Source organism: Hymenobacter sp. AT01-02 (assembly GCF_000961955.2).
GTDB lineage: Bacteria > Bacteroidota > Bacteroidia > Cytophagales > Hymenobacteraceae > Hymenobacter > Hymenobacter mucosus.
In genome coordinates, this window is sequence record NZ_JZIR02000076.1 from 1 (window position 1) to 57671 (window position 57671).

46 protein-coding genes and 3 pseudogenes (1 of these 49 running past the window's edge) are annotated in these 57671 nt (G+C 57.0%); 12 read left to right on the forward strand and 37 right to left on the reverse strand.

Annotated features, from left to right (window positions below; translation table 11 throughout):
- The coding region (locus VI25_RS18730) for a DUF2867 domain-containing protein (protein WP_045689134.1) at positions 1 to 372 on the forward strand (372 nt) is incomplete at its 5' end.
- Between the two features lie 158 nt (positions 373 to 530).
- Here the strand turns inward: VI25_RS18730 and VI25_RS27920 are convergent.
- The 18 genes and pseudogenes from VI25_RS27920 to VI25_RS18805 form a co-directional block, all read right to left on the reverse strand.
- Positions 531 to 767 (reverse strand): hypothetical protein, encoded by a 237-nt coding sequence (locus VI25_RS27920; protein ID WP_262489981.1) that lies wholly within the window; start codon positions 765 to 767, stop codon positions 531 to 533.
- A gap of 8 nt (positions 768 to 775) precedes the next feature.
- On the reverse strand, positions 776 to 2071 hold the full coding sequence (locus tag VI25_RS18735) for an aldehyde dehydrogenase family protein (protein ID WP_262489982.1): 1296 nt from the start codon (positions 2069 to 2071) through the stop codon (positions 776 to 778).
- Between the two features lie 89 nt (positions 2072 to 2160).
- Positions 2161 to 3213 (reverse strand): class 1 fructose-bisphosphatase, encoded by a 1053-nt coding sequence (fbp, locus tag VI25_RS18740; protein WP_045689135.1) that lies wholly within the window; start codon positions 3211 to 3213, stop codon positions 2161 to 2163.
- A 240-nt stretch (positions 3214 to 3453) separates the two neighbouring features.
- A complete protein-coding gene (locus tag VI25_RS18745; RefSeq protein WP_045689136.1) occupies positions 3454 to 3927 on the reverse strand; it encodes a nuclear transport factor 2 family protein in 474 nt (157 codons plus the stop codon).
- 25 nt (positions 3928 to 3952) lie between these two features.
- Positions 3953 to 5314 carry an MFS transporter gene (locus VI25_RS18750; protein WP_045689137.1) on the reverse strand — a complete coding sequence of 454 codons (1362 nt, stop codon included), beginning with the start codon at positions 5312 to 5314 and terminating at the stop codon, positions 3953 to 3955.
- 73 nt (positions 5315 to 5387) lie between these two features.
- Positions 5388 to 6044 carry a ketohydroxyglutarate aldolase gene (locus tag VI25_RS18755; protein WP_045689138.1) on the reverse strand — a complete coding sequence of 219 codons (657 nt, stop codon included), beginning with the start codon at positions 6042 to 6044 and terminating at the stop codon, positions 5388 to 5390.
- Positions 6045 to 6099: 55 nt separating this feature from the next.
- A complete protein-coding gene (locus VI25_RS27925; protein ID WP_201783331.1) occupies positions 6100 to 6306 on the reverse strand; it encodes a PfkB family carbohydrate kinase in 207 nt (68 codons plus the stop codon).
- On the reverse strand, positions 6300 to 7109 hold the full coding sequence (locus tag VI25_RS18760) for a sugar kinase (protein ID WP_201783332.1): 810 nt from the start codon (positions 7107 to 7109) through the stop codon (positions 6300 to 6302). The genes VI25_RS27925 and VI25_RS18760 overlap by 7 nt, the downstream gene beginning before the upstream one ends.
- A gap of 75 nt (positions 7110 to 7184) precedes the next feature.
- Positions 7185 to 8621 (reverse strand): glucuronate isomerase, encoded by a 1437-nt coding sequence (gene uxaC, locus VI25_RS18765; protein ID WP_045689140.1) that lies wholly within the window; start codon positions 8619 to 8621, stop codon positions 7185 to 7187.
- A 224-nt stretch (positions 8622 to 8845) separates the two neighbouring features.
- Positions 8846 to 10496: pseudogene (locus tag VI25_RS18770) on the reverse strand (UxaA family hydrolase).
- Between the two features lie 57 nt (positions 10497 to 10553).
- On the reverse strand, positions 10554 to 12086 hold the full coding sequence (locus tag VI25_RS18775) for a tagaturonate reductase (RefSeq protein WP_045689141.1): 1533 nt from the start codon (positions 12084 to 12086) through the stop codon (positions 10554 to 10556).
- An 11-nt stretch (positions 12087 to 12097) separates the two neighbouring features.
- The gene (gene pelA, locus VI25_RS27185; protein ID WP_236705130.1) at positions 12098 to 14269 is read right to left on the reverse strand and encodes a pectate lyase; all 2172 of its coding nucleotides are present in this window, start codon (positions 14267 to 14269) and stop codon (positions 12098 to 12100) included.
- A 21-nt stretch (positions 14270 to 14290) separates the two neighbouring features.
- Complete coding sequence (locus VI25_RS18785; protein ID WP_316934369.1) at positions 14291 to 14563, reverse strand: cupin domain-containing protein; 273 nt, start codon at positions 14561 to 14563, stop codon at positions 14291 to 14293.
- A 154-nt stretch (positions 14564 to 14717) separates the two neighbouring features.
- Entirely contained in the window at positions 14718 to 16568 is a 1851-nt protein-coding gene (locus VI25_RS18790) for a RagB/SusD family nutrient uptake outer membrane protein (protein ID WP_045689143.1), read from the reverse strand.
- A 30-nt stretch (positions 16569 to 16598) separates the two neighbouring features.
- Positions 16599 to 18497, reverse strand: coding sequence for a SusC/RagA family TonB-linked outer membrane protein (locus VI25_RS27930; RefSeq protein WP_262489983.1), 1899 nt, complete (start codon positions 18495 to 18497; stop codon positions 16599 to 16601).
- Positions 18482 to 19852 carry a SusC/RagA family TonB-linked outer membrane protein gene (locus VI25_RS27935; RefSeq protein WP_262489984.1) on the reverse strand — a complete coding sequence of 457 codons (1371 nt, stop codon included), beginning with the start codon at positions 19850 to 19852 and terminating at the stop codon, positions 18482 to 18484. Before VI25_RS27935 ends, VI25_RS27930 begins: the two co-directional genes overlap by 16 nt.
- Before the next feature lie 40 nt (positions 19853 to 19892).
- Positions 19893 to 20723 (reverse strand): 5-dehydro-4-deoxy-D-glucuronate isomerase, encoded by an 831-nt coding sequence (gene kduI, locus VI25_RS18800; protein WP_045689144.1) that lies wholly within the window; start codon positions 20721 to 20723, stop codon positions 19893 to 19895.
- Positions 20724 to 20810: 87 nt separating this feature from the next.
- On the reverse strand, positions 20811 to 21581 hold the full coding sequence (locus VI25_RS18805; protein WP_045689145.1) for an SDR family NAD(P)-dependent oxidoreductase: 771 nt from the start codon (positions 21579 to 21581) through the stop codon (positions 20811 to 20813).
- Between the two features lie 315 nt (positions 21582 to 21896).
- Here VI25_RS18805 and VI25_RS18810 point away from each other — a divergent pair, with 315 nt between their 5' ends.
- Positions 21897 to 22925 (forward strand): LacI family DNA-binding transcriptional regulator, encoded by a 1029-nt coding sequence (locus VI25_RS18810; protein WP_045689146.1) that lies wholly within the window; start codon positions 21897 to 21899, stop codon positions 22923 to 22925.
- Positions 22926 to 22969: 44 nt separating this feature from the next.
- Here VI25_RS18810 and VI25_RS27190 read toward each other — a convergent pair whose 3' ends face one another.
- The 12 genes and pseudogenes from VI25_RS27190 to VI25_RS18860 all read right to left on the reverse strand — a co-directional run bounded on the left by VI25_RS27190 (position 22970) and on the right by VI25_RS18860 (position 38636).
- Positions 22970 to 23707: a hypothetical protein gene (locus tag VI25_RS27190; protein WP_236705131.1), complete on the reverse strand. Its 738-nt coding sequence runs from the start codon at positions 23705 to 23707 to the stop codon at positions 22970 to 22972.
- On the reverse strand, positions 23676 to 24512 hold the full coding sequence (locus VI25_RS27195) for a glycoside hydrolase 43 family protein (RefSeq protein WP_236705132.1): 837 nt from the start codon (positions 24510 to 24512) through the stop codon (positions 23676 to 23678). Before VI25_RS27195 ends, VI25_RS27190 begins: the two co-directional genes overlap by 32 nt.
- Positions 24513 to 24751: 239 nt before the next feature.
- Positions 24752 to 26689 (reverse strand): DUF4350 domain-containing protein, encoded by a 1938-nt coding sequence (locus tag VI25_RS18820; protein ID WP_045689147.1) that lies wholly within the window; start codon positions 26687 to 26689, stop codon positions 24752 to 24754.
- A gap of 244 nt (positions 26690 to 26933) precedes the next feature.
- Positions 26934 to 29270, reverse strand: a complete 2337-nt coding sequence (locus VI25_RS18825) for a glycosyl hydrolase family 28 protein (RefSeq protein ID WP_055562735.1) — start codon at positions 29268 to 29270, stop codon at positions 26934 to 26936.
- A gap of 59 nt (positions 29271 to 29329) precedes the next feature.
- A complete protein-coding gene (locus VI25_RS18830; protein ID WP_045689148.1) occupies positions 29330 to 30964 on the reverse strand; it encodes a RagB/SusD family nutrient uptake outer membrane protein in 1635 nt (544 codons plus the stop codon).
- Positions 30965 to 31018: 54 nt separating this feature from the next.
- Positions 31019 to 32323, reverse strand: a pseudogene (locus VI25_RS24260) (SusC/RagA family TonB-linked outer membrane protein); the annotation flags it as partial.
- Positions 32324 to 32328: 5 nt separating this feature from the next.
- Positions 32329 to 33984 (reverse strand): SusC/RagA family TonB-linked outer membrane protein, encoded by a 1656-nt coding sequence (locus VI25_RS24265; protein ID WP_052695319.1) that lies wholly within the window; start codon positions 33982 to 33984, stop codon positions 32329 to 32331.
- A gap of 305 nt (positions 33985 to 34289) precedes the next feature.
- Positions 34290 to 34553 carry a DUF2905 domain-containing protein gene (locus VI25_RS18845; protein WP_045689149.1) on the reverse strand — a complete coding sequence of 88 codons (264 nt, stop codon included), beginning with the start codon at positions 34551 to 34553 and terminating at the stop codon, positions 34290 to 34292.
- Positions 34540 to 34980, reverse strand: a complete 441-nt coding sequence (locus VI25_RS18850; protein WP_055562736.1) for a hypothetical protein — start codon at positions 34978 to 34980, stop codon at positions 34540 to 34542. The genes VI25_RS18845 and VI25_RS18850 overlap by 14 nt, the downstream gene beginning before the upstream one ends.
- A 5-nt stretch (positions 34981 to 34985) precedes the next feature.
- Positions 34986 to 36842 (reverse strand): type IA DNA topoisomerase, encoded by a 1857-nt coding sequence (locus tag VI25_RS18855; RefSeq protein WP_072144862.1) that lies wholly within the window; start codon positions 36840 to 36842, stop codon positions 34986 to 34988.
- The gene (locus VI25_RS29025; RefSeq protein WP_072144863.1) at positions 36827 to 37522 is read right to left on the reverse strand and encodes a DNA topoisomerase; all 696 of its coding nucleotides are present in this window, start codon (positions 37520 to 37522) and stop codon (positions 36827 to 36829) included. The genes VI25_RS18855 and VI25_RS29025 overlap by 16 nt, the downstream gene beginning before the upstream one ends.
- A gap of 118 nt (positions 37523 to 37640) precedes the next feature.
- On the reverse strand, positions 37641 to 38636 hold the full coding sequence (locus VI25_RS18860; protein WP_045689152.1) for a hypothetical protein: 996 nt from the start codon (positions 38634 to 38636) through the stop codon (positions 37641 to 37643).
- A gap of 632 nt (positions 38637 to 39268) precedes the next feature.
- Here VI25_RS18860 and VI25_RS18865 point away from each other — a divergent pair.
- Complete coding sequence (locus VI25_RS18865; RefSeq protein WP_045689153.1) at positions 39269 to 39697, forward strand: EamA family transporter; 429 nt, start codon at positions 39269 to 39271, stop codon at positions 39695 to 39697.
- Positions 39698 to 39760: 63 nt separating this feature from the next.
- Here the strand turns inward: VI25_RS18865 and VI25_RS18870 are convergent, their stop codons facing one another.
- From VI25_RS18870 to VI25_RS18895, 6 genes and pseudogenes are all read right to left on the reverse strand, one after another.
- Complete coding sequence (locus VI25_RS18870; protein WP_236705134.1) at positions 39761 to 40738, reverse strand: NAD(P)-dependent alcohol dehydrogenase; 978 nt, start codon at positions 40736 to 40738, stop codon at positions 39761 to 39763.
- Positions 40739 to 40931: 193 nt separating this feature from the next.
- Positions 40932 to 41708 (reverse strand): carbonic anhydrase, encoded by a 777-nt coding sequence (locus tag VI25_RS18875; RefSeq protein WP_316934370.1) that lies wholly within the window; start codon positions 41706 to 41708, stop codon positions 40932 to 40934.
- A gap of 105 nt (positions 41709 to 41813) precedes the next feature.
- On the reverse strand, positions 41814 to 42431 hold the full coding sequence (locus tag VI25_RS24855) for a hypothetical protein (RefSeq protein WP_143437246.1): 618 nt from the start codon (positions 42429 to 42431) through the stop codon (positions 41814 to 41816).
- Positions 42432 to 42578: 147 nt separating this feature from the next.
- Entirely contained in the window at positions 42579 to 43055 is a 477-nt protein-coding gene (locus VI25_RS18885) for a sensor histidine kinase (RefSeq protein WP_045689156.1), read from the reverse strand.
- The gene (locus tag VI25_RS18890; RefSeq protein WP_045689157.1) at positions 43031 to 43978 is read right to left on the reverse strand and encodes a histidine kinase dimerization/phospho-acceptor domain-containing protein; all 948 of its coding nucleotides are present in this window, start codon (positions 43976 to 43978) and stop codon (positions 43031 to 43033) included. Before VI25_RS18890 ends, VI25_RS18885 begins: the two co-directional genes overlap by 25 nt.
- A gap of 55 nt (positions 43979 to 44033) precedes the next feature.
- Positions 44034 to 44710 (reverse strand): annotated as a pseudogene (locus tag VI25_RS18895) (response regulator).
- 651 nt (positions 44711 to 45361) lie between these two features.
- Here VI25_RS18895 and VI25_RS18900 point away from each other — a divergent pair.
- Positions 45362 to 46015, forward strand: a complete 654-nt coding sequence (locus VI25_RS18900) for a response regulator (RefSeq protein WP_045689158.1) — start codon at positions 45362 to 45364, stop codon at positions 46013 to 46015.
- Between the two features lie 69 nt (positions 46016 to 46084).
- Here VI25_RS18900 and VI25_RS18905 read toward each other — a convergent pair whose 3' ends face one another.
- Complete coding sequence (locus VI25_RS18905) at positions 46085 to 47122, reverse strand: chemotaxis protein CheB (RefSeq protein WP_045689159.1); 1038 nt, start codon at positions 47120 to 47122, stop codon at positions 46085 to 46087.
- Positions 47123 to 47364: 242 nt separating this feature from the next.
- Here VI25_RS18905 and VI25_RS18910 point away from each other — a divergent pair, with 242 nt between their 5' ends.
- The 8 genes from VI25_RS18910 to VI25_RS26015 all read left to right on the forward strand — a co-directional run.
- Positions 47365 to 50415, forward strand: coding sequence for a CheR family methyltransferase (locus VI25_RS18910; RefSeq protein WP_052695320.1), 3051 nt, complete (start codon positions 47365 to 47367; stop codon positions 50413 to 50415).
- A gap of 85 nt (positions 50416 to 50500) precedes the next feature.
- Entirely contained in the window at positions 50501 to 53284 is a 2784-nt protein-coding gene (locus VI25_RS18915; protein WP_055562737.1) for a PAS domain S-box protein, read from the forward strand.
- Between the two features lie 99 nt (positions 53285 to 53383).
- On the forward strand, positions 53384 to 53641 hold the full coding sequence (locus VI25_RS18920; protein ID WP_152981701.1) for a hypothetical protein: 258 nt from the start codon (positions 53384 to 53386) through the stop codon (positions 53639 to 53641).
- Positions 53642 to 54049: 408 nt separating this feature from the next.
- The gene (locus tag VI25_RS18925) at positions 54050 to 54850 is read left to right on the forward strand and encodes a phosphatase PAP2 family protein (protein ID WP_055562738.1); all 801 of its coding nucleotides are present in this window, start codon (positions 54050 to 54052) and stop codon (positions 54848 to 54850) included.
- Positions 54851 to 54975: 125 nt separating this feature from the next.
- A complete protein-coding gene (locus VI25_RS18930) occupies positions 54976 to 55392 on the forward strand; it encodes an EamA family transporter (RefSeq protein WP_045689162.1) in 417 nt (138 codons plus the stop codon).
- A 1071-nt stretch (positions 55393 to 56463) separates the two neighbouring features.
- Positions 56464 to 56802: a phenylacetate--CoA ligase family protein gene (locus VI25_RS26005; protein ID WP_201783333.1), complete on the forward strand. Its 339-nt coding sequence runs from the start codon at positions 56464 to 56466 to the stop codon at positions 56800 to 56802.
- Positions 56802 to 57266, forward strand: a complete 465-nt coding sequence (locus tag VI25_RS26010) for an AMP-binding protein (RefSeq protein ID WP_201783334.1) — start codon at positions 56802 to 56804, stop codon at positions 57264 to 57266. The genes VI25_RS26005 and VI25_RS26010 overlap by 1 nt, the downstream gene beginning before the upstream one ends.
- Positions 57191 to 57671: the 5' portion of a phenylacetate--CoA ligase family protein gene (locus VI25_RS26015; protein ID WP_201783335.1), read on the forward strand. The gene runs 131 nt beyond the window's last position; the window shows 481 of its 612 coding nt (coding positions 1-481); it begins with the start codon at positions 57191 to 57193; its stop codon lies beyond the right edge, outside the window. Before VI25_RS26010 ends, VI25_RS26015 begins: the two co-directional genes overlap by 76 nt.

Here is a 57671-nt window from a genome sequence, read left to right on the forward strand (position 1 = left end):
CTACTTGATAAGCTGGTGGGCGGCCCGGGGTTGCGGCGGGGGCGCCGCTCTCCTACCCGCCTCCGGGCCGGCGACCCGCTCGACTTCTGGCGCGTACTCGTTGCCGACCGCACGAGTCGCCGCCTACTGCTCTACGCCGAGATGAAACTCCCCGGTGAAGCGTGGCTACAGTTCCGCATTCTCGACAATCCCGACGGCTCTCACACCCTGGAGCAGTTGGCGGCCTTTCGTCCGCAGGGGGTGGCGGGGCGGCTGTACTGGTACTCGCTGGTACCGTTTCACTTCATCATCTTCCGGGGCATGATTGAGAACATCGTGCAATACGCCGCTCCCTCGCCAAAGCAACTTGCTTTGCAAGCTGCCAGGGCGTAGGCAAAGTGGAATGCTACTACAGCAAAAAGCCACCCTCCCAAACGAAACGCAAAACGCGCAGTTTGAGAGGGTGGCTTTAGCATATCATCCTCCTGCTAGCTAGAGCAAGAACCTCAGCCCTTGGCTTTACTTAGAGTTAGAGTGAGCTGACCTCGGCTTTAGATTTTCTCAGGCAGCAGCAGAGCATCTTCGAAGTTACCCAGAATAGCTTTCTCGCCCTCAGTTACGGCCTCCACCAGCAGAGCCCCGCCCACAAAGGCACCCTTCCAGGATTCGCCCATGCCGCCGAACACCTCTTCCCGGTCGCCGCGGGAACGAAGCTTGTTGATTCCCATTTTAAAGGCGCGCACTTCCTTGGCCGTGCGCTGCGCCCACTTCTCATCGTCGGAAGCCAAGGCGCCCACTAGGCTCCGTTTGAAATGTTCATCTCGCCTACCAGCTCCTCCACGCGGTCAACCAGCACAATGCTGTCGATGGGACCAAAGGGCTCCTTAAAGTACAGCTCGCTCTGGCGGGGCAGGTTGACTAGGGCCCGCGGCGCACGGTAGGCCGAACGGTCCTGGCCGGGCAGGAACAGGCTGTCGTCAAGCTTGCCTTCGTAGATGGGCGTAGCGCCAGTTTTCAGCGCGTCGGCGTAGAGACGGTCTAAGTCTTCAGCCTGGGCTTTGTTGATAACGGGACCAAACGCCAGCTCTGGCAGCTTGTCGTCGGGGCTGTCTACCAGCGTGGGGTTGCCCACTTTCAGGCCTTTAATAGTATTCCAGTAGGTTTCTACGAACTGCGGGAACAGGCTCCGCTCTACTACAAAGCGCACATAGGCCGTGCAACGCTGCTTACCGTAGTCGTAACCCTTCTTGAGCTGATCAGAAAGACCATCCCAATCAGAGAAATTCCAGATGCCGTAGGTGTTCACGCCTTCCATTTCCAGCATGTAGCGCTTATGCTCCTGGCTTAGTGCATCGGCAATGTTGCGTCCGTTGTAGCGCCCGCCCACGAAGGAGAGGCAGTCTACCGCATCATGTTTCACCAGTACGTCGCTCAGTTCGCCCCCCGAGCCGCTAACCAGCGTTACGGGCAGGCCACAGCGGCGAGCAATAGCAAAAGCTAGGCTTAGAGAAATAAAGCCTCCATCGGTAGGCGTCTTGGCAATAACGGCGTTGCCGCACAAGGCCTGCACTAGCACCGCATGCAGCAGCACCGACATGGGATAGTTCCAGGAAGCAATGTTGCTCACCAGGCCCAGGGGCTTGCGGTTGCCCAGCATGCTCTCAATGTTGTCTACGTACCATTGCACGCCATCAATAGCGCGGTCGATGTCGGTGAAACCCAGCTTGTAGGTTTTGCCGATTTCCCAGATTAGCAGCTTGCCAATCAGCTCTACATGGGGGCGCAGCTGGTCGAGGCAGTCTTGCACGCGGCGTTTGCGCTCATCCAAATCCGTAGCGGCCCAGGCCGCAGCCTCTTTCTTCGCCGACTCCACAGCACGCAGGGCTACTTCCCGGCTGAGCATGGGCAGCGAACCAATTTCCGAGCCATCGACGGGCGAAATGAACGGGCGCGGCTTGCCGGGCTCTTGCCAGCGGCCTTCCAGCAGGTTCAGAAAACCTGTGCCGTCGGCAGTGAATATTTCGGGAGTAACATTCTTGGTTTGTTGCAGCAAAAAGCTGAACTCCACCTGTGGTGAAACGATTTTAGGCATGGCGAGGAGAGAAGCAGTCAGTTCTTAGTTTAGGAAATCCTGCTTCCTAAAGAGGATTATTTTGGATTTGTTTTGAACGCTGCCGCTAGTTACACTGCCGCCGTGGCTCCTGCAACTACCGGCTGCTCTTGCTCTACGGCGCCTACACTCTTGGTAAGCAGCAAGTTTACCATGCTGGAAGACCCTACAAACAACGGGGTGCGCTGGTGAAATTCTGTAGCCACAATATCCAAGATGGGCCCATGCTCCGATTCGGCAGTGCCACCGGCCTGCTCAATTAGGAAGGCTAGCGGGAAGGCTTCGTACAGCACGCGCAGCTTGCCACTAGGGTTTTTTGACGTGGGCGGGTACAAATAGATTCCCCCTGTGAGCAGGTTGCGGTGATAGTCTGCCACCAACGAGCCCACGTAGCGGCCGCTTTGCCCCTGGCGCTTGCACTGCATCAGGTAGTCGCGCACGTACTGGGGGTAGTCGAACCAGTAGCCCTCGTTGCAGCTGAATACCGTACCAGAAGTAGGGATGCTAATGCTGGGGTGAGAAAGGAAGAATTCGCCTAGGGAGTTTTCGTAGGTGAACCCGGCTACCCCGTGGCCAGTGGTGTACACTAGCATGGTGCTGGAGCCGTACAGGATGTAGCCGGCCGCCACTTGGCGCCGCCCACCCTGCAAGAAATCCTCGCGCGTGGCGTCCTCTCCCACCGGCGACACCCGACGGTAGATGCTGAAAATGGTCCCGATGCTGATGTTGACATCAATATTAGAGGAGCCATCCAGCGGGTCAATAGCCACCACGTACTTGCCGTTGCAGTTACCGGTATGAATGATGTCGTCCTCTTCTTCGGATAGCACTGCGCACGCCTCACCGCCGTTGGTAAGAGCCCGAATGAAGCGGATGTTCGCTTCCACATCCAGCTTCTGCTGCGCCTCACCTTGCACATTCTGCTGGCCCATGGCCCCAATAATGCTGGTCAGGCCTGCCCGGTTTACTTCCCGGTTTACAATCTTGCCGGCCAACGCAATGTCGCGCAGCAACTGACTCAACTCACCAGTGGCAAACGGAAACTCGGCCTGTTTGCGCATAATGTAGCGCTCCAAGGTGGTTCCAACTGGCTGGGCTATAGCATTTTCCTTTGTAATACTCATGGCATGAACAGGATACGGTGAGGCCACCAGAATTGCGGCAGCATTCCGAGCGGGTAGTGGCCCCTAACTTCCACTTCCGCCCGAAAGCCGCCGCGTATTCTGTTGGATGAGCTGAATGATTTAGAAAGTAAGTCGTCGTTGAGGGCAGGAATGCACTGCCTGCGTTGGGCGTGCAGCACCCTTGAGTTTGCATAGGACCTCACTTCCTGAATTGGAAGCTACCAGTGTCCCGGCCTATAATTAGCTTTTGACTTCGGGCTGTTTCTGGGACTGCCAGAGCACTACCTGCCATCCCTTCTTGGGGTCCTTTATTTGCACTACCACGTATTTCAAATGGGCCAGATTGGGCGTGCCATCGGGCTTATTGGGCAACGTGATGGTAATTGTACCGTTCACCACGGCGGCCTTACCGTCGTTGTACGCACGCACGTTCAGGGTTTCCACGTCGATTTTATCGTACTGGCTTTTTCCGTCGCGGATGCTTTGGATATACTCCTGCTTGTTGTTTTGCTTGCCGTTGGAATGGGTGTACACCAAGTCGTCGGCAAAAACCTTTTCAAGAATGGTGTAATCCTTTTTCACCTGAGCCTCAAACCGTTGACGCTCCAATGTTTCTACCTGTTTGGCAGCCGCAACGTCATTTTTGGATTGGGCAAAGGCAAGGATAGGCAGGGCCAGCCACAGCAGGGCCAGCAACACATGGTTCTTTTTCATAGCTCAGAAAGACGAAAGCAGGAGGTTATTCCGCGGCCGAGGTGGTACTATCTAGGTCAATTTGCTTCATGCGGGGCGCCAGGAAGTGCATCAGCACCCAGGCCAGCAGGTAGGCCCCGCCGCAAATCCAGAACATGATGAAGTAAGCTTTGTCGAGTTGCCCGATGCTTTCGTAATACACAAACATGCGCTTCTGCACCAAGGCCGAAAGCAGAATGCCACCTAGTCCGCCGGCCATGCCGCCAATACCCGTAACCGAAGCCACGGCCCGCTTCGGGAACATGTCCGATACGGTGGTGAAGATATTGGCGCTCCAAGCCTGGTGTGCCGCCGCCGCAATACCAATCACCAGCACGGCCAGCCACATATTGATCTGCCCGAGCTGCTGGGCAAACACGATGGGGAACACGCAGAGAGCAATGAGGAGCATGCTGATTTTGCGAGCCTTGAATGCGGGCCAGCCATTCTTGATGAAGTTCATGGGAATCCAGCCACCCCCAATGCTACCTATACTAGACAGCACGTACACCATGGCTACGGGTACGGCCACTTCGGTACCTTTCAAGCCGTACTGCTTATTGAGGAAGTCGGGCAACCAAAACAGGTAGAACCACCAGATGGGGTCGGTCAGGAACTTGCCAAGCACGAAGCCCCAGGTTTGGCGGAAAGTCAGCAGCTTGAACCACGACACCTTGGGTTTGGTCTCTATGGAGGCGGCCGCCAGATCATCTACGTCGCTGTGAATGTAGTCGAACTCAGCTTTGGTCAATTTGGCGTGGCGTGCAGGCACCTCGTAGAGCATAAACCACAGCACCAGCCACACAAAGCCAAGCGCGCCCGTGATGACGAAGGCCCACTGCCAGCCGATTGTCTCGGCAATGAGGGGCACCGTCAGCGGGGCAATAATAGCGCCCACGTTGGACCCTGAGTTGAAAATACCCGTAGCCAAGGCGCGCTCCTTCTGCGGAAACCACTCGGCGGTGGTTTTGATGGCCGCCGGGAAGTTGCCGGCTTCCGTTACGCCCAAAAAGGCACGGGCAACGCTAAAGCCCAGGGTACTACTCACAAAGGCATGCCCAATGGCCGACAGGCTCCACAGGAAGGTAGATACGGCATACCCCATCTTGGTTCCAAGCTTGTCGATTACGCGGCCTACCCCAAGCATACCCAAGGAATAGGCTAGCTTAAAGGCAATTTCAATGTTGGCGTAGTCGCCGGCATTCCAGCGAAACTCGGTTTCCAGGTAAGGCTTAAGCAGAGATATAACAGCCCGGTCGAGGTAGTTTACCGTGGTGGCAAAGAACACCAAGGAGCAGATGGTCCAGCGGTATTTGCCAATGCTGGTGGCCGTGGGAGTGGCCGCAACAGCGGGTGGGGATTGTATCATCGAATTCAGGAAAATTCGGTGGGAGATACTATGAAAAGGCAACGGTCATCGCCCAAGCAGCAGGGTGGGGTTCCTACTTTTTAAGCGTGCCTACAAAGGCGAGCAGGCTGGCAATTTGCTGGCGCAGCGCCTCAGTATCGTCGGCATTCTTGAATAGCTGGGAGCCCATCCCAACCACGTTGACGCCGGCCTGAAACCACTCGCGCAAGCTTTCTTCCGTGGGCTCTACCCCACCCGTTACCATAAGTGGCACGGTAGGCATAGGGCCGCGCAGGCTTTTGATGAAGCCCGGCCCAACTACATTGCCCGGAAATATCTTCACAATGGCCGCCCCTAGTTGGGTAGCCCGGTATACTTCTGCCACCGTCATGGTGCCGGGCAGCCAAGGCGTGCCATGCTGTCGGCATACCTCCGCTACTTCTTCCGTTAAGCACGGCTGTACCACAAAGGCCGCACCGGCCTGAATAAACCGCTCCGCATCGGCGGCGGTGTAAATAGTGCCAATGCCGAGGAGCATGTCCGGGCAGTTTTCGTGCGCAAAGGCTACTAGCTCGGTAAACACGTCAAAGGCATTGGCGCCACGGTTCGTAAACTCGAAGACGCGTAGTCCGCCCGCGTAGCAGGTTTCCAAGATACGCTTGGCGTAAGCGGCATCGGCATGATAGAACACCGGTACTACGGGGTAGCGCAGCACGGTTTCCAGGGCGTCGGCAGATAAAATTCGGGACATGGAAGGAAGATAGAACCCAAGGGCGCAGCCCCCAGGCAATGGAGTTCAGAGTGAGTTAGCGCAGCAAACGGCCGGTCGTGTTGCCCGCCATGATGTGCTCGACTTCGGCCGCTGTCACCAAGTTGATGTCGCCGGAAATGGTGTGCTTGAGGGCGGAAGCGGCCGTAGCGAAGGTAAGAGCCTCCGTAACAGTAGAATAGGTCAGTTGTCCGTAGATAAAGCCCGAAATGAAGGAGTCGCCTCCACCAATGCGGTCTACCACAGGTTGATGTCAAAGTCCTCCGTTTCGTAATAGTCGCCTTCCACGTATGCCAGGCCGCGAATTCGCTCATGCGAAGCGCTTTGGGTGTTGCGGCGGGTAGCAATTACCTGCTTGATCTGGGGAAAACGCTGCACTAGTTGCTGGCTCATCGACACGAAGCTGTTTTCGGCGCCGGCTTCGGCTTTGATGCCAAACAAGTCCTCGGCATCGCCTTCGGTGCACACTACCATGTCGCAGCCGGCTACTAGCTCAGGCATCACGTCTTGGGCACGCTGCCCATACTGCCACAGGTTGCGGCGGTAGTTCACGTCGGCCGACACGGTGAGCCCCAGGCGGCGAGCGGCGGCAATGGCCTCTTTAGTAGCCTGCGCGGCCGTAGCCGAAATGGCGGGCGTGATGCCCGTCCAGTGCAGCCACTGGGCATTTCCTAGAATCTTGTCCCAATCAAACCACTCGGGTTGCAGGTTGGCAAAGGCAGAATCATACCGGTCGTAAACGATGCGGCTCGCGCGCAACGACGCGCCTACTTCTAGGAAGTAGAGCCCCAGGCGCTGGCCTTGAAATACGCAGTGCTGCATATCCACGCCGTGGTGCTGAAAATGCTGCGCCGCTGCGTGCCCTACGGCATTATCAGGAAAGCAGCCGGCGTGGGCAGCCGGCATGCCTAAGTACGCTAGTGCCGCAGCCACGTTAGCATCCCCGCCACCGTAGGTAATATCCAACGAGTGTGCCTGCGACAACCGCAAATTTTGCGGCGGGGAAAGCCGCATCATGATTTCACCAAAGGTGACAACTTGCTTCATGGAGGAAGGAGAGAATCGTGTTGACCATTCTGCAGCGGCTGGCGCCCCCGAACGGTCTACTAGGAACGAGCGGGGCTATACTACCGCAGTTTCAATGGGCGCCGCCACGGTAGCGAAACCGAAGTACTCTTTGGCGTTGCCGTAGCAGATGTTCTGCACAATACCACCGAGCAGTTCCAGGTCTTCGGGCAGCTCGCCGTTTTCCACGTCGTTGCCGAAGAGGTTGCACAGCACGCGACGGAAGTACTCATGGCGCGGGTACGAGAGGAAGGAGCGCGAGTCGGTGAGCATGCCTACAAAGCGGCTTAGCAGGCCCATATTCGAGAGGGCGTTGATCTGCTTTTCCATGCCATCCTTCTGGTCCAGGAACCACCAGCCCGAGCCGAACTGTACCTTGCCTGCTACTGAGCCGTCGTTGAAGTTGCCAATCATGGTGGCAATCAGCTCATTATCGGCCGGATTTAGGTTATAGATAATGGTTTTGGCTAGCTTATCCTGCTCATCGAGGCGGTTGAGGAAGGAAGAAAGAGCACGCCCCTGGGCGAAGTCGCCAATAGAATCCCAGCCCGTATCGGGGCCGAGCTGGCGCAGCATGCGAGTGTTATTGTTGCGCAGTGCCCCCAGGTGAAACTGCTGGGTCCAGCCTTTCTCCCAGTCCATCTCCGCCAGCAAGACCAGCATGGCCGATTTGAACTGCAGTATTTCCTGCTCGCTCAGCGCCTGCCCACCCCGCACGCGGGAGAAGATCGTGCTGATTTCGGCCTCAGTGTACGCAGCCGCGTAGATTTGCTCTAACCCGTGGTCGGAAAGACGGCACCTAAGGGTAGCGAAAAAGTCGTGGCGCTGGCGCAGGGCGGCTTCCAAGTCGGCGAAGGTGCGAATGTCTACCCCCGCTGCTTGCCCCAACTTGTCGAGGTAAGCGTTGTAGCTGGCAGCATCCTCAGGGGCCATTGCCTTATCGGGGCGGAAGGTAGGCAGCACTTGCACCTCAAAGTCGGTTTCCTGGAGGGCACGGTGGTAATCCAAAGAATCGGCGGGGTCGTCGGTGGTGCATAGGGTTTCCACGTTCATCTTGCGCAGCAGGTTCTGCACGGAGTACTCGGGCGTACGCAGCAGCGCGTTACACTGGTCGTAGATGCGGCGGGCGCTGTCTTTGTTCAGTAGCTCCGTGATGCCGAAGTAGCGCTGCAATTCCAGGTGGGTCCAGTGGTACAAAGGATTGCGCACCGTCTGTGGCACCGTTTCGGCCCACTTCTCAAACTTTTCCCAATCGGAGGCATCCCCGGTGATGTAACGCTCTGGTACGCCATTGGTGCGCATAGCCCGCCACTTATAATGGTCGCCGTAGAGCCACACCTGCGTGATAGTATCAAACTGCTTGTCTTGCGCAATTTGGTCGGGCAGCAGGTGGTTGTGGTAGTCGATGATGGGCATCTGCTTGGCATACTCGTGGTAGAGTGTGCTGGCCGTGGCCGTTTGCAGCAGGAAGTCGTGGTTGAGGAATGGCTTCATGGTCAACTAAGATGGTTGGGTAGCCCTCAGAAGCGGGTATGGGTAGTGAGTAAAGGTATCCAGATGCGGGCAGCTTCTGACCAGTTTAGAACCGTATTCCCTTGGTTTTTTAACGGAAACGATTACGGTAGGTGCGCCGCCGGAAGGCAGTGGTTTAAGGCGCTTACTAAAGCGAGCGACAGGCTAGTTTTGGCAAGCGCCCCAAACAAGGTGAAAGCTGGGTATTACAGAGAAACTCCGCGTTTCCACGGAATAAAGTCGGTTTGGCCGTGGCGCACGGCGGCAACTTCCTCACCACTGGCTACACGAACCACGTAGTCCAGAATTCGCTCCCCGGCCTGCTCAATGGTTTCTTCCCCGTCGATGACGGTACCGGTGTTCAAGTCAATGATATCGGGCATGCGCTTGGCCAAGGCCGTGTTGCTCGAAATCTTAACCACGGGTGCAATGGGGTTGCCGGTGGGCGTGCCCAGGCCAGTAGTGAACAGTACTACCGTGGCCCCCGAGCCTACCTCCGCCGTGGTAGACTCCACGTCGTTGCCGGGAGTACACAGCAGGTTGAGCCCCGGCTGGGTTACCGGCTCGGGGTAGTCGAGCACGGCTACCACGGGCGAGGAGCCGCCCTTGCGCGCCGCTCCCGCCGACTTCATGGCGTCGGTAATAAGGCCGTCGCGAATGTTGCCCGGCGAAGGATTCATATCGAAGCCAGATCCCACGGCCACGGCCGAGTCTCCGTAGGCTTTCATGAGGGAGCTGAACCGCTCGGCGGTGGCCGTATTTACGCTACGGTCTACCAGCTCCTGCTCTACCCCGCACAGCTCCGGAAACTCAGCCAGGATAACGGAGCCCCCTAAAGCCACAAGCAAGTCCGACACGTGACCCACGGCTGGGTTAGCCGAGATACCCGAAAAACCATCGGAGCCGCCGCACTCCAGCCCAATGCAAAGCTTGCTCAGTGGCGCTGGCTGGCGCGTCTGCTGATTAGCCAACATCAGGCCCGCAAAGGTTTGGCGCAGGGCAGTGCTCACCAGGGCTTCTTCGGTGCCTATTTTCTGCTGCTCCAGAATGTAAAGCGGCTTCTGGAAATTGGAGCTGCGCTTGTTAATTTCGTCCTGCAACATGCTCACCTGCGCGTTTTGGCAGCCCAAGCTCAGTACCGTAGCACCAGCCACGTTGGGGTGCGTAATATAGCCGGCCAGTAGTCCGCACAGGGTTTGAGCATCTTGGCGGATACCGCCGCAGCCCCCCTCGTGGCTTAAAAACCGGATGCCGTCTACGTTCGGAAATAGCTTGGGCTTGTGCTGGCCGTTCTCCGCCGAGTGCAGGTCCGTGGCCAGAATTTCCTCTACCGACTTGCCAGCTTGCATCAGCGAAATCAGCTCCTGGGTTTGGGGCTGGTAGCTCTTGCGGCGGGCGTAGCAAGGTCATTTACTAAGGCTTCTTCCAGCACCTGAATATTGCGGTTTTCGCAGAATACCAGTGGAATCACCAGCCAGTAGTTGGCCGTGCCTACGCTGCCATCGGCGCGGTGAAAGCCCATAAACGTGCGTTCCTGCCACTTGCTTACGTCGGGCACGGGCCACTCGGCGCGGCGCTGGTGGTGCTCGTCGTAGCTGTCGGTAGCGTGGCGCATGTTGCTAGTCGTGAGCAACCCACCTACCCCAATGGCTTCGCGGGCTTTACCTACCAGCACCCCATACATATGCACAGGTCGCCGGGAGCGAGAAATTGCAACGCCAGTTTGTGCTTGGCCGGTATCTTTTCGGTAGTCGTGACGGTGATGCCATCCCACGTGACGGGCGTGCCAATGGGCAGGTCCGTGAGGGCTACCAGCACGTTATCGTCGGGGTGAATTTTGGCTACCAAATGTTTCATTGGAGTATTTTCTAAAGTGATGTTCTGACCGTACAACTTTTCCGGGAGAGGATGAGTTTACACGGCCACATTTTGCGCCACAGTGCGGTTAAGCGTGTGGGCGACGGTAGTACGGGCGCCGTGCTCAAGGATTTTTTCCAGGTAGCGCGTTACGCCAGCCGTAAACCCAGGTAGCGCCGACAAGTCGTGGCCCCACAAGGCTTGGTTTTGCAGCACAGTGTGGGTGAGTTCTGCGGGTTCCAGGCGGGCCCACAGGTCGGCGAAGTAGCCCGCCTTGTCGTCCTGAATTTCATAGGACTGGCCGTTTGCCTCCCCATACCACGTGCCTCCCTCCTGCCGGGTAGCGCGCATAAAGCCCAGGTAAGCGGCAAAGCCCAAGGCCATGTAGTGTGGTACCGCCTTCAGCTTCTGGTAATAATGCAGCAGCGTGGGCACGTTACGCATCTGCATTTTGGCCGTGTAGTTCATGGAAATGGACAACCACCGGTGCTCAATGGATGGGTTGCGAAACCGGTCGAGCACTTGCATGCCGAAGCGCTGCCCCATTTTTTCGTCTACCTGATAGGGAATGCCGGGTAGCAAATCTGCCAGCATCAGGTTGTGCACAAAGCCTGCTAGGTTGGCATCTTCCATGGCCTCGCGCACCGTAGTAAAGCCCGCCAAATGAGCCAAGCCGCAGCTCAGGGTGTGGGTACCGTTCAGCAGGCGAAGCTTCAGCTCCCGAAACAGGTTGATGTCAGGCTGAACAATCACGCCAGCATCTACCTGCTCAAACGACAGAATCTCCTTAACCCGGGCGTCGCCCTCAATGGCCCAGAGCGTGTATACCTCCGACATAGTCAGCAACTCATCTTCGTAGCCCAGCTCAGCGGCTAAGACGGCCTGGGTAGCCTTATCAGGGCGGCCGGGCACAATGCGGTCTACCAGGGAGTTGCACACCTGGTTGGCCGTTTCCAGCCAGTCGATGAACTCTGCATCCAAGCCGTTGCGGTGCGCTTGCTCCAGCAAAATGGCTTCCAGCTTGGTTCCATTATCCGGAATTAGCTCGGTAGGGACAATGACGAGACCTTTGTCCTTGGCGCCCGCAAAGGCACGGTAGCGGGCCAGCAGAAACGCAAGCAGCTTGCCGGGAAACGACTGGGGCGGGCTCTGGCTAATGTCGTCCGACACGAGCTGAATGCCGACTTCCGTGGTATTAGAAAGTACCACTTGCAGGTCTGGATTGGCCGCGCAGGCCAAGATGTCGGCCCACTGGCTTTTCGCCGACAACACCCGGCTGATGGCCGAGCAAACGACGTTTTCGGATATCTCACGGCCGTCCTCAATGCCACGGATGCCGAGCGTGTACAGACCATCTTGGCGGGTAAACGCATCAATGTCACCACCGTCGGTGCTTTTCACAACGACAATGCGGCCGTTGAAAACACCTTGGCGGTTCGCCTTGTCAATGAGGTAGTCAGGTAGGCCGCGCAGCAGCACGCCCGTACCAAATTGAAGAACTTTCTCGGGGAGTTCCAGCAGAGCGGATGAGGGCAGCGCAACGGTGGTTGCGGGCGCTTGGGAAACCAGGTGTCGGGATAAGTGCGGCATGGTTAAAACCGTTATTGTTTGCGGCCCAGGGTGGGCGTGGCGTTGCTATTCCATTTCTGCTGCCAGCGCGGGTAGTCGCGGTTGAGCAGCTTTTCGGGCCAGGTACCGGCATAAGCGTAGCCGGTGCGTCGCTCGTACTCTATTTCGGCCAGCGTAGCATGGGGCTGGGAATCGCGGCCCACGTAGATGGGTCGGTTGGTGTTGAGGTCATAAAAACGAGCCCAGATAGTAGCATTGGCCTCCGGCACGATTACCCGGTCGAAGCCCTTGGGCTGCTTGGCGTCGGGTTGGTCCTTCACGGTGTACCCCGTAATCTTCACCATTTGCAGCCACGCCACGGCCGCCTCTATTGCTTTCTTAATAGCTGGCGTTGGGCTTTCCGTGTCCATCAGAAACTGCACGATAGACACGGTTTCCATACCACTCAGGGAAGGCAGCTCAAACGCACGGGCCTTCACTGGCAGTAGGGTTTTCTCGTCGTGTTGGGCGCACCAGGCCGTGAGCTTCCCTTTTTGCACGTACTGGGTTTTCAGCATGCAGTCGATGCCCCGGTTTACGGCGGTGGTGGCAGGGGCCACCAGGGCGGCGTCTACTACCTCCAAACCGTTGGCGCGGCGGCTCACATCACGCAGCACCTGCAAGGCCCGCACCATGGCGTTGTCGTTGTAGGTAATCTGGTGGCGGTAGCTGCTCAGGTCGGGGTAGTACTGGGGAAAGCCGCCGTTGGCATACTGCATTTTCAGCAGGTAGCGGATACCTCTCTCAGCCGCCGCTTTATAGGCAGCGTTAGAAGTCGTTTGAAACGCCTTCACCAGGTAGCGTATTTCCCGCGTGGTGGCATCGTTGTCGATGGTGGCATCGTTGCGGCCGGCGTCGTCGCGGGTAGCGGCTTCTTCGGCCACAGTCATGGCGTGGTCGTACTTTACTTTGATGTTGTTCACCATCTTAGGCCAGCCACCCACAGTCCGCTGGTACAGCAGCATCCGCTCGGCCACCGAGTCAACGCTAGCCGCAGGGGCTGGTGCAGCACTAGCCACGGCCCCGCCCGATAGCGAAGCCGTAGCCGTAGCGGGCCGGGCCGAGTACCGGTCGGGAGCGTTTAGGTTAGATGGCTTGAGCGGCACCGTAGCTGCCTTGCCCGATTTTGGATACCACCGACCGCCAAAGGTCCAGTCGGCCCCAATTTTACGGGCTTTCGGAGCGCCCTGCGCCGCGCTCAAGTTGTTTTTAAACCACGCAAAGTCGCCGCCCTGCCGGTGGCAGTTCTGGTAGTACACCCGGCGCCCCCACTGCTTAGCCCCGGGCCCCGACTGAGCCCAGTAAATATCCGCGTCGGCCATGTTCTGCCCGAAGGTGCAGTCCACGAGGTAGAACTGAGCTTCCCGGTGAAAGCGCCCTAGCTTGAAGCCTGGGTCCCCCTCGAAGGAGCAGTTCTTCAAGACCGTCTTGGAGTCCTGATCCGCGGAGCCATCGTGCCAGATGGCGGCCGAGGTGTTGTGGCAGATAAAGCGGCAGTTTTCCGCATAAGCCCAGCCCCGGGGGCAGTAGAAGTCTACCCCGCCCTCCATGGTGCAGTCCTGAAAGTAATACAGGCCCGCATCCACGTCCCAGGGGCTCACCGTGTCGCCGCCCAGGGCCCGGAAGGTGCAGTGCTTCACCACAAGGCGGGTAGTACCGGGCATGGTACGCAGCGCCATTTGGTGGCCGGTTTTGCTCAGGGTTTTCTTTTTGGTGGGCTCCGTGGGGCAATCAATTGTAACGGGGCCGGTGGCATCAAAGCCGAAGCTGTTGATTACCGTGAGGTTTTCTAATGTGATATCGGGGGAGTTGCGCATGTTCAGCGTAGCTACGCCCCAGTCGTCTTGGCCCGCAACCGGGTCGCAGCGCCACGCGTCGCGTGCCTGCGCAAACGTCAGCACCACGCCTTTTTCGCTCTGGCCTTTCAGAATGATGTTCTGCTTGCCATCGAGAAGCACTTTCTCACGGTAGGTGCCATTTTTGATGTACACCGTCCGCGGCTTGGTTGCCTCATTGGGCAAGCTGTTGATGGCGGCTTGGATGGTCCGGAAGTTTCCCGAACCATCCGCCGACACCGTTACCTGCTGGGCCCGGCCGATAAGATTCCCATTTCCCCAACCCCCACCAGCAGGAACAGGTAGCTCACTAATTTTTTCATGGTGCAACGCGCAAACAGCATCGGGCGATTACACAAAGTCTTCCCGCATGGGACTGAAAGAATCCAGCAGCACGCCCGCTTCCAGGCACTCTACCCCGTGCCACACGTCGGGGGCGGCGTAGAACGTGTCGCCCGCGCGGAGCACCCGTTCTTCTTCGCCTACCGTGCACCGGAACACGCCACTTTCCACGTAGGTAATTTGGCTGTGCACGTGGTGGTGCCGGGCTCCTACCCCCCCAGCTTCAAAGGCCACTTTCACCAGCATCAGGTCGGGACCATACGCCAGAATTTGGCGTTGCACGCCCACCCCTACCGTTAGCCAGGCAGATGAGAAGTTGTAGAGAAAGCCGGTTGTGCAGAAGTCATAATCTCAAAAAGGAAGGATGTGGGGAGTGCAGCCAGGCCTAATGCGAAATACTAGGATTTCACACCGCTAGCTTTCATGTAGTCACCTGCTAATAGCCCTGATTTTGCTTTAATGCCGGATCAGAAGCCAGGGTGCTTTGCGGAATTGGAAGCAATTCTTTGCCTAAGCCCGGCACGTACTCGGCAGCCAGGCCGCTGCCTACGCTAGCAGCCGTGGTAGTGCCCAGGGTGTAGGAAGTGCCAGCGGGGCGCAGATTTGCGAGGTAGGCTGCATCAATAGCCTGGCGCCAGTTTACGCGCACGGTACCCGTAGGGGCAGCCGTATTGCTGGGTGAAGGCCGGTAGAACGAGCGAGTCCACTGCACGGGGCCAGCAGCCGGCGTTTTGTAGTACATGTACTGGGGCACGTTCTGATAAGGAGCCTGGTTTTTGGCCAGCTTCTCAATCTCCGCCTTCACCTCCGCAATTTTAGTAGCAAACAGGTTCCAGCGGAGCAGGTCGTACTTACGAATGCCTTCGCCACCAAACTCAAGGTAGCGCTCATTCACAATGGCATTGAACATGGCTTCTTTGGAAGCCATATTCAGGCCTACTGCCGCTTTGGCGGCACTACCAAAGGCGCGGGTGCGCACTTGCAACAGGGCGTCTTTAGCCGCCTGCGTGGGGCCGTTTAGCTCGTTTTCGGTTTCGGCAAACATCAAGACCACATCCGCAAATCGAATAAGTGGCCAGTTGTAGCCCAAGTAGTTGCTAGAGCCCGTCACCAGGGGCACGTGCCAGTCGCGGCGGAACTTGCCGTCCGTTACCACATTCAGGGCCACGCCCGAGAAGAACGTGCTGGTGCTGGCCATGCCGTAGGGCGTTAGGGTTACGTCGCGGCGGGTGTCCGTCGAGTCGAAGGCATAGAAATAGGTAGGTGCAATGACCATGGCGCCCTGGGTAGAACCATAGGCGCTGGAGGCGTTCTGCAAGCGTGGGCCATTGTAGTAGCCCTGCTTGCTGTCGGAAGCGGCCGTGGAGCCACCTGCACCTACCTGGAACATGATTTCGTTGGCTACATCGGCGCGCTGCTGGTTGATGCTCTGGAATACTTCCAGGAACGTGGTGTTCAACTTGTGCTCGTTCGGACGTGCCATCAGCTCGGCGCACTCCTGGCGGGCAATGCGGTAGTAATCCAGGTAGTCGGCGGGGCGCACCATCTGCACTCCTTGCAGCGAGTAGCCGCCCCGGTAGAGGGCCAGGCGGGCCCGCAGGGCTTTCACGGCACCTTTCGTGATTCGCTCGTTGGCAGTACCCGCGGCAGAGCGCCACGGCACCAGCTTTTGAGCTTGGCCCAGGTCGGCAATGAGGCGGGCCAGGGTTTCGTTGCGGTCGGTATTGGGCAGGTTGAAGTTCTGGCCCGATACCGAGGGCGTAAACTGCGCCGGCACATCCCCCCAGTTGCGGATCAGCTCAAAGTAGTACTGCGCCCGCAGGGTTAGAGCCTCGCCGTGCAAGCGGTGCAGCGCAGCCGTGTCGGCCGCCGAACCGCTAGTGTAGAGTGCCATCTGTGGAATCTGCTGAATACAAATGTTGGCGCGCTCCACACCCTGGTACAGCTGGTTCCAGGGGTTGGTAATTTCGGTGTTGGTAGCCAGGGCCTTGTAGCGCGCAATGCTGCGACGCTGCCCATCGGGGGCACCCGGCGAGCCAATCATTTCATCAGTATCTACGGAATAGTACAGGCTGATGCGCTGCCCGTACCCGTTGTCGCCCGAAAGGGGGTCGTAGGCGCCAATAACGGCGGTAGTGGCGCCAGCTACTGTGCTGAATATATAGGAAGTGGTATTGAGCGCCACCGGCTCTACATCCAGGTAATCTTTGCAGGATGACACCAGCCCGGCGGTTCCCGTTAGCGCCACGGCGGCAGCTACGGCCCGAAAGGGGAATAAGGATTTCATATGCTGAAGTGGGAAAGCAGTGGGTGGGAATTACAGGGCCAGGTTCACACCCAGCAGGAAGGCCCGGCTACGAGGGTAGGCGGCATAGTCAACCCCAGGCGTGAGCGGCGACGAACGGCGGGTGTTCACCTCGGGGTCGTAGCCCGTGTATTTGGTGAAGGTGTACAAGTTGTTCAGGGTCACGTAGAAGCGCACCTGGGTCATCTTCACGCGCTGAATTAATGGTTTGGGGAGGGAGTAGCCGAGCGTCACGTTATTGATGCGCAGGAAAGAGCCATTCTCCACGGCCCAGGAGTGCAGGAAGTAGCGCTGGGTAGGCGTCCAGATCTTGGCATTCTGGTTTACCTCGCGCAGCGTGTTGAGGTCGGTAATGCGGGTGCCATCGGCGTTGATGGTGCGGTACCGGTCTTCCATCACATCGAGCACGTTGCTGAACACGGTGTTGGGCGTGTTCGTGGTGAACTCAATCTTGTTGGCGTTGTACACATCATTGCCCAACACAAAGTTGAGGAAGACGCTGGCGTCGAAGTTCTTGTAGGTAAACTGCTGGTTCAGGCCGCCCGTCACCTTGGGGTTGGCATTGCCGATTACCTTCTGGTCGAGGTCGTTCACGGTACCATCCTCGTTCAGGTCCTTGAGTTTGATGACACCCGGCTGGGCCACCTGACCTACTGCCGTACCCGAGGGTAGCAGCCCCGACTTAGGAATCCAGAGGTTGGTAGCGGCATCAAAGCCCTCGAAGTCATCGGCGGTGTAGAAGCCGTCGGTCACGTAGCCGTACATTTCGCCCACTGGCCGACCCACTACCGCTTTGTAGTCGGCCGCCGAAGCGAAGTTCGAGCCCGCCCAGCCCGAGTTGATGCCAGCAATTTCGTTGAGGTTTTCGCCCAGGCTTTCAATGCGGCCGCGGTTCATGGAGGCGTTGGCAGTAGCCGTCCAGGTGAAGTCGGGTGTGTTGAAGATGGTGCCCGTCAGTTGCAGCTCTATACCTTTGTTTGAGGTTTTGCCTACGTTCTGCAACTGGCTGGTATACCCCAAGAAGGGTGGAATGGGCCGGTTGATGAGCAGGTCGGTCGTCGTGTTATAGTAGATGTCGCCGGTAAACTGCACCCGGTTTTCCCACAGCGCTAGGTCCACCCCAAAGTCGCGCGAGGTCGTTACCTCCCACTTCAAATTCGGGTTGGGCAAGGTAGTAGCCGAAGCTCCCAGCACTTGGTTATGGTTGAGGTAGTAGGGCGCATTGCCGGCCGCAAACAATTGGTTGTACAGGAAGTCGCCGATGCGGTTGTTACCTGCCTGCCCATAGCTCAAGCGGAACTTCAGGTCCGAAATACCGGAAACGCCCGTGAAGAAATCTTCCTTGGAAATACGCCACGCGGCGGAAGCACCTGGGAAGAAAGCCCATTGGCTTCCCGATCTGAACTTGGACGAGCCATCTGCCCGGAACGTACCCGTAAACAGGTACTTATCGTCGTATGAATACGTTAGGCGGCCAAAGCCCGAGAGCTGGGTGTAGTCCTGGGGAATGCTCGTGCTGGGCAGCACTGGCTGGGCCGTTACGCCCGTGGGCAGCACGCCCTGGTTGATGTTGGCCCAGGCCCGCTCGGCCGTAATGTCCAGCGGCAGGTAGTTGGTTTGGATGTACTGCTGGCGGTTGCGCTGCTGGTAGGTTTCCTCGCCCAGCAACAACCCAATCGCGTGCTTGCCCTTGGTGAGGCTATAATCCAGCACGTTGGAGTTGTTGAGCGTTACCTGGGTGCCCGTGGTAATGGTAGCAAACGGCAGCTCGTTGTAGCCACCCGCAGGCTGGCGGATGGTAGGTGAGTTGCGGCCGTTGAAGGTGTTTAGCTCGGTGTTGTTGATGTCGAAGCCAGCCGTGGAGCGAAACACGAGGCCCTTGGCCAAATCCAGGGCTATGTTGGCCCCCACATTGAAGGTGCGGCGCTTATCATCCGAAACTCGCTTTCAATGGCGACGATAGGGTTTACCAGAGACGAAGTCGTGAAGAACTCCGGGTCAAACACGTTCGGGTCGAGCAGGACGCCGCTGCTGCGGGGCACCGACAAGGGTAGGTACTGTACCGCGTTGCGTAGGCGGGAGGTGGTGTTGGAACCCGAGCTGGACGTTCCAGCGCCGGTGGATTTTTGGTCGTTGAAGCGCACGTTCAAGCCGATGCGCAGCTTCTCCAGCGGCTTGGTATCGAAGCGGAAGTTCACCAAGTTGCGGGTGTAGCCCGATGCCCGCTGAATGCCGTCTTCGTCGTTGTGGGTTAGGCTCAGGGAGTACGTCGTGCCCTTCACCCCACCCGATACCGACACGTTGTGGGTTTGCTGGAAGGCGTCGCGGCCGAAAGCCTCATCCTGCCAGTCGAGGAAGGGTGAGTTGCGGGCGCGAGCAAGCGTATCGCTTAGGTAGTTGGAGCTACCAAACAGCTTCTCGTACGAGTCTAAGCCGGCGCTGCCAGTAAGACCTACCTGCTGGGCCCGTTCAAACTGATAATCGAGGTAGTCGGCGGGCTTGAGCACGCCCAGCTTCTTGCTGATGCGGCGGAAACCGGCAAAGCCATTGTAGCTAATAACGGTTTTGCCTTCGATGCCTTTCTTGGTGGTGATGATTACAACGCCGTTGGCACCGCGGGCACCGTAAATGGCGGTAGCCGACGCGTCCTTCAGCACATCCACCGAGGCAATATCCTGGGGCGCAATTACGGCCAGGGCATTTTCAATCTGAATGCCATCTACCACGTAGAGCGGCGAGTTGTCCTGGGTGATGGAGCCACCGCCGCGCACCCGCACGCGCACGTCGAGGTTGCCGGGCGTACCTTCTGAAGAAGTAAGCTGCACACCAGCCAAACGACCCGTTAGAGCTTCGGCGGCGGAGTTTACGGGAATATCCTTGATCTGCTGAGCACTGACGGACGACACCGAGCCGGTTACGTCGCGGCGCTGCACGGCCTGGTAGCCAATTACTACCACGTCGTCCAGCGTCTTGCTGTCTTCCCGCAGGGTCACGTTCAGGCTAGTGTTGCTGCCTACTGCTACTTCGTAGGGCAGGAAGCCGATGTAGCTAAAGCGCAGGGTAGCATTTTCGGGCACGGGCAGGTCGAAGCGGCCTTCCACGTCGGTGGAGGCGCCCGCGGTAGTACCCTTTACCACTACCGTGACGCCGGGGAGTGGCTCCCCTTTATCCGACTTAACGACGCCTTGCACGCGCCGCTGCTGCGCCCAGGCTGGTGCCGCCACGCACGCCAACAGCGGCGCCAGCAACAGTAGTTTTCTTTTCATGACAAGTGTGGGAATTTGGTATTGGGAAGGTGGGTGCTTTTCAGCGCAGTTCTGTGATGGACACGGGGTCCATATCGGTGTATTCTTGGTTTTCGCCACCCATACCCCAGATGAAGGTGTAACCGGCCGTACCGCAGCCGGAGTGAATAGACCACGGCGGCGAGAGGATGGCTTGCCCCTCTCCCACCCAGAGGTGGCGGGTTTCCTGGGGCTGGCCCATAAGGTGCAGCACGCGTTGCCCCTCAGCCAAGTCAAAGTAGAGGTAGGCCTCCATGCGCCGGTCGTGCACGTGGCTAGGCATGGTGTTCCACACGCTACCCGCGTGTAGCTGCGTCAGGCCCATCACAAGCTGGCAACTTTGGATGCCCTCCAGGTAGATGTACTTATAGATGGTGCGCTGATTGGCCGTTTCCAGGGCACCCATGGTCACGGGGGTAGCCTCGGCCTGGGTCATGCGGGTAGTAGGATAAGCCGCATGCGCAGGCGTAGACAGCAGGTAATACTTGGCAGGTTGCGCGGCATCGACGCTGGCAAAAGTTACCTCACGAGCATCCTTGCCCACGTACAGGCAATCTTGGCGGCCCAGCTCGTACAACATACCGTCTACCGTGACGGTACCGGCCGCACCGGTATTGAGGATGCCCAGTTCGCGGCGCTGCAAAAAGAACTCTGCCTTTAAGTTCTCTGGGCAGGGCAAGCTAATGGCCTCCGTGGTGGGTGTGGCGCCTCCCACAATCATGCGGTCGTAGTGGGTGTAGACCAACTGAATTTCGCCGGGCACGAACAGGTTTTCCAACAGGAAGTTCTCCCGCAACTCGGCGGTGTTCATTGCCGCAGTTTCGCGGGGACCAATAGCGTAACGCTGAATCATACTAGGAATACTAAGCGAATGAAAGTAGGAGGCAGTGCCTTTGGAAGCAGGAGTGGGTACACCCTCCTGCTCGGTTAACAGGTAACCTTAGCGGCCCATCCAGCCGCCATCGACGGTGAGGATGGTGCCATGCACGTAGTCGGCCGCGGCCGAGGCCAGAAACACGGTGGGCCCCTTAAAGTCCGCGGGCGTGCCCCAGCGCCCGGCCGGAATGCGGGCCAGAATGCTCTGGGCACGGTCCGGGTCCTGGCGCAGGGCCTGCGTGTTGTCGGTGGCGATGTAGCCCGGGGCCAGGGCATTGACGTTGACCCCGCGCCCGGCCCACTCGTTGGCCAGCGCCTTCACCAGCGAGGCAATGGCGCCCTTGCTGGCCGCATAGCCCGGCACCAGAATGCCGCCCTGGAAGCTCAGCAGCGAGGCCGTGAAGATGATCTTGCCCCCGCCCTGGGCCAGCATGCGCCCGCCCAGCGCCCGCGCCAATCGGAAGGGCGCGTCCAGGTTGATGGCCAGCACCTGGTCCCAGAGCGCATCGGGGTGCTCGGCGGCGGGGGCGCGCTGAATCGTGCCGGCGTTGTTGATCAGGATGTCGATGCGGGGGAAGTCCTGCTGCACCTGCGTCAGGAAGGCATCGACCTGGGCGCGCTGGCTGAAGTCGGCCTGGTAGGCATGGAACTGCCGGCCCAGCGCCTGCACCTGCTGGGCCGTGGCCGAGCCCTGCAGCGCCAGCGAAGCCGACACGCCGATGATGTCGGCCCCGGCCTCGGCCAGGCCCACGGCCATGGCTTGGCCAATGCCGCGCGTGCAGCCCGTCACTAGGGCCACTTTACCCCTCAGATCAAACCAGGAGGAAGTACTCATTCCGGAGGAAGTAGGATTATAAACTTTTCGGAGAAATCCGGTGTACTTTTGAAACACCAGGCTAGCTTTCTGCTTGGTTAAGGTTAGATGATGGCTTTCCCAAAAGGAAGATCATCCGGTTAATAATTTGCGCAAACGATGTCGGGAACGTTGCCAACCAGCCGCCGACGCGGTTTTTGGCAGCTTATACGACGGATACTTTGGCGTTCTTCCTGCTTTTTGCCCCTGGCACTTACCCCGCTAGGCTGCAGAGGTTCTTGGATTAAAGTAAGTCCCCACTCTCCTTCATTTCTCTATTAATAGCCCGCCTACGCTGTGGAAACATTCACCATAAAAGACATTGCCCGCGAGCTGAATCTATCTACCTCCACAGTGTCGCGGGCGTTGCGAGGGAGCTACGAAATCAACCCTGAGACGAAGCGCCTAGTAATGGAATGCGCCGAGCGGCTCAACTACCGCCCTAACCCCATTGCGCTGAGCCTGAAGGGCAGCGCCAGCCGGGCCATTGGAGTTATTCTTCCTCAGATTGCCAACTACTTCTTCTCGCAGGCCATCAATGGGATTGAAGCCATTGCCTACAACCGCGGCTACCACGTTATCATCTTCCAAAGCCAGGAATCCTACGAGCGAGAAATAGCCAACGTGCAGCAGTCTATGTCCCGGAAAGTAGATGGGTTGCTCATGTCCTTATCCAGCGAAACGTCTAACGTAGCACACCTACAGGAAGTACTCGATAAGAACGTACCACTTGTGCTATTCGACCGTGTATCGGCGGAGCTGAACGTAACAAAGGTAGTGGCCGACAACTTCGGGGGAGCCTTTGCCGCGACGGAGCATCTGATTCAATCGGGCCGGCGGCGCATTGCTCACCTCACCATTCAGCCCTGGCTAAGCATCACGCAAGAGCGCCTGGCCGGCTACCGTGCGGCCTTGGAAAAGCACGGCTTAGTATTCGATGAGAGCTTGGTGCGCTACGGCTCCTTCGGGCCTGATGAAGTAGGCCCAATGGTAGACGAACTCATGCGGTACCCCTCCCCGCCCGACGCCTTTTTCACCGCCTCCGACCGACTAGCTGTGGGCTGCCTGCAAGCCCTCCGCCAGCGCAACCTGCACATCCCCGACGACGTGTCACTCATTGGGTTCACGAACCTCAACGTGGCAGAGCTACTAGCGCCTCCACTGAGTACGGTCGTTCAGCCTGCCCAGGAAATTGGTCAGATAGCCGCAGAGCGTCTTATTGACCAAATTGAGCGCAAGCAGCGCGCCCTACCCATTGAAACGGTACGGATTCCGACGGAGCTGATTGTGCGCACCTCCACGATGCCGGAAATGGTGAAGCTGTAAGCCTAGTGGATGGCGGTACGCTCACCATGCTCAGGTCTAGCGTCTTACTCTACCCGAAACCAATCTACATCGGCGCTGCCTGCGTCGTTGGTTTTAGCGGCGCGGGTGCAGAACAGACCTACTTTGGCGCCAATCCACTTGCCCTCCCGCGCGGTAAACGCCCCACCAATCGGCTGAAACTGCTGCCCATCGAGGCTGTAGCTAAACTGGCAGATAGCACCAGGCTGCACCGCTACCCGCAGGTAGACAGGCTGCTTGCCCGGAACTACAACGGAGGAAGTCTCCTGCTCAGCCGCCAATTTTTCCGCATTCTTACACACTGCCTGGGTTAGCAGCAGCTTGCCGTTTGCATTACCCAAGGACAGCGCCGCGTAATCCAGGCCCATCATTACTAGCCCTACTTTTTCACCTTCAAAGCGGGGGCTGAAGGTTAGCTTGGTGGTGACGGTGAACTTGTCGGCGGGCAGCTTTTGCAGCAGCAGGTTGGGTACCTGCCAGAGGTTGCGGTAATCATCGGGTAGAGGCACGGAATATAGCCGCAGCAATCCCGCACTACCGTTCAGGAAGTGCCAGCCCAGTTGCGGATTGGCGTGCCATTGCCATTGCAGCCCCAGTGTATTGCTGGTAAACTCATCGGAAGTGGCGGGAGTGGCCAAAGGGTGTGGCTGCCCTTTAATGGTGGGCTTGCGGTGGGTTAGCACGGGCTGGCCGTTACCATCCCCATCAGGGTCCTCACCAATAACTGGCCAGTCATTTTTCCACTGCAGGGGCTGCAAATGCACTACCCGGCCGTAGGGCCCCTGGTCCTGAAAGTGCAGAAACCAGTCTTCTTTGCCATCGGGCGTATCTACACGCGCCTTGGTGCGGGCCGTTGATGCCCGTATTGCCCTGGGCCATAACTACCCGGTCTTCGTAGGGACCAAACACATTTTTGGAGCGCATGACTACCTGCCAGCCAGTGGCTACCCCACCGCCCGGCGCGAAAATATAGTAGTAGCCGTGGCGCTTGTAGAATTTGGGCCCTTCAATGGTGGGGTGCTTGTCGTGTCCATCAAACACTAGTACTTCGTCGCCGAGGAGGTGCAGACCGTCGGGGCTCATGCGGCTTACGGCCAGCACGCTCTTGAACCCCGCCCGCGAACCGGCAAAACCGTGTACCAAATAGGCTTGCCCATCCTCATCCCACAGGGGGCAGGGGTCAATCCAGCCCTTAGCATCCTTGATGCATACCGGGGTACTCCAGGGTCCGGCCGGGTTTTTGGCCTTGGTCACAAACAAGCCCAGATCGGGATCAGGGTAATAGATGTAGAACTCCTTACGGTGGTAGCGGATAGCCGGGGCCCACACGCCGTTGCCGTGCTGAGGTATGTTGTAGCGGGCCTGGGGTAGCTGCTGGCTGAACACGGCCCCAATAATGGTCCAGTTTACCAGGTCGCGCGAGTGCAGGATTTGGAGGCCCGGCGAGGCGTTGAAGCTGGAGGACGTGAGGTAATAGTCCTGGCCCACCCGCACCACGTCGGGATCAGAGTAGTCGGCGTAGAGAACGGGGTTTTTGTAGGTGCCATTGCCCAGGTCAGGTACCCACACTTTCGACAAGGACGATTGGCTCCCACTACCAGCGGCAATAGAACCAAGAGCAACGATACAAAGAGACGCATACGCAACGGCAGTAGCAACGCAAGAATGATTTGAACAGGTAACCAGTATCTCTCGGGCAAAGCAAGCAGCCGGAACGTACCGCCTCTTCCTTGCTTTGCCCGAAAGATGCCCAGGCAAAGCCCTGCATCAGCCGCACTTACCACGGCTGGCACTAAGGGCGCCCTACCTTACTTAGCCCCTACCTGTTGCAGCAACCAGGTAGCCAAATCCTTTGCGGCCAGATAGTTCTGAAACTCAGCCGGAATCTTGCGGCCGTCTACATATTCGTTGTACAGCCACGGGTCGCCCACGACGAAGACAGTGCCCTTACCCACTTTGGCCGTTGCCATAATCACGTGGCCGTCTTGGCTGATGAGGGGCTGCGCGGGCGCTTGTATATCCAGCGGAGCCAGCTCCTTAATGTAAGCGGCCCGCGACGTTTTAAATACGGCATTGCCGGCAGGCAGCGCCACGCGGCCTTGCTCAAACTGACTGCCTTTCACCATATTCAGGTTCAGGGGCTTGAACTGAATGCCGAATGCCTGAGCCAGCGTATTAAAACGCGGAATTTCGCAGTTGCTGGTATCGTTGGCCATGAGCACCAAGGTGCCCCCGTTCTTTACCCACTTGGTTAGGGCCTGCACATCGGCGGGCTGCACGAAATGAGGCGTGGGCGTTTCTTTCTTGGTATCGGGGTCCACAATAATGAACACGTCTACGTTCGCCAATGCGGCGGCCGTTGGGGCGATAGGAACAGTGACGGTTTTGGCCCCTAAGTCGCGGAACTGTTGGCCCCAGAAGTAAAAGCCGCCGTGCGTACGATCCTCCCAAGTGTAGTGCCAGGGCTCCTGCTGGCCGCCAGTGGGGTTCTTGCGCAGCTCGTGGTTGAAATAGTTGTCTATGGCTACTGTCCTGCCTTTGCCCTTGCTGCTTTCGGCGGCCACCTCCATTTCTACACTCGCCAGAATAAAAGGCCCTACGCCTTTCAGGTCGTTTTTACGCAGGGGCTCAGAGAGGTAGTACTCAAAGCTACCGTCGCGGTAGGGGTTGCCTCCCAGGCCTCCCACGCTTACCGTCCCGTTGAAAGCCAAGGCATCCCCGGTTTCGGTAGCCACAAAGGTTTTCACTAGCCCATCGTACCCTTTGCGCGCCACGTCGGCGTACTTCTTGTCGAGGTAGCCCATACGCACACCCTTTTGCAGGAAATACACAAACATGCTGCTACCCGAAGCCTCGGCGTAGTTGCCCTTGCGCGCGGCTTGATCGACCACCAACGACCAGGTGCCCGTTTTGGCATCCTGATACTTGGCCAGCACCGGAGCTAGGCGCTGTACGTCCTTAATGAGCTGTTGGCGCTGCGGGTGGTTCTGGGGGAAGTAGTCCAGCACATCAACCAATGCCATAGCATACCAGCCCATTCCCCGGTCCCAGAAATTCGGCGACTGGCCGGTTTGCTTGTTGGCCCACTTCTGCTCCTTGCTTTCATCGTAGCCGTGGTAGAGCAAGCCTGTTTTGGGGTCCACCAGGTTCTTTTCGATGAGAGCAAATTGCTTCGCTACGTCGTCGAAGCCGGCGGGCTGGTTGAAAACTTTGCTGTACTCGGCGTAGAACGGCTCAGCCATGTAAAGGCCGTCGAGCCACATCTGGTTGGGGTACACCTTCTTGTGCCAGAAGCCACCCGCCTTAGTACGCGGCTGCCCTTCCAGCTGCTTGCGCAGCAGCTGCGCCGCTTTCTGGTACTTCTCTACCTGGGGCACCGACATCTGGCTGAGGGTAAGCAGGGCGTGCCCCGTCGTCAGGTTGTCGAGGTTGTAGTCCTCCAGCTTGTAAGTGCGAATGGTGCCATCGGGCTGCACAAACTGGTTGAGGTCCTTCTGAATGTAGGAGAAGTAGCGCGCGTCACCCGTGCGTTGCCATACGCGCTCCAACGCCTTCAGCATTAGCCCCTGCTCGTAGTCCCAGCGGGCAGTTTTGCGGTTGCCAATAACAATGGAGTCGGGGTGCCAGCTAATAAAGGCATCGGCCATGCGCTGCGACATCGGCCGAGTGGTGGTGCTGGCAGTTTGAGCTTGCGAAGAAAGCGAGGCTACTACTAAACCGGAAAGGAGAAAGCGACGAGAGAGCATGAGTAGGGAAAGTTAAGCTAGAGCCCAAAGCCTGTTTTTCATCTTCTTGGACACAGGCTGAGGCATAGTTGATAGGGGTTGGGTACCAAAGAAGATTGGCTACGCATACCCACCCAACCAAAGCTGCGGGTGGAGCTGATGCTTGAGCCCACTTTACCGATGCTATTAGCAGCACACGGGCCCACAACCCAGTTGCGCCAAAGCGCAACCACCCCTTCTCCATGGAAAAGGGGTGGTTCTTTTTTTACAGTTTAGATACCGTTACAACCTTTTTAGACACCTTCTGACCGATTTCCACGTCCTTCTTGGCGGCTTTGGTGTTCGTGTTGCGCAACGTCACGGCCTTGCTCCGGTCACCGGTCACGCGCAGAAGCAGCTCGGCGCCGGGCGTGTAGCGAATGTTGTCGAGGCTGATGTTGCGGCTGTTTTGCACTTCTAGTACGGGCTTGGTATTATCCGAAATCAACGTCACGTTTTTGAGGCGGATGCCGTCTGCCTCCTGGCATACCAGACCTTTGTTGCACTCCAGCACGGTGTTTTCAATATCCACGTCCTGAATGGCCATTTCCGGCAAGCCCCGCACCAGAATACCGGTGTTGGCACCTTTGCAGGTTACATTCTTTATGCGGAAGCCCTTGAACTGCGGCGTACCAGCATTCAAGGGTTCCGCCTTGATTTCCGGAATGCCGTAGGCATCACCGTTCACCTGCACGGGGTCCTTGGCCGCGTAGTACATGTCGAAAAGAATAGCTTCGCCTGCAATGTCGGTCATGTCTACGCCGTCCACGAAGATGTTTTCGACTACCCCCCCGCGGCCCCGGGCCGTCTTGAAGCGCAGGCCTACGTCGGTGCCCATGAAGGTGCAGTTATACACGTACAGGTTGCGCGCCCCACCCGACATTTCGCTACCAATCACGAAGCCACCGTGGGCGTGGTACACTTTCGTATCACGAATGATGAAGTTCTCGGTGGGAATGCCCCGCTTGCGGCCCTCCTCGTCGCGGCCCGATTTGATGCAGATACCGTCGTCGCCCACGTCAAACGTGCAGCCTTCTACCAAGCCAGTACGGCAAGATTCCAGGTCGAGCGCGTCGGTATTTTGGCCGTACCAGGGGTTGCGCGCCGTCACGTTGCGCAGGGTAATGTTGTCGCAGAGCAATGGATGGATGGTCCAGGCCGGCGAGTTCTGAATGGTAAAGTCTTCCAGCAGAATTTGCTTGCAGCGCTGCAGACTTAGCATGTTGGGCCGCAGGAAATCCTTGAACTCTTGGTATTTGCTGTAATCGGGCTGCTGACCAGCCGGAATTGTCCAAGGTTTGCTGAGCGTAGAGCCCTTAAGCGAGCTAGCCGATGGATACCAGGTAGTACCCTTCTCATCCACTACCCCACCCGACTTCACCAAGCGCTGCCACTGACCGGCGTTTAGCTTTTCCTTTTTCACCATGCGCCACGCGTCGCCGGCACCATCAAAGGTGCCTTCACCGGTGATGGCAATGTTTTCCAGGTCGTAGCCAGAAATGGGCGACTGGTTACGTACGGCGTCCTCACCTTCCCAGTTGGTTTTGATGAGCTGGTAGTCGGAGAGCTTGTTGCTGAACTGCACCAGCGCCCCGCGCTGTACGTGCAAGTTCACGTTGCTTTTCAGTTGAATGGGGCCCGTGAGCCACAAGCCGCGCGGTACAAGTACTACTCCACCCTGCTGGCTGCAGGCCTCAATGGCTTTGCGGAAAGCTTCCGTGTTGAGGGTTTGGCCGTCGGCCACGGCCCCGTACTTACGGATGTCGAACGTGTCTTTGCGAAAATAAGGTTGCAGCACAACGGGCAGGTCGTAGCTGTACTTGCCCGTGAAAGCCAGGGGCTTCAAGTGGCTAGCTAAGCCTAGGTTGAGCTTTTTCACGTCTTGGGCTACCAGCTGCGCTACCCGCTCGGCACCGTAGGCCGAGAAGTGAGTGTTGTCGAGCTTGGTGTTGTTGGCGCCATTCTGGTAGCTCCAGAACAAGGGCTTAGAGCCGGCGTCGCCGAGTTGGGAGTACATGGCCCAGCTGGTTTCGTGCAAGTCAATCAGAGGCACTTTGTGGGCCTTGGCCACGGCCTTTACTACCGCCGGATACTCGCCGTGGTCGTCCTTGCGCTTGCCCTGGTCATCGAAGTAACGGCGGCCTACGGGCGTGAGCAGCACTGGATTGGCCCCCTTGGCACGGGCTTCCTGTACGTAGCGGGTCAGGTTTTGGCGGTAGGCCGTTTGGGGCGCAGCGTAGCGGGCCGTGTCCTCCTGCTTCGAATCGTTGTGGCCGAACTGAATAAACACCCAGTCGCCAGGCTTAAGCTGCTCCAGCACCTTGGCCCAGCGTCCTTCGTGGCGGAAGTTGCGGGTGCTGCGGCCGTTCATGGCGTGGTTTTGCACGGCCACGTTCTCGTCAAAATACTGGCGAAAGTACATACCCCAGCCGCGCTCCGCTTTGTCCAGGGGCTTGTCCGACATAGTTGAGTCGCCGACAAGGAAAATGGTGGGTTTCTTGTCCTCCGCCGGCCGGAAAGCCAGCAGCAATAGCGCGAAGAACAAAATGACAAGTTGTTTCATGGGAAAGAAAAAAGCCTGGCCGGACCAGCTTACAGCCAGCCCGACCAGGGTATGAAGGGTTATCTGTAACCGGGGTTTTGAGCGAATTCAGATTTGTTGATGACTGCATCCAGTTGGCGCTGCGGAATCGGTCGTACCAGGTGAAAATCTTGAATGCTGGCCCCGGCATCGGGGTTGTACTTTTTCACCCGCTCCAAGAGCTTACCGGTCCGTTTCAGGTCAAACCAGCGGAGTTGCTCACCGCCCAGTTCGCGGCCTCGCTCATCCAGGATAAAGTCCAGGGTTACATCGGTAGCCTTGATCAGCATGTCGGTTTCTTTGCCCGGAATGGCGGCGCGGCGCCGTACCACGTTTATCAGCTCGGCCGCCTTCGCCGAATTGCCCGCTTTGAACTCCGCCTCAGCCGCCGTCAAGTACACATCGGCCAGACGAATCACGTAGGCGTCGCGGGCGCTCTGCTCTTCGGCAATGGTGGGGCGCGTGGGGTCCATGAATTTCTTCATAGTCATGTAGTGAATCCGGTCGCCACTGATAGTACCGTTGGGCCGATACACGGCGCTTTGGTCCCAAATGCGGTACTTCTTCTGGGCCTTCACCGAGGCCGGAATGATGTACTTGCTAGCTACCACGGCCGTGTCGCCCACGGCAATGCCAGCTACGGCCCGGTTTGCGAGCCACACCGTCTGGAAGGTAGCGGCGTAGCGGGCGTCAACCTTCTCATTGAACAGGTTCAGATAGAAGAGAGAAGGCATGAAGCGGTTGAAGGGACGACCGTAGGCAACGTCGCGGATGACGCCGGGCTGGTCGTCGTACTTCATCAGGAACAGCAGATGACCGTTGTTGCCCCCGCGTGAGTGCCCTTCCGGATAGAGTGCAGGGTCTACCCTGTCGTTTACGCTCAAATCCTTGGAATAATTGATGGCCCACAGAATCTCCTTGTTTTCAAGGTTGCTCATGGACCACAGATCGGCAAAGCGGGGCTGCAAGGCGTAGCTGTAGCTGCTAATCACCTTCTGGGCCAAGTCGGCGGCCTCACGATTCTGGCCGCGGGTAAGGTACATTTTAGCAAGGAAGGCCTCGGCGGCGGGCTTCGTTACCCGGCCGTAGTCGGTGGTGGTGGTAGGCAGGTTAGCCACGGCCACGTTCAGGTCTTCAAAAATCTGCTTGTAGAACGTTTCTACCGGCGTACGATTGGCCGTGTTTTCGATGGCCGTTACTTCGGCCGTGCTCAGGTGCACGCCACCCCAGGTTTCTACAATCTGCCAGTTGTAGAAGGCCCGCAGAAAACGCAACTCCCCTTCGCGGGTTTTCTTCAGCGCATCCGTCATACCGGAATTTCCTATCCGCCCAATACCGGAATTGCAGATGTTGACGGCCGTATACAGCTTACCCCACAGCTCGTTGAGGGCGGCGGAGCTGCCCTGCAAGGTGGTGTACTCCGTCAGGTCGGGGTTTACGTCGCCGGCGCCGCGCTGCCACAGGTCGGTGCCCATTTCCGAAACACTGTAGCCGTTTTCCTTGCCATACCACCAGCGGGTGTAGGAATAGGCGGCATTCACCAGAGTTTCAAAACCGGCAGGTGTGCTGTACACCGCATCGGCAGTAAGGCCGGAGGGGTTATATTCTTCGAGCTGCTTTTCACAGGCGGGCAGCGTGAGCGAGAGTACTCCGGCGGCCAGCAGCAGTTTCAGCATATGTTGAGTGGAGAAGTTCATCTTTCTAGTCAGCGTTAAACTACCTCTATCCTCTTAAAAACCTAGGTTGATACCAGCGGTCAGCACCCGCGGAATGGGCGTGGTGATGGCGCCACCCCGCTCGGGGTCGTAGTTGTCGATGTGGCTCAGGGTGTAGAGGTTCTTGCCCTGCACGTACACCCGCAACGACGACATGTGCAGCCGCGAGGCCAGGCCTACTGGAAACGTGTACCCCAGCGTAGCGGCCCGCAGCTTGGCGTAGGAGCCGTTTACATAATCTAGGGTAGTGCCATACAGGGCGTTGCGCAGCGTAGACTTCGAGAGGCTGGCGTCGGGGCGGGGGTAGTCGTTAGAAGGGTTTTCGGGAGTCCAGTAGTTCTGGACGGAGCTGTTCTCGATGCCCTGCGGATCGAAGAAGCCGTTGTACTCGTAGTTCAGCGTCTGGCCCACGCGGGCAAACAGCTGCAACGACAAATCGAAACCTTTGTAGCTGAAGTCAGTGTTGAAAGACCCGCTCCATTTCGGCACGGTAGTGCCCACCACCTTACGGTCATCGGTAGCCGTAATGCGGCCGTCGCCGTTTAGGTCGCGCACCTTAATCTGGCCGGGTTTCTGCCCAAACTGCTTGGCCTGATCCGCCTCATCGGTCTGCCAGACACCAATCTTCTCGTAATCGTAGAATACGCTGACGGGTGAGCCAATAAACCACCGGTTGTTGATGTCGTTGCCCGAAACGGTCAGCTCCGTAATTTCCTCTTTGTTCTTAAACCAGGTCAGGCCCACGTTCCAGCGGAAGTCGTCCTTCTCAATTGCCAGTGCATTCAAGCCTACCTCAATGCCACGGTTGCGGGTGCGGCCGGCGTTTTCCGTCACCACCGAATAGCCAGTAGTGGCGGGCAGCACGCGGTTCAGCAGCAAATCTTTGGTGCGGGTGTCGTACACATCCACAGTACCCGTCAGGCGGTTGTTCAGCAGGGCAAAGTCGAGGCCGAAGTTGAGCGTATTCGACAGCTCCCAACCCAGTTCCTTGTTGCCGATGCGGTTGGCAAAAGCGTAGGCCGGCGAGGAAGTTTCGCCAAAGGCAAACGGTATGCGCACCAGCAAGGACTGCGTGGAGTAGGCCGGAATATCATAGTTGCCAGCGCGACCATAGCTGGCCCGCAATTTCAGGTCCGTCACGAGGGATAGGTCCTTCATGAAATCCTCTTCGATGATGCGCCAGGCCACGGCCGCCGAAGGGAAAAACGCCCACTTATTGCCCGGCGCCAGCACCGAAGAACCATCGGAGCGGCCCGTGAGCGTGAGGAGGTAGCGGCTCTTGAAGTTGTACTGCACGCGGCCCGTAAACGAAATCAGCTTACTGTCTACGTACCACTGTTGATGCCTACTTGCTGATTGGCGTTGGCTAGGGCGTAGTACCCTTGGTAGTCCAGGAGCTGATTGCGGCCCTGCGCGGTTGAGTTTTCGGTGTTGAACGTAAGCAGAGACGTTACGCCCGTGGCAGTAAGGCTATGGTTGCCGAACGTTTTGCTGTAGTTCAGGATGTTCTCCCAGCTCCAGTTGGTCAGGAAGTCGGTACCGTAGGAGGACTGGGCCACCGACCCGTTGCGGTCCAGCGTATTGGCACCCTGGTAAATGCCGGTGCGGTTGTTGGAAAGCGTCAGGCCCAAGTTGGAACGCAGGTTCAGGCTAGGCAGAATCTGGTAGCTGGCGTAGGCCGTGGTGAACGTGCGCGTCGTGCGCACGTTGTTCTGGTAGTTGCCGGGCTGCTCATCAATGAGGGGGTTAATGAAATTGCCGGCGTTAGGAAAAACCTCCAGGTTGCCTTTCTCATCATAGGGCGTCAGCAAGGGGTTAATCTTGTTGGCCTGGTTGGTAGGGTCGCGGCGGCGGTTTTGGTTAAAGTAGGTCAGTTGGCTTTGCAGGCCTACCCGCACCTTGGCGTTGATTTCCTGATCGAGATTAAAGCGAATGGAATACCGGTTCAGGTCGTCCATCCGAAACAAGCCCTTCTCATTGAAGTAGTCGAAGGAGGTATAGAACTTGGTTTTATCGGAGCCGCCGGAGAGGCCAATCTGGTGCTCCTGCTGCACGCCCTGGCGCAGCAGCATATCCATCCAGTTGGTGCTCACACCATTGGCGATGTTCTGGATTTCCAGGGGGGTAAAAATCTTAGCGTCGTCGGCGGGGCTGCTCCAGGTACCCGTGGTGCGGTTGGCTTCGCGCTTCTGCGCCACGTAGGCCGCCGCGTCGCTCACCCGGGGGTAGTACACGGCATCCGTCACGCCGTAGTAGGAGTTCACGGTTACGCGTGGCTGACCGGCCGCCCCCTTTTTCGTAGTCACGATGATAACCCCGTTGGCACCCCGAGAACCGTAGATGGCGGTGGAAGCTGCGTCCTTGAGCACTTCCATGCTCTGGATATCATTGGGGTTGATGTCCTGAATGGAATTGTATTGCACCCCATCCACAATAAACAACGGCCCGTTTTGCGCCGTGATGGAGCGGTTGCCGCGCACGGCAATGTTCACGCCCGAGCCCGCCGATCCACTGGTCCGGGTGATATCCACGCCGGGCAAGCGGCCTTGCAGGGTTTCCATCACGTTGGCCGACGGTACCTTCTTGAGGTCTTCTTCCTTCACCGAAACAATGGCCCCGGTTACGTCGCTCTTCTTTACTTGGCCGTAGCCGATTACTACTACCTCGTCCAACGCCTTTTCGTCAGACTTCAGGGCGATTTTCAGCTGCGTTTGCGAGCCCACATTCACCGTTTGCGGCACGTAGCCAATGTAGCTGAAGGTTAGGACCACGTCGCCGGTAGCAGGCACGGCCAAACTAAATCGTCCATCGCCATCGGTGGTAGCACCAGTAGTAGTGTTTTTCACTACCACCGTCACGCCCGGCAATGTTTCGCCCGAGGCTCCGTCGAGTACTCGTCCCTGTAGCTGGCGGGTTTGCTGCGCTACCGCAGACACCGCAGTACCAAGCACCAGGGTACCTAGTAGTAAACTGTTTCTCATGGTGGGGAATTTTGATTAGTCGAAGAAAGAGCAGCCAGGCCTAGCAGAGTAAGCCCTCACTAATGTTAGAGGAAACCCCACCGTTTCCTACCCATCAGCTAGCTGATTATTTCCGCAATCGTTATCGGGAACGTTGCCAGTGCTCAAAAACGGGCTTTTTGACCGCTCACTTCGCGCTATTCCAGAGGCTCTCCACTACAAATACACCACTACGGGTACTTGTATAACTTCCTATCAAAATTGCATTTACACCATACTTCACATTCGCACCGGCCCGTACTATCTTGCTCTGTTCAGGGTCGGCATTACCCTAGCCGCCGCACCAGCCACAGGACTAGGCTGACCACTATACTCAGCAGCAGCATGGATACAATAGGTGCATACAAGCGGAAACCCGGCCGCTCCACCCGAATGTCGCCCGGCAGCCGCCCAAACCACCCCAGCAGCGAGCCGCCACCCAGCCATAGGAAGGCCCCGAAGGCTACCAGCACAAGGCCGAGGATAACGATAGTTTTACCGAGTTGAGGTTCATAAGGAGTTACTGTTTGTAGACGATTACAGCCATTCAAAAAACCTGTCCCACCAAGTTATAATGGGGTCTATTCCAACTTGCGTTCCGGTATACGGCAAAGAATAAACGATTTTAGGGATATGGACATATCCGTGCAGCGGCAGTAGCTCCAATAGTATTTCTAGCAATTCTGGCGCAGTAACATCTTCTTCAGCAACCGCGGCCATAGACCCAAAATTGCTGAATCGCACTACACTCAGTTGGTCGTAGGAAGGCGACCGAATCTGGCTGTGGAAAGAGGCATCTTGAATCTGTTGTCCTGTCTCGACAGCAAAAATCAAATTAGTAGCCTTCTCTAAAGCCTCTACAAACTTTTGAAAACGAGCTATTTCTTGACTATACTGAAAACCAGCAGGATACTCCCAACTTTTGGAAGTATCCTGCTGCTTCAGTAACAAAAGCAATTGCTCAGAAGTCGGCGGCATACTCTTTACCCCTTATTATCAAACACTGGCTCTATCCTACCCTCCGCGCCTACCTGCAGGGCCGCTTCGTAGCGGTTGCCGGTTTTGGAGGAGATGAAGCCCCGGATGACGCCGGTTTTGCCTTTGCGTAGGAGCTGGTTCATTTGTGCGTCAGTGAGGGTCTTGCCGCCCCACTCAAACGGAACACGGAACTGGCAGTCCTCGCGGAAGCGGGAACAGCCCCAGGCACTTTTGCCTTTCAGCATCTGGCCCAGGCGGCACACGGGGCACGGAATCTGGCCGGGGTCGGTGGCGGTGGTGGGCTTGCTTTCGGCGGCGCGCACTAGCTCCAGCGTATGCTGAGGCGTGAGCTTGATGGCCGCACTATACTTGTTGCCCGCATCATCCAGAAACCCTTGCATCACCTGGGTACGGCCCTTCTTGAGCAAGTCTCCTACCTGCTTATCCGTAAGCTTCTTGCCTTCATAAGAGGTAGGGAGGCGCAACTGGCAGCCTTCGCGCCAACGCGAGCAGCCAAAGGCGGTTTTGCCGCGTAGCACATGACCGCTGCCGCAGGCCGGGCACGGGCCTAGCGCACCAGGCACAGCCGGGGTAGCCGCAGCAGCGGGCATTGGGCGAGGGTTTGCACCTTTAGCGGGGGTAGCAGCTTCGGCAGAAGTTACGGTTACGGCGCGGCCTGAGCCATCTTGCTTTACCTCGTGCACCATTTCGCGTACCAACTGCTTTAGCTCGCCCAGAAACTGCTCCTGGTCTAGCTGGCCGCTTTCAATCTGGCGCAACTTCTTTTCCCACTGCCCCGTCAGTTCCGCTGACTTCAGCGTGGGGTTGCGGATCAGGCCGATGAGTTCAACGCCGGTAGACGTGGGTACTATCTTCTTTTTGTCGCGGCGGATATAGCCCCGCTTGAACAGTGTTTCGATGATAGCGGCCCGCGTAGATGGTCGCCCAATACCATTCTCCTTCATGGCTTGGCGCAGTTCTTCGTCGTCTACGTTACGGCCCGCGGTTTCCATCCCGCGTAGTAGCATGGCCTCTGAGTACTCGCGCGGAGGCTGGGTCATTTTAGAGTCGAGCCGAGGCTTGTGCGGGCCGCTTTCGCCCTTCTCGAACGAGGGCAGCACGGTGTTTACCACATCGTCTTCGCCTTCGCCCGCCGCTTTCGGAGCCGAGGGTGCCTGCTGCTTTTCAGGGTCGCCGTACACTATCCGCCACCCCGGATTAAGAATCTGACGACCCCGTACCCGGAAGGTGCGGCCCGCCGCTTCCGCGGTTACGGTTGTGTTAGACACTTCACAATCGGGATAGAAGGCCGCCAGAAAGCGCCGTACGATGATATCGTACACGCTATGCTCGGTGCCGCCCAAGCCGCTAGCACTAGCCCCAGTGGGAATGATAGCGTGGTGGTCGGTGACTTTGTTGTTGTTGAATACCTTTCCTGATTTCTTGATCTTACCCGCCAGCAGCGGAGCAGTAAGGCTATGGTAGGCCCCCAGCCCGCGCAGAATACCCGGAATTTTGGGGTACTGGTCGTCGGGCAGGAAGGTAGTGTCTACGCGAGGGTAGCTTACCACCTTCTTCTCATACAGGCTTTGGACCGTCTTGAGCGTGTCTTCCGCCGATAAGCCCAATTGGTTGTTACACTGCACCTGCAAGGAAGTCAGGTCGAACAGGGCCGGCGGCGTTTCCAACCCCTTTTTAATTTCAACGCTGGTCACCGTCAGGGGCACGTCCTTTACGGCGGCCATGGCCGCATCGGCTTCCTCTTGAGTTACGAAGTAGCCACGCGCTTTCAGGCGAGCTTTCTCGTCGGGCTCATCATCTTCTGCCTTGCCTTTCTTGGGCGGAGCTACGTGGCTGAACATGGTGCCCCGATACTCCGTGCGCAGCACCCAGTAGGCTCGGGTTTAAAGTTCTGAATTTCGTGGTAGCGGTCTACCAGCAGTGCTAGTGTGGGAGTTTGCACGCGTCCAATGCTGAGCACTTGGCGTTGACCGGGAGCGTACTTCAGCGTAAACAGCCGGGTGGCGTTTAGGCCCAGCAGCCAGTCGCCCACGGCGCGGCTTTTGCCAGCTTGGTAGAGCTTCTCAAATTCGGCTCCGTCGCGCAGGTTGGCAAAGCCCTGGCGAATAGCTTCTTCCGTGAGGGAGGAAATCCAGAGGCGCTTAATGGGCTTGCGGTACTTGGCTTCCAGCAGCACCCAGCGCTGAATAACCTCTCCCTCCTGCCCCGCGTCGCCGCAGTTAATGACTTCCTCGGCGGCAGCCAGCAGGTTTTTAATTACCGTAAACTGACGCACCACGCCATCGTCGCGGCGCATCAATTTAATGCCGAAATTCTCCGGCAGCATGGGTAGGTCGTGAATGCTCCAGCGCTTCCACTCGGGGCGGTAGTCCTCGGGTTCCCGGAGTTGGCAGAAGTGTCCAAACGTCCAGGTTACCTGGTAGCCGTTGCCTTCGAAATAGCCATCCATTTTGCGGTTGGCACCCAGTACCTGGGCAATTTCGCGGGCTACGCTGGGCTTTTCGGCAATACAGACTTTCAAATCGTTGATTCTCGCTGATGAGTAAAGATGCTGCAACTAAGTCAGCAGGGAATCAACAAAGATAACAGGAGAAAAAGTCGAATTTCGGAGCAGGTGTGTGCAGGGCAGATGGCGCAGGCTAGGAAGCCGACGCCAGTTGGGGTTGATCGGCGGTGACGAAATGGTAGCGGACCTCGTAAAAGCCCGAGTTAGAAAGGCGGTCGAGCATGACAACGCTCTCAATCTCGAAGGGCAACCCGCGCGCCGCCACCCGAATGGGGTTTAGGGTGCGTTGCAGAGCTATTTCCTCGCGGGCCATGTTGAGCGCGGCTTTTTCGGTAGCGGCCTGCACCCGCACGTAGTAGAGGTTTGCCAACGGAAACTGCTGGTGCTCTCGCACCTCTCCGTCCCAGTTGTCGAAGTTATCGAGTTCAGCGGGGAACGCACTGCCGTATCGCTCGTTGAGCACCTTTTGCTTTACGGGCTGGTAGGCCACAGGCGTGTTGAGGTGGTAGGTGAGCAGGCGCACGAACTGCTCGGTATCCAGTCGTGCGGCTTGCCCTACCAGGGCTCCTCGGTGGTACAGGCCAAATAAGTCTTCCTGCTCGTTGTGCGTTATAACCACACCGGTTTTGGCGGCCACCTGCTTCAGCTCATCGGCGTAGGCTTCTGGGTCAGTATATAGTTGGCCCCAGGGAGTTTCCGCAGTAATAATAACCCCAAACTCGTGAGGAGGCGTGAGCACCATGGTTGATGCGTTGTTGGCCTCGAATATGCGGGGATAATGCTGCTTGAGTTGGCTGAAGGAAAGGCTAGCGACCCATAAGGCTAGCGTAGTACGGTGCAGCCGGAACGTACCTGCTTCACTTGAGATAGAATAGCCGAATGAAGTAAATTGGCTGGGCTGTGTAAATGGCAAGCTGATAAGCTGAGGCTCATTTTCGGAATTCACTCCGAAAAAGCGCGGGTGGCCTTGCTCTCCCAATTGTAGAATATGTGGTCCGAACGGCACATTGTCCTGCATAGGCTGATTGCCAGCACTGCGGTAGCCAGCATCCTGCTTACGCACTTCATTTGCTAGCTGTACTAGCGCGTCGTACGAAAAAAGCTGCTCTATTTTTCTTAAACCGTGCATACCGGTTGCAACTAAAACATTGGATTTTACGGCAATATATTGCGGTTTTTTTAATTAACTACAATTAATAATACAACATATAGTTCCCATAGTTATATACTACTTCTCTTTTTACTGTTCAGCTATCCAAATTTTTTAAGCTAGTGCCTTGATTGTGAGCCTTAAATAGAACTATTCCTTTCCCGTTGCTTCGCAAAAAATTTATTATCAGCTAGTTCACTCTGAAATATTATTTATTCTCACCCTGCATTGTACCGTGTTATAAGATTGTTTATATATCAGGCTAGCACAAATATTATATGGTAGCAATATTGCCAATTAGTTCTTTATCAGAACTATCAGCCTGAGGCTTCTCCAGAGGAACATGACTATATTAACGCCTTTCTGTTGGTAGTTAGCAGCTAGGAGCAGCCATTTTATCTACTCATAAAGGTCTAAAATTCAATATTATATATTTATTATAATGCCCCATCATTCATGCATGGGGTGCTATCAAACGAACAGAACGACTAGCGGTGTCTCAAAATGAGACTCATATAAATAACTTTCAATCTACCAGTTAAAATCCAAATTACATATCGGCTAAACCTTCGGCACTTGCGTATCTGATAGTCAACGCATTTTCTGTTAGTATGTGGGTAGTTTTTTCGTTGCTGGCCGCGCTGTCGGCAGCAGTAGTCGTCACTCTTTCCAAACTGGGAATTAAGAATGTCGAATCAAGCGTAGCCTTTGCAATTCAGTCCATCCTGATTGTGGGAGTAGCCTGGGGAGTAGTAGCCTGGCAGGGGCACCTAGGGCAAGTCACGCAAATTGACCGCCGCACGTGGCTCTTCCTGATTGCAGCGGGTATTATCACGTGTTTCTCTTCCTTGTTTTCCTTCCAAGCCCTGAAAATGGGCCAAGCCTCCCGTACTTCGTCATTCGACAAAATTTCTCTGGTGTTCTCTATTCTGCTGGCGACCTTCTTTCTGAAAGAAAAGATAACCTGGCAGGTAGTGGTGGGAGCAGCTATGATGGCCGGCGGCGCTATACTAATTGCCTTTACCAAGCCAGCCGAGTAAGTAGCCCACGGGAAGATAATGCCCTCAGAGACTACTTATCTACTCGTGAGCTACCCAGGCTTCCTACACAGTAAGCACTATTTTGCCGGCAACCCCGCCCGCTTCGCTGAAGCGGTGCGCATCGGCAGTTGCCGATAAGGGGAAGGTCTTGGCAATGACAGGGCGAATGGTTTCAGCTTGTAGCCACGCCGATAGTAGGGCCAGATCGGTGCCCCGCTCCTTAGCCATAAACACGTAGCTGGACTTAGTCGAGAAGACCGAGGCAAACTTATCCAGCACGACGGCAGCCGGATCTGGAGTAGTGGTCACGTAGCGGCCATTGCGACGTAGTACTTCTTGGCAGGCCGTAAAGCTACTTTTACCAGCGGCATCAAAGATGAGGTCGTAGCGGCTCACATCGTGCGTGAAGTCGTGCTCGTGGTGGTTCAGAACGCGGTCGGCACCTAGGCTACGCACCAACTCCACGTTGGCGGGTCCGCACACGCCCGTTACTTCACCGGCCCCTAAAGCCTTAGCTATTTGTACGGCAAACGTGCCCACGCCACCAGAAGCCCCATTGATGAGCACTCGGTCGCCAGACAGGATTTGGCCGTAGTCGTGCAGGCCTTGTAGGGCAGTAAGGGCGCCCAGCGGTACGGCGCCTGCTTCCTCAAAACTCAGCCGCTCCGGAATGAATGCCGCAACGGACTCTGCCAGCAAGGCGTACTCGGCATTGGCGTTGCCAGCCCCATCATTGGGCATGCCGTACACCCGGTCACCAACGCGGAAGCGGGTCACATTATCGCCTACTGCGGCTACCTCCCCGGCAACATCACGCCCCGGAATCTTTGGAAACTTGTACCCCGTAATAAGCTTCAAGTCGCCCTGACGAATTTTCCAATCGACGGGGTTGACGCTGCTAGCGCGCACCCGCACCAAAATTTGGTTTGCTTTTGGCGTGGGAGTAGGTTGCTCGCCATAGCGGAGCACCTCAGCAGAGCCGTACTCTTCAAAATAAATGGCCTTCATGGGCAGAATCAGCAAGTGAGTAGGCTGAGGCATACGCAGAAGCTAGGCCCGCAGGTTCAGGCAGCCATAGTAGTACAAGCCTAGGCACGGCACACGGCTACACTACTGCTCCATTTTTCCTTAACTACTGGTCATAAAAAAACCACCGTTCCCAATGGGCACGGTGGTTCCACACATCGAAAGCGCACTCCCCTCAGACTACGCCCGATGATGCTGAGCTGCGCGGCTAGTTAGCCTTCGACAGCGAATTCTTTTGTTCTTTATGATTCTTGCTGTTCTGCTGATCTTGGTTTTGGGGGTTCATCAACGGAGCGTGGTCTTTGGATAGCTCCTGGCCTACTTGCTCCTCCAGTACTTCCTCGGCGTGCTTCATAGCCTCGGTGCCGTAGATGTGCTCCAACTCAGTAATTAGGTTGTCTTCTACCTCTAAGTCTTTTAGAAGGCCTTCCTTGATATCGTACACTAGCCCGTGTAGGCGTGGGGGCTTGCTCCCCTTGCGGGCGTTTTGAATGATGCTGGTTTTGCTCAGGTTACGTACCTGCTCAATCACGTTCAGCTCTACAAGACGACGCAGGCGCACTTCCTCATCCTTGATGCGCAGGAACTCCATTTCGTGCATCCGAATTACGTCGCGGATGTTCGTCAGCCACCCGTCAATCAGTCCGTACTGCTTGTTGGCAGCTGCGGCAGCTACCCCACCACAGCCGTAGTGACCTACTACCATAATATCTTCTACACCGAGCACTTCCACAGCGTACTGTAGCACCGAGAGCAGGTTAAAGTCAGTATTGATGACTAGGTTGGCGATGTTGCGGTGCACGAACATTTCGCCGGGGCCCGTACCGGTAATAGCCGAAGCAGGTACCCGAGAGTCAGAGCACCCAATAAACAGGTACTTAGGCTTCTGGCCATTAGCGAGACGGTTGAAGAAATCGGGGTCTTCCGCCCGCTTAGTTTCTACCCACTTCTGGTTATTCTCTAGAATGGACTCGATACCTTTCATGTGTGTTGTTATGCGTGGTTGGGTGGATTGTGAGACAAAACAGAGCGGGCAAGGCAGAGGCTATTTGCAGATAGCCTCTGCGTACACACCGTCACTCATCGGCGGCTAGTGCCCCAGTACTTGTAACTGCGGAATGGCGCGCAGTTCCAAGTTGATACCGCGCTCCGGGGCAGAGAGGCGGAAATTTTCAATCGTTTCTACTGCATCATAGTCGATGAAGGGGGCAGGGCCATCAATCATAGTATGAGGGTGGACAGGCACCTCGCTCAGAGTTTTCCCGATGCTGACTTTGTTCGGGAAAAAGACGTGCTCAGCTAGCTTGAAGTAGATGGGTGCGGCCGTAGGTGCCGCGGCGCTTTCACTACCGGCGCGGGCTACCCCTAACAACAACTGCAATACCCCAGCCAGTACCGTAGCAGCCAGCACTACCTCGAAGGTGCCCAACTGCTGAATAGCACCTCCCATAATGACCGCAAGACCAGACGCAGAGCTGATTAGGTTTAGCGGCGCACCACTCCCCCACGCCACTATAAGCTCACTGATAAAAACCGGCAGCGGTGCGCCCAATTCCAGAGAAATGCCTAGACACAGCGGCAGCACCATCAGAGACAACCCTAGTCCGGACGGAATACCGTGTCCTAACATGTGCCGGTAGCCACCAGACGAGGCGGAAACCACCGGGCCAGCAGACGGAACAGTCGGAACCGATGCAGTCTTAATCATGAGGAGGGGAGTGAGAGGGCGGAGTAAACCTAGGAGTTCATCCTAGACTTACTGCAAGTCTATTTCCCCGTCGTTAATACTGAGTTAAAAGAGAATTAAAAGTAAATTAAAAATAACTGCTTTCCCTTTATCACTTGTAAATCAACATTATGCAGCCGGAAGTATTAGCGTAACAGTAGTACTTTTCCCTAATTCACTTTCTACTTGTACATCTCCTCCGTGCAGGGTCATTATCTTGGCAGTAAGTGGCAAGCCAATGCCGTGACCGGGAACGTTACGTACCGCATCGGAGCGGAAAAAGGGCACGAAAACCTGCTGGCGGTCGGCCTCACTCATGCCAACTCCCTGGTCGCGCACTTGCAGGCACACCCGCCCGGCGGGGGCAGTAAGCAGGGCTACAATTGGGGCAGAGCGGCCCTCCGAAAATTTACAGGCGTTTTCCAGCACATTGAGGAAGGCGGAGAGCAGCAGGGCCTCGTTGCCTCGCACGCCGTACGTTACCGCCCGGGGCGGGCCAGTTGGTTCTCGGAAGTCCAAATCGACGCGGGAGGTAGGGTGGCGGCGCAGCACTTCCTCGTGGGCCTGAAGGATCAGTTCATCTAGGCGCACCAGGGTAAGGGGCACCTGGAAGGGTCGTCGGAAGCGCGGGCAATCTGGAGCAGACCGTTGGTGAGGTCTTTGAGCAGGCGAGCCGCATCAAGGGTACTTTGCAGCACGCTGCGGTATTCTTCCGGGCTCCGCTCTTGTTGCAGCAAGGCTACTTCCAGCTGGCCAATGAGCACGGTGAGGGGGGTACGCAACTCGTGGGAGGCGTCGCGTACAAAGGTCCGCTGGCCGGCGAAAGCCGTTTCCAGCCGGTCGAGCAAGCTATTGAAGCGTTGGGTAAGCAGAGACACTTCATCCTGGTCATCTCCTTGGGAAAGCCGACGGTGCAGGTCGGAAGCGGAGATGCTGTCTACCTCGCGCACAATGCGCTGCATGGGCCGCAAGGCCAGCCCGGCAAAGAACAGCCCCCCTACCCCCGCAATCAGAAAGGAAGCTAGCAGGCCCGTGGTGAGCACGGTACGCAGTTCGTTGAGCTTCTGGCGGCTGTCGGCATCTACCGAAGAAGCTACCACTACGAAGTCGCCCCGGTGAGCGTCGCGGTAAAGCAAGCCTACCGTCTGGCGGTAGTCCGATTCCAGCACTACTTCGCGCCCATCCTTGCGCACATCCTGCAAAAAGCTTTGAAGATCAGACTTCTGCCCTACTCGGCCCTCCCGAAACACTACCCTGTTTTGGGCGTCGAACACGCGCACTTCTTCCTCGGGCAGGGTGCGGTAAAACTGGCGCAGGTAGCGGCGGTAGGAAGCCTGGCTGGCCTCGTCGCCCCGGTCGGTGCCATCTAGGTACACGTGGGCCACAATGCGGGCGCGCGCAAAGAGGCTTTCCGTAAAGTACTCTCGCCGGGAGTGGTAGGTGAAAAAGTAAATCACCAAGGAAAACAGCAGCAGCGTGAACCCCAAGATGGCCGCAAATTGCAGTGCCAAGCGAATTCGGATGGACATAGAGCGGTAGTAAGTGCGAGGTAGGAAACAGCAGGCTTTGGGCGCGGCTGGCTTGCTATTCTTCCTTCATCACGTAGCCCATGCCTACCAGAGTATGAATCAGCTTGGGCGTGAAGTCTTTATCTATTTTCTTACGCAAGAAGTTAATATACACGTCGATAACATTAGAGCCGGTATCGAAGCTGGTTTCCCACACGTGCTCCAGAATATCTACCCGCGAGATGACGCGCCCCTGGTGGCGCAACAGATACTCTAGAAGGGCAAACTCCCGGGCCGTGAGCTGAATGGGCTGCCCCGCCCGCTGCACCTGCTTGCTGGCGGGGTCCAGGGTAAGGTCGGCGAGGCGCAGCAAGGCTTGGGCCGCGGGGGCTTCGTGGCGGCGGCGGGCCAGCGCCCGAATGCGGGCCAACAGTTCCTGAAAAGCGAAGGCTTGACGAGGTAATCGTCGGCGCCAGCGTCGAGGCCCCGGATTTTGTCGTCGGTTTCGCCCAGGGCCGTCAGCATCAGAATGGGCACGCCCGCATCGTGAGCCCGCACCTGGCGGCACACATCAAGGCCGCTGAGGCCGGGTAGCAGCGTATCGAGGATAACTAAGTCGTACTGACCCGCTAAGGCTAGACGCAACCCCAGCAGTCCGTCCGGGGCGAGGTCCACGACGTGCTGCTGTTCCGTGAGTCCTTGGTGTAGAAAGGAAGCAACCTTAGGCTCGTCTTCAACCAATAGTATTTTCATGGGCAGGTTCTACGCAGATTTGAGCCGGCAAGGTAGGCACAAGCGGCCAGAGCCTTATTGTAGGCAGGTCGGTCATCTCCCCTACCCTTCGGCTCGCAACGATAACGCGTAGGCTCTAGCTTACCTAGCACGCAAAGCCTTACCCGTTGTGGTTGTTTACTAGCGCAGAACTAATGCTAGCAAGAGGCTATCAACTAAACAGCCAAGGCAGATTATAGCGGAGCCACTGTGGCCCTAGGCAATGGGTGCTTGGGCACCTACGAGCCAATACCTGCACCTAGGCTGACTGTACTTCCTAGTGGAGAACTACATGTACCGGCCAGCAACTACCGAAAAGCCACGGAGCAGTGCCCAGTAAGCGCCTAATACTGCCAGTTCTTACCGCCTTTGCCTGTAGCTGGCCTTAGGTAGCAGGCTTTTTCCTAGGCAACGGGTTCAGAGTACGCACATCTTTTCAACAGGAAACGCAACGGGCAAACGCTGATGCGGAACTGGCTTGTAGCAGCAGGGAAGCTACTGCCAAGGTAGGCGGGTAGCTATTCGCGTACCCACTAAAAATAGACTGGGTATTCTCCGCAAAAAGCGTAAAATACTCGTCCCTGACTCGGCGAACTGCCGTTTAATAGAAATATCCTTTTCTAGCATCCAGATATGATTCGAGTAATTCTTGTTGATGACCACGTTATCGTCCGGGACGGCGTCCGGGCTCTGCTTTCGGGCCAGGAGGAGCTATCCGTAGTGGGTGAGGCGGGCAACGGCCGTGAGCTGCTGGAGCTACTAGCAACCACGGCCGCCGACGTGGTAGTGCTCGATGTGAATATGCCCGAAATGGATGGTCAGCAGGCTACGGTGCACATTCAGCAGCAGTTTCCGGAAGTGCGGGTGCTGGTGCTCTCCATGCTCGACAACGAGCAGTATGTGATGCAGATGCTGGAAGCCGGCGCTATGGGCTTCGTGCTCAAAAATGCGGGCCGCGACGAATTGCTTTTTGCCATTCACTCAGTAGCCTCGGGGCGGCAATTCTTGAGCGCCGAGCTGGGTTTGGATATGCTGCACAAGCTGCACGCCCTCACCGTGGGGGGTGGCTCACTGAAAGACGTTAAGCAACAGTCGCCCCTCTCGCGCCGCGAACTAGAGGTGCTGCGCCTGATTGCTGAGGGCCTAACAACCAACCAAATAGCCGACAAGCTCTTCACCAGCAAACGGACTATTGAAACCCACCGGCAAAACATCATTGAAAAAGCCCAGGTAAAAAACACGGCCGCGCTCATCAAATACGCCGTCATGCAGGGTCTCGTGAAATAACTATCGCGTAGACCTGCTTTTCCAGGGTAAGTTGTAGGGCGGGCTAAGCCGGCTAGGGGCTTGCTGAGTTTAGGCTACCTCTTCTTCCCGGGAACCATCGGGACGGCCGGTGTGGGCTTGGCCGTTGAGTAGAAACTCGCGCAGGCGGTTTACGTGCTGCTTGGTTTCTTCCAGCCGCTGGGCCTGTTGGGTATTCCACGCTTGGCTGTTGCCATGGGTAGCCATGCTGCTGAGCAGGTTTTTACGTTCCTCCATCATGCGCAGAGCTACCCACAGGGTTTCCTCCATAGACTTCTGCGACTTGTCTAGCAAGGCATTGGCCGTGAAAGCGTGCCCCGTGTGGCAGCGGTAGCGCAGCACATTGCCGTGCTTAATTTCCCAGAGCGAGCCTCCACAGTCGGGGCAGGTGAGCGGCACTGGTTGGCCCAGCTTGTTGACCTCCTCCGTAGTGCCTACGATGCGCTCGGCAATAGCGGCTTCAATTTTTAGGTCTTCCGGAATGGATTCCGAACCTGGTTCATGTGAAGTTGGCATACCCACTAGTTCAACTAAGACTTTACCCATCATATCCAACGGCAGTACATAATCGACGTCCACGTTGCGCAGGGCGCTTTCGGGCATGCTGGGAAACTCAGCATCTACGGGGTCCTGCACCACGGCAATGCCACCGCAGCGCTTAACGAAGTCTAAACCAGCGGTGCCATCGTGCAGCATGCCGGTAAGTACCACGCCCACCACATTGGGGCCGTAGGCCACGGCGGCTGAGCGAAACAAGGCATCGGCGGCGGGGCGGTAGTTGTTTTCGCGGGGGCCTTTGGTTACCAGCACTTGCTGTTCCTTCACTAGCAAGTGCCGGTCGGCGGGGGCCAGGTAAAGCGTGCCTTCGCGTAAAGGTTCTCCGTGCTTAGCCAGCTTGCACTGTATGGTGCTATACTGGTTTAGGCGCTCTATCAGGGGCAGGCCCGATGACTCGGGGGCCAGATGCTGCACGACCAACACAGCTGCTGGCAAGCCCGCCGGCAACTGGGCTACTAAACGCACAAGGGCAGGCATACCACCAGCGGAGGTACCAATTACAATAACATACGCGGGACTTGACACGGTCATGGGAACCAGAGACGATAGAAAAAAGCTTCTTACAGGAAGCCCTGAAAGCAATATTTCAAGGTACGAAGAACTGCATCTTCTGGATACTACGGCCGAGATTTGCGGGTTTTTTCTCGGGAATTTCTCTTGCACCTGCCCTCCCGGCCGCGCGCATTTCAATACTTTTGATTTTGCTACTTTTTACTTGCCCGCTTTGCGTGCAACTACCCAACCCAAGGTAGCCCGACTGTTGCCTTTCCTACATGACATCTACTACTGACCCATTTCCTCAGAACGAGGAGGATACCACTACCGAGGAAATGGGGGTGGAAGCCCCGCCCGCTACTACCGCTCCCGAGCGACGGCCGCGGGCGCATTCTATGCCGCCGCCCGATAAGTTCCCCATTGTGGCACTATGCGGCTCGGCGGGCATCATCGATTCTTTGGAGCGCTTCTTCTCCCACCTCACGCCCCACTCGGGCATGGCGTTCGTGGTGGTTACGCACCTGCTCCCGAGTCAAGAAAGCAGCTTGGCGCAGCTCGTGCAAGGCTTCACGGCCCTACCCGTACTGGAGGTAGAAGATAGCGTGAAGATGCGGCCCAACCACGTGTATGTGATACCGCCCAACCGCGACCTGAGCGTACTGCACGGCAGCCTCTACCTGCTGACGCCGACCCAACCGGCTCATCAGCGCATGCCCATCGACTTCTTCCTGCAAAGCCTGGCCAAAGATGCCCGGGAGCGGGCCGTCTGCATCATCCTCTCGGGGATGGGTTCTGATGGCAGCATTGGCTTGAAGCTGGTGATGGAAAACTTTGGGATGGTGATGGTGCAGGACCCCGCCACAGCCCGCTTCGATGCCATGCCGCGCGCTGCCCTGGCCACCGAGTTCGTTGACTTTGTGCTCTCGCCGCCCCTGATGCCAGCCAAGCTACTCGACTACGTAGACCGCCCCCTGATGGGCCGCCCCCAGCGCGAGCTCGACAAGGATGCGTCGTCGAAGCCAGCGCACGCCTTGCAGAAAATCTTTCTGCTCATTCGTCAGCAAACGGGCCACGACTTCAGCTACTACAAGCGCAACACGGTATTTCGGCGCATCGAGCGCCGCATGAACTCCCACCAAATCAAGGAGTTTACTACCTACGTGCGCTACCTCCAGGAAAACCCCCAGGAGGTGGAGCAGCTGTTCAAGGAGCTATTGATTGGGGTCACTAAGTTCTTCCGCGACCCCGACGCCTACGAGAGCCTCAAGAACCACTTGCGGGAAGTTGCCAAGACCAAAGAAGCCGACTCCACCATTCGGGTGTGGGCGCCTGGCTGCTCTACCGGCGAGGAGGCGTACTCCCTGGGTATGATTTTGCTGGAAGTGCTGGACGAGGTGGAGCCTTCCCGCTACTTGAAAATCCAGATTTTTGCCACCGATATTTCGGCCGAGGCCGTGGACTTTGCCCGGGTAGGCCTCTACACCGATAACATCACGGGCGACGTGAGCCCCGAGCGGCTCAAGCGTTTCTTCCACAAAACGGACGGCCACTACCAGATTCGGAAGGAAGTGCGCGACGTGGTGGTATTTGCCTTGCACAACATCAACAAGGATGCGCCCTTCACCAAGCTGGACCTGCTCTGCTGCCGCAACCTGCTTATTTACCTGAGTGCCGAGCTACAGCGCAACCTGATGCCGGTGTTTCACTACGCCATCAACCCCGGCGGCCTGCTATTTCTGGGGCCAAGTGAGAACATCACCGCCTTCCAGGATTTATTTCAACCAGTGGATGTAAAATGGAAGATTTCGCGCCGCACCAACGTTGCGTCTTCTCTTCCCCTCTTGATTAACTTCCCTTTTACAATGTCGCGGCAAATTCACCCGCTGCCGCATCCTGCCGTTGTTATGTCTGCTACCGTTACTGGCCGCCGCGAGGGTGGACCTTTTGCGACCCAAGTTCAAAAGACCCTTTTAAATGCCTACGCTCCGCCGGCGGTAGTTATTAACCCCAAGGGTGAAATCCTGTATGTGCACGGCCGTACGGGCAAGTACTTGGAGCCCGCCCCCGGCCTGAGCGGTATGAATCTCTTCGACATGGCCCGTGAGGAGCTGAGCTTTGAAATCAGCGGGGCCGTGCACCGGGCCAACCAAACCCACCAGAACGTGGTGCTCGACAACGTGCGGGTGCAAACCGAGGCGGGCCAGCAACTGCTGCGCCTCTCGGTAAAGTTTTTGGAAGAACCCGAAGCCTTGGCGGGCCTGCTGCTGGTAGCCTTTGAAGACCAGCCCACCCCGCGCAAGGTGCGCCTGAGCAAAGGCTCCGGCGGCGACCTGAGCCGCGACGCCGTGGTAACGGCCCTCGACAAGGAGCTGCAATACACCAAGCACCGCCTCCAAACTACCATTGAGGAAATGGAAAGCTCCTTGGAAGAGCTTAAGAGCACCAACGAAGAACTTCAGTCGGCCAACGAGGAGCTGCAAAGCACCAACGAGGAGGCCATGACTAATAAGGAGGAAATGCAGAGCCTCAACGAGGAACTGATGACCCTGAACACCCAGTATCTGGCCAAAACCGAGGAGCTGGCGCAGGCGGCCAACGACATGAAGAACCTGCTGGATGCCACCGAAATTGCCATCATTTTTCTCGACAACAACATGAACATCAAGAGGTTTACCCCTCCGGTGAGCCGCATCATCAACCTGATGCCCAGCGACATGGGCCGCCCTCTCAGCCACTTTGCTGCCAACCTGCGCTACCAGCACCTGCTGCGCGACGTGCAGCAGGTGCTGGCCCGCCTTACCAGCGTGGAAGCCAACATTCAGGCTACCTCCGGCGAGTGGTACACCATGCGCATCCTCCCCTACCGCACCCTCGACAACTACATCAGCGGGGCCGTCATTACGTTTACGGAAGTAACGGGCCTGAAAAACCTAGAAGCCCAGTTGAAAACCAGCGTGCAAATGGCCGCCAGCCTCAAAGAAACCTTGCGCCAAGCGGTGGTGGCTCTCGATGCCGACCTGACCATTGCCTTCGTCAACGACTCCTTCGCCCAGATTTTCGGCTCCCTCATGGCCGATCTGCAAGACGCTTCGCTGACGGTGGTAGGCCAAGGCGCCCTTAACCAACTACCGCTGCTCGATGCCACGCGCCAACTGTTTGAAGCCGAGGGGGAAGCCGCCGAGTTCAACAACCTAGTAGTAGAAGTTACCTTACCCAACCAGGGCCGCCACCGGCTTACCTTCTACGGCCGCCGCCTACTCTACCAAGGTGCCCCTACCGACCGCGTGTTGCTGGGCATTGAGAAAGTAGAGAAGCTAGAAGCAGAGTAAACTCCTCTGTAACTCAACGTTACGTGGCGCGTACGCCCACTGCAAGCTGTTACGCCCACCACGAATTCTTTTACCCTGTAGTCCTATGAGCGAGCCTGAAACCGGAACTGGCCGCCACCACCCCCCCGAGAAACTGCAGAAAGCGTTGCAGGAGCTGCGGGAACAAGCCGTACGGCGGCAGCAGGTGACGCAAAGCCTGCCGGCCGATATATCTGCATCTGTACTACGCTTGGTACAGGAGATGCAAACCAGCCAACTTGAGCTGGAGATGCAGTATGAGGAGCTACAGCTAGCCCAGGCAGAGGCTGAGCGCATACGGAAGGAGTACCAAGACCTCTACGAGTTTGCCCCGATAGGATACTGCACCGTAACCGAAAGTGGCGTACTGGACCAGCTCAACCTGCGGGCGTGCCAGCTGCTTGGTCTTGTGCGCAACAAAGCCAAAGGCCGGCGCCTGGGCCTGTTTGTGGTGCCCGAACACCGCCAAGCGTTTACCGACTACCTTGCCAACGTGCTAAAAACCGGCACGCGCCAGGTACTTCAGGTGTGCTTGATTAATGCCGAGGGGTTGCTCCTGCACGTGCGGGTAGAGGGGCAAGTGTGGGATCAGGCTGGCCCGGTGCCTACTTGCCGCTTGGCCCTGGTAGATACTACGGCTCACTACCAGCTTCAGCAGGCGCTGGAACTAAGTGAGCGGCGCTTCCGCATGCTGTTCGATCAAAACCAGGATGGGATGCTGCTCATGCGGGACAACCGCTTTGTGGACTGCAACCAGGCTGCCCTGCGCATGCTGGGCCTGGGTAGTAAAGAGGAGCTACTGGGCCGCCACGCCTCCGCCTTCTCGCCCGAGCGGCAAGCCAATGGTCAATTTTCGCTTTTGCAGGCCGATGCGTACTGGGCAGAGGCCATCCGGCGGGGCTTTTACCGCTTCGAGTGGCTTCGCCTGCGGGCTAATGGAGAGGAGTTCTGGGAGGACGTCCTGCTCACGGCCATTCCCGACCCCGAAACCAAAGGCTACCTAGTACATGCCAGCTGGCGCGACATTACGGCCCAGAAGCAAGCCTCGCGGCGCATTCAGGAAAGCGAGGAACGCCTGCAAATGGCCCTGGCTGCTTCCGATACCGGAGTATGGACGATTGATTACGCCACGAATAAGGTAAACTGGGACTTTCGCTCCCAGCAGATTTTTGGCCACCCCTTCGACGCCAACCCAACCCCGTTCCAAACCCTCCAGGATGCCATTCATCCTAGCGACGTAGCCCGAGTAGCCGCTGCGTTGGGGCGCGCCGCTACCGATAATATTCCCTTTGACCTGGAGCACCGCATTGTATGGCCCAATGGCACGGTGCGTCACGTGGCGGCCTTTGGGCGGGTATTGCGCGACAACAAAGGCCAGCAGGAGCGGTTTGTGGGCCTGATGCGCGACATTACGGACCGCCGCGAAGCCGAGGAAGAACTGGGCTACAAGAACCGCCTGCTAGAGCACATCTTGCAGAACATGCCCCTGGTGCTTACCCAACTTTCGCCTACCGGCGAGTACCTATCGGCGACGGGTGCGGGCTTGCAGCGCCTAGGCCTCACCAGCGACGACTTGCTGGGCAAGTCTAGCCGTACGCTGTACCCGCAAATGGCGCCCAGCATCACGGAGCTGCTCGCGGGCCAGCAGGTGTCTTTCCTGACCAGAATACCCCTGCCGGAAGACAACGAAGTCTACTACCAGAGCTACGGCTTCTTTGACGAGCACCGCCAGGAAGGGGTATGCTTTTCCATTGATGTGACGGAGTTGGAGCAGGGCAAGGAGCGCCTGCGCACCGAGCAGGAGTTCACCAAGAGTGTGCTCAACAGCACCGTGGACGTAGTAGTGGCCCTGGATACCAAGCTCCACGTGACGGCCTGGAACGCCAAAGCCGCCGAGCTGCTCTCCCGCGCCGAGGCCGAGGCCCTGGGCCAACCCCTGGCCGTGGCCCTACCCGGCATTGCCACCGACCCTGAGCTGCAACCCCACCTGGAGCGGGCCTTGGCTGGGCAGGCCTCAGCCTACCCCAACTGGCCCGGCCAGCACCAGCCCCTCATTTTCGACCTCAACTTTGTGCCCCTGAAAGGCCCCGATGGCAGCATGGGCGTGCTGTTAATTGCGCGCGACGTGACGGAGCGCAATGCCCTGCAAGTAGAAACTACTCAGCTTAAGCTCCGCCAGCAAAAAGAGGTGCTGTCGGCTATTCTGACCACCCAGGAAGAGGAGCGCCGCCGCATTGCAGAGGGCCTGCACAACGGGGTAGGTCAGCTGCTGTACGCTACCCGGCTCAGCCTCGACAACATGCCCTCGTCGGAGTCGGTGCGGGCCAGCCAGCGCCTCCTCGACGAAGCCATCCGGGCCACGCGCAGCATTTCCTTCGAGCTAACCCCCGGCATTCTGGAAGACTTTGGCCTGAGCACAGCCTTGCGCGAGCTGGTAAAACGCGTGCCCGCCCGCCACCTCGCCGTAGACCTCAACCTCACGGACCTAGACGAGCCCCTACCCCACCTGCTGGAAATAGCCGTGTACCGCATTGTGCAAGAGCTGCTCAGCAACGTGATGAAGCACGCCCAGGCCCAGGAGGTATTTGTGCAGGTGGCCCGCGCCGACGGTATTGTGCACATCAGCGTGGAAGACGACGGCATCGGCTTTGACCCCGACGCCGAGCGAACCGAGCACGGCATTGGGCTGGCTGGTATACGCACGCGGGTAGAACTGCTCAGTGGCACCATCACCATCCGCTCCCTGCTGGGGCGGGGCACTACCGTTAGCCTTGAGCTACCCCTGCCAGCGTCCGAAGAGTCTGGTTCTGCGACAACTAGCAAGCGGAAATCAGGAAAAACACGGAGCTAAAATTCAGCGTTTCCCCCTACTACCTCGTCCAGTGGAAAGCGTACTTTACTGACAGCTTGCACGCAGGCTTTCCCGGTCACTTTTCTCCCCTCCCTGGACATGGACACGAATCGATTGACGCTGTATGCGGGGGGTAGCCCCGGTCGCATGGGCTTGCAGTTGCGCGGACCTTGCGCCACCATTGCCGATGCGCAGGAGCTAGAGCAACGATTACGACGGCTGCTCAGCACGGGCATCACCATCCTCTGGATCGACTGTCGGCAGCTCAGCTACCTAAACCGCACGGGGCAACGCGCCTTGCTCAACACCGAACGGTACGCGCGTACGTGGGGGCTACGTTGTTTTGGTGCGGGCTGACCAATTCTGTCTTGGAGGAGCTTCGGTCCTATGGCATGCACTTGCTGATGCGCATTTTGCCGGCTACCAGCTACATGGGTCCGGTAGAGTTTTTGCGTACTCCCCTGCACTAGCACCTTCCAAGGTGGCTACGGAGTAGGTGGCACGTTTTCATTACTAGGCCTCCCATAACTCACGGTGCATGTGGCAGCACTGCCAGGCGCATAGCACACGCCTGGTAATCACAACATAACATTGGCTTAACGATTACGTAACCCAAGCTTGCTGTCTGGTTTGCTGAGCGGCAGATCAGACAGCAAGCTTTTTTTTACTCATATTGTACTGAGGCAGCCCCGGCACGCAGTTACTACCCAGCTTGGGGCAGTACGGTACCTGGTGGTCGTAGCAGGTGTTGAAGCATTTTCGTTGATGAAGTCTCGTTTATACCAGGGCGTATTGGGGGCGGCTATCTGGGCCAACTCGTTTACTACTAGTAGTGCACAGGTACTACCCACCGTACCTGCCGACACTACCCACAAGTTTGAAAATCCAAGTGGCGTACCCACGGTAGTAAAGCAGCCGTGGTACAAGGGCAAGCTGGTAAAAGCTACCGTCGTGCCGGCCGTTCTCATTGGGTACGGGGCTTACACCTTCAATGGGGGGGGCTTCTACACGAACCAGGAGGCAAACCGCGACATTCATAAGGTATTTCCCACCTTCCGCACCCGCGCCGACGACTTCCTGATTTTGGCGCCCTACCTGGAGTTGGGGGCTGTGGCCCTGGCCGGGGTAGAGTCGCGCAACGACCGAATCAACATTGGGCTGGTGGTGCTCAAGAGCGAGGCTATCATGCTCACCAGCGTTTTTCTGGTTAAGAACTTAACCCGCGAAACCCGCCCCGATGGCTCCGACAACCTCTCGTTTCCCTCGGGCCACACTGCGCAGGCTTTCCTGGCGGCTAGCATTGTGCACAATGAGTTCCGCGACCGAAGCCAGTGGTACGGCATTGGGGCGTATACCATTGCCACGAGCGTAGCCGCCCTGCGCATGATTAACAGCAAGCACTGGCAGAGCGATGTAGTGGCCGGGGCCGGCTTCGGTATTTTGTCTGCCCACTTGGGCTACCTCACGCACCGCAACCGATGGGGCCGCAAACCCACGCTCCCCACCGGCATGAACTTCCGGCCTACCTGGCTGCCCAACTATTCCATGGGCGCTACCACCGGCTGAGTGGGGCACCAGGCTTTAGCTTTACTTGGCAGCCCCAGTAGCTGCTCACGCGCGCACAGCCATAGCCTTGCAGAGTTCTACCCCGTAGTAGAGTCTCCGAGGCTATTTCTTTTCTCTGCTTTTTTATGTGGTGGATCTACGCGCTACTCTCCGCACTCTTTGCGGCTCTCACGGCCGTTCTGGCCAAAATTGGCATCAAGGGAGTAGACTCCAATTTGGCTACGGCGGTGCGCACCGTGGTTATTCTTGTGCTAGCCTGGGGTATTGTGTACTTCCGGGGTGGGCTAGAGCAGGTACACACCCTCACGCGCACCAACTTGCTATTTCTGGGTTTGTCGGGTCTGGCTACCGGGCTTTCCTGGATTTTTTATTTCCGCGCCCTACAACTAGGCAAGGTGTCGCAGGTTGCCCCCGTCGATAAGCTGAGCGTAGCCCTAGCCATTCTTCTTTCAGTGGTGTTTTTGGGCGAGCAGCTCACGTGGCAAGCAGGCATTGGCGCCGGCCTTATCATCGTAGGCACCCTAGTCTTGATTTGGGGATAGCGCGAACCAACTACGCTTCTTACCCTGACTACGAACTGCTACTTGCACTAGCTCAGTACAAGCATGCCTATTCAGCACAGCTTAAAAACAGGCCGGCCGAACCAGAAGCGTCTTCTGGTTCGGCCGGTTGCATTTGTTTCGGATCCCGATGGCAGCCAGTTGTGGGAATTGAGCTGATCGGTTGTCAACGAAATTGCCGGACTAGGTGGGAATTCATCCGGTAATCAGAACGTGGGAATTAGGCTTTCTTAACGGGTGGGGTTGTGCTGAAAGCCTGTGCAATACTACAAAGGATTTTTTACAAATGGTAAGTGATTGGTCATTTTTTATAAGTATTCACTCACCCTACAAAAGGCATTTTCCAAATCTATGTACATAAGTATCTGTTTTACAAACTTATAACTTCAAAAAACACACATCCACTATATTTCCCCTTTAAGCAAAAAGCCAAAATTTTGTAAGTATCATCCAGCGGTTCATCACCAGTTCCCCACTATATGTAGGCGCTTCACTGGGTGAATTAATGTTTCTACTTACCTCATTTATGGGGCCTTTGGGTGGCTGCCGCACCAGAAGTACCTATAAGGCACTAGTAGTAGCGGAGAAATATCTAGCTGTATTACTTCTGCTATGAACACGCGGATTGGCGTCCTGTTGCCCAAGGTCAGTTACAAAATAGAGGAGGCTAAGTTGTCACTTCTCATTAGACCAAGCTAAGAGGTGTTGCTAACAAACAGTGGCACCATCCCATAGTGTTTCTACCCTAGTGTATATAGCATCATGCAACAGCCAAATGCCTAAATAGCTTTCAGCCTTCTCACACTACTTACCTCAGGACAGAACTACCATACCCACTTATAAGATGATCGAATAGGTAGATATAATGGCACTAAACATCGTTTTTCTTTTGTAAGTGATTACACACTTTGCATGTAACTTGGGCAAAAGCTGACTATACGCAGTGAAAAGGCAGTCGCCCTTCTTGCTATTTTCTCAATGCAAACTAACAAACATTCGTTTGTTACAATTAGTTAGTACCTTGCTGCTCCTGCCACTCTTCTTGCCCCACCCATGCTATTCAACCCCGACATAGAACGCCTGCCGCTACCGCAGCTTCGGGCCTTGCAAAATGCTCGCCTGAAGGAGCAGGTGCAGTATGTGTATCAGCGGGTGCCGTTTTACCAGCAGAAGTTTGATGCCCTAGGTATTAATCCTGCCACCTTCCGAGGCCTAGAGGACCTGCCACAATTGGGCTTCACCAAGAAAACAGACTTCCGCGACAACTACCCGTTTGGCTTGTTTGCGGTGCCCCAGCAGGAGGTAGCACGCCTGCACTGCTCTAGCGGCACCACCGGTAAAGCAACGGTAGTAGCTACACAGCCGAGGACCTGGGCATATTTGCGGAGGTAGTGGCGCGCTCCTTGGCTGCGGCGGGCTGCCGACCGGGCATGAAAATGCAGAATGCCTACGGCTACGGCCTATTCACGGGCGGCCTGGGCATTCACTACGGGGCCGAAAAGCTGGGCCTCACGGTCATTCCCGTATCGGGCGGCAGCATCGACCGGCAGCTGCAGTTACTACAGGATTTTCGGCCCGAAATCATTTGCGCTACTCCTTCCTACGCTCAGGTATTGGCTGAGGAGGTCAAGCGCCGTAGTATTCCGCTGGAAGCCATTAACCTGCGCTACGCAGTACTGGGAGCCGAGCCTTGGAGCGAGGCCATCCGTCACCAAGTACAGCAGGGTCTCAAGGTAGAAGCCACCAACATCTACGGCCTTAGCGAGATTATCGGCCAGGTGTGTCTCAGGAAGATGCGGACGAGCGGGGCACGGGCAGCTACATCTGGGAAGACCACTTCTACCCTGAAGTGGTAGACCGTGAAACTGGCGAGCCGGTGGCGGAGGGTGAGTATGGCGTATTGGTACTTACCACGCTCACCAAGAAGGCCATGCCCATTCTGCGCTACTGGACCGGCGACATCACTACTATATACTACGAGCACTCTTACAAGCGCACCCACGTGAAGATGGCCCCCATCCGGGGCCGCGCCGATGATATGCTCATCATTCGCGGCGTCAACTTTTTCCCTACACAGGTAGAGGACATCATCAGCGCCCTCGACCACGTGAGCCCCTGCTACCAGGTAGTAGCCTCGCGCCAGGGCAGCATGAATGAGGTAGAAATAAGCGTGGAGGTAGACGAGCAACTGATGCGCCAGCTAGGCCTCGAAACACTAACCGAGGAGGTTGTGCAACAGCACGAGTGCCTACAGAAGTTGA

Coding starts and splice junctions, on each gene's coding strand:
- VI25_RS18735 (WP_262489982.1), bottom strand. CDS start 2,071: ATGCCTAAAATCGTTTCACCACAGGTGGAGTTCAGCTTTTTGCTGCAA.
- fbp (WP_045689135.1), bottom strand. CDS start 3,213: ATGAGTATTACAAAGGAAAATGCTATAGCCCAGCCAGTTGGAACCACC.
- VI25_RS18745 (WP_045689136.1), bottom strand. CDS start 3,927: ATGAAAAAGAACCATGTGTTGCTGGCCCTGCTGTGGCTGGCCCTGCCT.
- VI25_RS18750 (WP_045689137.1), bottom strand. CDS start 5,314: ATGATACAATCCCCACCCGCTGTTGCGGCCACTCCCACGGCCACCAGC.
- VI25_RS18755 (WP_045689138.1), bottom strand. CDS start 6,044: ATGTCCCGAATTTTATCTGCCGACGCCCTGGAAACCGTGCTGCGCTAC.
- VI25_RS18760 (WP_201783332.1), bottom strand. CDS start 7,109: ATGAAGCAAGTTGTCACCTTTGGTGAAATCATGATGCGGCTTTCCCCG.
- uxaC (WP_045689140.1), bottom strand. CDS start 8,621: ATGAAGCCATTCCTCAACCACGACTTCCTGCTGCAAACGGCCACGGCC.
- VI25_RS18775 (WP_045689141.1), bottom strand. CDS start 12,086: ATGCCGCACTTATCCCGACACCTGGTTTCCCAAGCGCCCGCAACCACC.
- VI25_RS18790 (WP_045689143.1), bottom strand. CDS start 16,568: ATGAAATCCTTATTCCCCTTTCGGGCCGTAGCTGCCGCCGTGGCGCTA.
- VI25_RS27935 (WP_262489984.1), bottom strand. CDS start 19,852: ATGAAAAGAAAACTACTGTTGCTGGCGCCGCTGTTGGCGTGCGTGGCG.
- kduI (WP_045689144.1), bottom strand. CDS start 20,723: ATGATTCAGCGTTACGCTATTGGTCCCCGCGAAACTGCGGCAATGAAC.
- VI25_RS18805 (WP_045689145.1), bottom strand. CDS start 21,581: ATGAGTACTTCCTCCTGGTTTGATCTGAGGGGTAAAGTGGCCCTAGTG.
- VI25_RS18820 (WP_045689147.1), bottom strand. CDS start 26,689: ATGCTCTCTCGTCGCTTTCTCCTTTCCGGTTTAGTAGTAGCCTCGCTT.
- VI25_RS18825 (WP_055562735.1), bottom strand. CDS start 29,270: ATGAAACAACTTGTCATTTTGTTCTTCGCGCTATTGCTGCTGGCTTTC.
- VI25_RS18830 (WP_045689148.1), bottom strand. CDS start 30,964: ATGCTGAAACTGCTGCTGGCCGCCGGAGTACTCTCGCTCACGCTGCCC.
- VI25_RS24265 (WP_052695319.1), bottom strand. CDS start 33,984: ATGAGAAACAGTTTACTACTAGGTACCCTGGTGCTTGGTACTGCGGTG.
- VI25_RS18850 (WP_055562736.1), bottom strand. CDS start 34,980: ATGCCGCCGACTTCTGAGCAATTGCTTTTGTTACTGAAGCAGCAGGAT.
- VI25_RS18855 (WP_072144862.1), bottom strand. CDS start 36,842: ATGTTCAGCCACGTAGCTCCGCCCAAGAAAGGCAAGGCAGAAGATGAT.
- VI25_RS18860 (WP_045689152.1), bottom strand. CDS start 38,636: ATGCACGGTTTAAGAAAAATAGAGCAGCTTTTTTCGTACGACGCGCTA.
- VI25_RS18865 (WP_045689153.1), top strand. CDS start 39,269: ATGTGGGTAGTTTTTTCGTTGCTGGCCGCGCTGTCGGCAGCAGTAGTC.
- VI25_RS18870 (WP_236705134.1), bottom strand. CDS start 40,738: ATGCCTCAGCCTACTCACTTGCTGATTCTGCCCATGAAGGCCATTTAT.
- VI25_RS18875 (WP_316934370.1), bottom strand. CDS start 41,708: ATGAAAGGTATCGAGTCCATTCTAGAGAATAACCAGAAGTGGGTAGAA.
- VI25_RS24855 (WP_143437246.1), bottom strand. CDS start 42,431: ATGATTAAGACTGCATCGGTTCCGACTGTTCCGTCTGCTGGCCCGGTG.
- VI25_RS18890 (WP_045689157.1), bottom strand. CDS start 43,978: ATGTCCATCCGAATTCGCTTGGCACTGCAATTTGCGGCCATCTTGGGG.
- VI25_RS18900 (WP_045689158.1), top strand. CDS start 45,362: ATGATTCGAGTAATTCTTGTTGATGACCACGTTATCGTCCGGGACGGC.
- VI25_RS18905 (WP_045689159.1), bottom strand. CDS start 47,122: ATGACCGTGTCAAGTCCCGCGTATGTTATTGTAATTGGTACCTCCGCT.
- VI25_RS18910 (WP_052695320.1), top strand. CDS start 47,365: ATGACATCTACTACTGACCCATTTCCTCAGAACGAGGAGGATACCACT.
- VI25_RS18915 (WP_055562737.1), top strand. CDS start 50,501: ATGAGCGAGCCTGAAACCGGAACTGGCCGCCACCACCCCCCCGAGAAA.
- VI25_RS18920 (WP_152981701.1), top strand. CDS start 53,384: ATGGACACGAATCGATTGACGCTGTATGCGGGGGGTAGCCCCGGTCGC.
- VI25_RS18925 (WP_055562738.1), top strand. CDS start 54,050: ATGAAGTCTCGTTTATACCAGGGCGTATTGGGGGCGGCTATCTGGGCC.
- VI25_RS18930 (WP_045689162.1), top strand. CDS start 54,976: ATGTGGTGGATCTACGCGCTACTCTCCGCACTCTTTGCGGCTCTCACG.
- VI25_RS26005 (WP_201783333.1), top strand. CDS start 56,464: ATGCTATTCAACCCCGACATAGAACGCCTGCCGCTACCGCAGCTTCGG.